Here is a 56496-nt window from a genome sequence, read left to right on the forward strand (position 1 = left end):
AGAAAATATGATGAAGTCGCAAGAAAAATTAGACTTGGCAAGAATATAGACTAAAGTCGCAAGAAAAAAGAAAAATTCGCAAGAAAGCATGAGAAAGTGGCAAGAAAAAGTAAGAACGGATAAGCAGTATCCACTTTCATATGTATACTCCTATCAAATTGAATCATACTAACGGAGATGATAAACGATTAGGAGTGAAGAGCATGGAATTCCGTAATTCAACTGAAGCTGCCCTACATGACTATAAGCTAGGTCTTGGTACTTTTACTCAAAAAATGCCGGATCTTGCTCACCACTACAATGCTTTTACAGAAGCTTGCTTCAAAGAGGGAGAACTAGATCAAAAACAAAAACAGCTAATTGCATTAGGCATTAGTTTATATTCACAGGATGAATATTGTATTATTTATCATACAAAAGGTTGCTTAGACCAAGGGGCAACAGAGCAAGAAATTTTAGAGTCGGTAGGTGTCGCAGCGGCATTTGGTGGAGGCGCTGCCATGAGCCAGGCTGTGACCTTAGTTCAAGAATGTATGACTGAATTAAATGAACTAAAACAATAAAGACTCCAATTTTGGAGTCTTTTCTACTTTAGAAGGAAGCGAGATGGTTTCATACATGTTGGATTTTGAGAGATATCAACGAGTTCTTTAAGGTTATCCACGAAACAGCAATTTTATCTAACAATTAATAACTTTTATCTACCAAATAAAAAATATTATCAACGAAACCTACACCTTTATCAACGTAATGTCTATTTCACCATAATCCCCAATCCAACGAAAACCCCATATATACCTGAAACAAGTAAATAAAGGAAGACATTATAAAGATGTGTCAGATAATCTAACGATACTCCCTCATACGAACGCTCACTGCTAAATACGAAACCACAGCACTTTTGAATGGACAACCCATCTCTTGTTAAGATAATAAAAAACAGAAGGGAATGGTTAACTATTCAACAGCTAGAACTTAATTATACGACCGAAATGGAAAAGGCGATGTATCTGTCCCACAGAATCGGCTATGAGGAGTATAGCTGCACACTAGCAAAACGACTAGAAATTGAGAAAAAAAGACAGCAAAACTATATTGCAAGCAGACAAATGATTTCTGAAATAGAGCGTAGAAGCTTTCATCATAACTAAATAGAGAGATGAAATACTTTAACACAGTAAAGGAGTGGGGGCCTGGCCCCCACTCCTTTACTGTGTTAAAGCAACATGCAGCCAACAAGCCAATTAACCTACCCAACCACTACATTCATGTTTATTTATCCATCTTGTATGACCGATCCTCAACAAGTAAAGAATAAGGCTGTACAGAAACTAGCTTAAAATATTCCATAAAAATGAAAATGTTGAGGTTGTCCACTTATCATGGGTGAATCTTTTTGTTACAATTAACAATGTCTCATTTTAAGCTTGGAACGTACATAAAAAGGTTTAAATTCCCATGCTTCTTTACATTTGATATTATTTTTTAAATAGTATAAGATTAGAATGAGAATAAAGTGAGAATGACCGTTAATTCATTCAAAACGACATAATATTGTTCAAAATAATGGAGGTATTGCACTATGGGTTCTACTTTAACAATTAAGGATCTACACGTATCTATTGATGGAAAAGAAATTTTAAAAGGTGTGAATCTTGAGATTAAAGGTGGAGAAATTCATGCCGTAATGGGTCCAAACGGTACTGGTAAGTCTACACTTTCTTCAGCTATCATGGGTCACCCGAAGTATGAAATTACACAAGGTAGCATCACACTTGATGGAGAAGATGTATTAGAAATGGAAGTAGATGAGCGTGCTCGTGCAGGTCTATTCCTTGCTATGCAATATCCAAGTGAAATTAGTGGAGTAACAAACGCTGACTTCTTACGTTCTGCTATTAATGCACGTCGTGAAGAAGGCGATGAAATATCTTTAATGAAGTTTATCCGTACTATGGATAAGAGCATGGAATTACTTGAAATGGATCCAAACATGGCACAGCGTTACTTAAACGAAGGATTCTCGGGTGGAGAAAAGAAGCGTAACGAAATTCTGCAATTAACGATGCTTGATCCAAAGATTGCGATTCTTGATGAGATTGACTCTGGTCTTGATATTGATGCACTTAAAATTGTATCAAACGGTATTAACAATATGCGTGGTGAAGACTTTGGTTGCTTAATCATCACTCACTATCAACGTCTTTTAAACTATATCACTCCGGATGTTGTTCACGTTATGATGCAAGGTCGTGTAGTGAAGACAGGTGGACCTGAGCTAGCTCACCGTCTAGAGGCAGAAGGATATGACTGGGTTAAGAAAGAGTTAGGTATCGAAGACGAAACAGTAGAAGCGTAAGCGTTAGGAGGATTCGAAATGACACTAGAGACGAAACTACCATTCGATCAGGAATATATCCGTAACTACTCCAAAGAATTAGGAGAACCGGAATGGCTGTTAGACCTTCGCTTACAAGCTCTTGCTAAAGTCGAAGATCTACCTTTACCAAAGCCTGATAAAACAAAAATTGATAACTGGAATTTCACTCAATTCCAAAACCATGTGATGAAAAGCGAAGCAGTAGGTACAATTGATGAGTTACCTGAAAATGTGAAAACATTAATTGATACAGAGCAAGCCAATCACAACCTGTTAGTTCAAAGAGACCAAGGTGTTGCTTTTAAGACACTGTCTGATGAACTAATTAAACAAGGTGTAATTTTTACTGATATTCATACAGCAGCTCGTGAACATTCAGAGCTTCTTCAGAAATATTTTATGAATGACGCTGTAAAGGTGAATGACCATAAGCTAACGGCTTTACATGCAGCCTTAGTTAACGGTGGAGCATTTGTTTATGTACCTAAAAATGTTGAAGTAGAAGTTCCGCTTCAAGCTATTTACGTACAAGACAACAAAGCAGCTAACCTTTTCAACCATGTTCTTGTAGTCGCAGATGATAACAGCTCTGTTACTTATGTAGAGAACTATGTTTCTTCAAATACTTCAAGTGATGCTTTAGTAAACATTGTTGCCGAAGTAATCGTTGGAACAAATGCTAAAGTAACATTTGGTGCAGTAGACAACTTAGCGGCTGGTATTACAACATATGTAAATCGTAAAGGTATTGTTGGTCGTGACGGTCGTTTAGAGTGGGCACTAGGTTTAATGAATGATGGAAATACAATTTCTGAAAACGTTACTCATCTAATTGGTGATGGATCTTCTGCAGACACGAAGACTGTAACAGTTGGTCGTGGTGAACAAAAGCAAAACTTTACGACAAGTGTCATCCATTTCGGAAAGCATTCTGACGGACAAATTCTAAAGCACGGTGTTGTAAAAGAGTCTGCATCTTCAATCTTTAATGGTATCGGTAAGATTGAGCATGGCGCTACGAAGTCAAATGCAGAACAATCTTCTCGTGTGTTAATGCTAAGTGAAAAAGCAAGAGGAGATGCAAACCCAATTCTACTAATCGATGAAGATGATGTAACAGCAGGACACGCGGCATCTGTAGGAAGAGTAGATCCACTTCAACTTTACTACCTAATGAGCCGTGGTATTCCGAAGACAGAAGCTGAGCGTCTTGTCATCCATGGATTCCTTGCTCCAGTTGTAAATGAACTTCCAATTGAAGGAGTTAAAAAGCAACTAGTTGAGGTAATCGAAAGGAAAGTACGATAATGGATATCAAAGATATTCGTAGTCAATTCCCTATTTTGGATCAACAAGTAAACGGTAGACCACTTGTATATCTAGATAGTGCGGCTACTTCTCAAAAGCCGATCAAGGTTATTGAAACACTTGAGAAATATTATAAAGAATATAACTCTAATGTTCATAGAGGTGTTCATACACTAGGGACACGTGCAACAGATGGCTATGAAGGTGCAAGAGAAAAGATAAGAAAATTCATTAATGCATCTTCAATGGAAGAAATTATCTTTACACGTGGGACGACTACAGCTCTAAATACCGTAGCAGCAAGCTACGCCCGCGAAAATGTAAAAAGCGGTGATGAGATTGTCATCAGTTATATGGAGCATCACAGTAATATCATTCCTTGGCAGCAGGTGGCAAAGAAGACCGGAGCTACATTAAAGTATCTCCCTCTTCAAGAGGATGGCAGCATATCATTAGACGATGCTAGAAATACAATCACATCCAATACGAAAATTGTTTCCATCATGCATGTTTCTAATGTTTTAGGTGTCATCAATCCTATTAAAGAATTGGCCCAAATTGCCCATCAAAATGGAGCAATCATGGTCGTGGATGGTGCGCAAAGTACACCACATATGAAAATTGATGTACAGGACTTAGACTGCGATTTCTTCGCATTCTCTGGTCATAAAATGTGTGGTCCAACCGGAATCGGAGTTCTTTATGGGAAAAAGAAGCTACTTAATAACATGGAACCAGTCGAATTTGGTGGAGAGATGATTGACTTTGTTGAGCTTCAGGACTCTACGTGGAAAGAGCTTCCATGGAAGTTTGAAGCTGGTACACCAATCATCGCTGGGGCAATTGGACTTGGTGCAGCGATTGATTTCCTAGAGGAGATTGGGTTAGACAATATCAATGCTCATGACCGTAAACTTGCTCAATATGCTTCTGAACGTATGTCAGAAATTGAGGGTCTTAAGATTTATGGTCCTAAGGAAAGAACAGGTCTTGTTACTTTTACAATGGATGATGTACATCCTCATGACGTAGCAACTGTTTTAGATGCAGATGGTATTGCTGTCCGAGCAGGGCATCATTGTGCACAACCATTAATGAAGTGGTTAAAAGTCTCTGCAACCGCTAGAGCAAGCTTTTATCTATACAATTCTGAGGAAGATATCGATGAGCTTGTAAAAGGGTTAATTAAGACAAAGGAGTATTTCAGTAATGTCTTTTAATAATTTAGATACTCTTTATCGACAAGTAATTATGGATCATTATAAGAATCCTAGAAATAAAGGTTCTCTAGAAGACGGGAATGTTACCATTGATATGAACAATCCTACTTGTGGAGACCGAATCCAAATCCAGATGAAAATCGTGGATGGTAAGGTCGAAGAGGTTAAGTTTGATGGAGAAGGCTGTTCTATTTCCCTTTCGTCTGCATCCATGATGACTCAGGCAATTAAAGGGCAACCTATTGAGACAGCTTTACAACTTTCCAAAACATTTTCGGACATCATGCAAAGTAAAGAATATGATGATAGTATAGACTTAGGCGATATAGAGGCCCTACAAGGTGTCTCTAAGTTCCCAGCCCGGATTAAATGTGCAACACTTGCATGGAAAGCCATGGAAAAAGGGATTCAGAGCCAAGAAAATGAATAGAGGTATAGGCTCAAAGAGCCTGTACCAATGAATGGAGGGAACGATTAATGGCTAAAAAAGCACCTGAAATCGGTGATTACAAATATGGCTTTGCGGATAAGGATGTTTCGATTTTCCGTTCAAAGCGTGGACTAACAAAAGAAATCGTTGAAGAAATTTCCCGCATGAAGAATGAACCACAATGGATGCTTGACTTCCGTTTAAAGTCTTTAGAGCAATTTTATAAAATGCCTATGCCACAATGGGGCGGAGATATGGCAAGCTTAAACTTTGATGAGATTACGTACTACGTAAAGCCATCTGAAAAGTCTGAGCGTTCATGGGATGAGGTTCCAGAGGAAATCAAGGCTACATTTGATAAGCTTGGTATTCCAGAAGCTGAGCAAAAATATCTTGCAGGGGTTTCTGCTCAATATGAGTCAGAGGTTGTATACCACAACATGCAAGAGGATTTAGAGAAGTTAGGTATCGTATTTAAGGACACGGATACAGCATTAAAGGAAAACGAAGATCTTTTCAGAGAACACTTCGGTAAAGTTATACCACCTGCAGATAACAAATTCTCTGCATTAAACTCAGCGGTTTGGTCTGGTGGATCATTTATCTACGTACCAAAAGGAATCAAAGTAGAGACGCCTTTACAAGCATACTTCCGTATTAACTCTGAAAACATGGGTCAATTCGAACGTACGCTAATCATTGTAGACGAGGGAGCACATGTACACTATGTAGAAGGTTGTACAGCACCAGTTTACACAACAAACTCTCTACACAGTGCGGTTGTAGAAATCATCATTAAAAAAGATGCATATTGCCGTTATACAACAATCCAAAACTGGGCAAACAATGTTTACAACCTAGTTACAAAGCGTGCAGTTTGTGAAGCAAACGCAACAATGGAATGGATTGATGGAAATATCGGTTCTAAGCTAACGATGAAGTACCCAGCTGTTATCCTTAAGGGTGAAGGCGCTCGTGGTATGACACTATCGATTGCATTAGCAGGAAAAGGGCAGCACCAAGATGCTGGAGCTAAAATGCTTCACTTAGCACCTAATACTTCTTCTACAATCGTGTCTAAATCTATCTCTAAGCAAGGCGGAAAAGTAACATACCGTGGTATCGTTCACTTCGGCCGTAATGCAGATGGAGCACGTTCAAATATTGAATGTGACACACTAATTATGGATAATGAGTCTACGTCAGACACCATTCCATACAATGAAATCTTTAACGACAACATTTCACTTGAGCACGAAGCAAAGGTTTCAAAGGTATCTGAAGAGCAATTGTTCTATCTGATGAGCCGTGGAATCTCTGAGCAAGAAGCTACTGAAATGATCGTAATGGGATTCATTGAGCCATTCACAAGAGAACTTCCAATGGAGTATGCGGTTGAAATGAACCGTTTAATCAAGTTCGAAATGGAAGGGTCTATCGGGTAGTTGTTTAGAAACAGCTCGCTTTCAAAATGAAGCGGGCTGTTTTTTTATATTGAAGGAACTGCTAGATATTATGCCTGTGCATAAATTTTGAAATTTGTGCAGAAAGTCTATAATTCGTGCATTAAGTTACAATAATGTGCAATAAGCCAAAAAAACGTGCATATATACCCAAAAACGTGCAAAAACCTAATCTTAGCCCCCAACCCCAATCTCAATTCTTTGAACTCTTTCCTCTTTACGATATGATATCAGTAATAAATCATCGCAACCAAACAAAAGGAGTTAACAAATCAATGATTTACATTGGTGTAACAGGGTGGGGGGATCAGGATTCGCTTTATGAATCATCAATTTCACCACGGGACAAGCTGCAAGCCTATGCTGGTCATTTTCCAATAGTGGAAGTTGACGCTTCTTTTTATGCGATTCAGCCTAAGCGGAATATTGAGCGTTGGTTGAAAGATACACCATCAACATTTCAGTTCATTGTAAAGGCGTATCAAGGGATGACAGGGCATCAGCGTGGGGATCTTCCTTTTAACTCGACAGACGAAATGTTTGATGTCTTTATTGAGACAGCCGAACTTTATCGACAACAAGGTAAATTAGCCATGATCCTGTTCCAATTTCCACCCTGGTTTGAATGCAATAAAGAAAATGTCCAATATTTGAGATATTGTAAAAAGAAGATGGCAGATTTTCCATGTGCTTTGGAGTTTAGGCACCAATCCTGGTTTAAAGATGCGATGCGGGCGAAAACAATAGCCTTTATGAAGGAAGAAGGGTGGATTCATAGTATTTGTGATGAACCACAATCTGGAACAGGCTCTATACCTATTGTGCTAGAAGCAACTACCTCAAATAAGACACTCTTACGCTTTCATGGCAGAAATGTGCATGGATGGACAAAACCAAATGAGGGTAATTGGCGTGAGGTCAGATACTTATATCGTTATAATGAAGAAGAATTAGCAGAATGGGTTGTTCGTATTCACAAGCTCCAAAAAGAAAGCAAAGATCTCTATGTACTATTTAACAATAATTCTGGTGGGGATGCTGCTGATAATGCCAAACAATTGATTCAGATGTTAGGTATTGATTACGAAGGATTAGCCCCTCGTCAGTTAAACTTATTTTAGGACGGATAATAGATGGAATGGTTCATATTATTTATAGTAGGTGTAGTCGGAGGAGTTATTGGTAGCTTAATGGGGCTTGGAGGAGGCGTCATTGTTGTTCCAGCACTTTTGTATTTAAGTGCATATGGACTTATTGGTGACATCTCGCCTCAACTTGCAGTAGGTACTTCTTTATTAGCAGTCATTGCTACTGGTCTTTCTTCGACACTTGCTTATTATAAAAAAGGAAATGTAGATATAAAGAGTGGGCTTTTATTCTTTATTGGAAGCGGTCCTGGTGGGGTTTTTGGTTCTTGGTTAAATGGCTTCTTAGATGCAGAAACGTTTACACTATACTTTGGTATCTTTATTATTCTAGTATCGTTACTTTTGTTTCTTCAGAACCGGTTAACACCGGTTGATTTACCGAAAGACAATCGTGTTATGATGACCTATGTAGATGCAAAAGGAATTGAACATCAATACGGTTATCACTTGCCTATCGCGGTTATCATTTCTTTTGTGGTCGGATGTACATCTGGTTTGTTTGGAATAGGTGGAGGCGCGTTAATGGTACCAGCCATGCTTCTGCTATTTCGATTTCCACCCCATATCGCGGTGGCAACTTCCATGTTTATGATTCTACTTTCATCCACGACTAGTTCTTTAACCCATTTATATTTGGGTAATATTGAGTGGATCCTAGCTTTATTATTGGTACCAGGAGCTTGGTTTGGAGCAAAGATGGGGGCTGCTATAAATACACGTCTGAAGCCGGTGACGGTTGTACTGTTGTTACGAATATTTTTACTTATTTTTGGTTTAAGGCTGATCATTGACGGTCTGCTTTAACGATTTTGGGGTGTCATGATGGAACAGATTCATATTTATCATATCAATGACTTGCACAGTCATTTTGAAAACTGGCCTAAAATTGCAGGCTTTGTTCGTGAGAAAAGAAAGCAGCATGATCAGAACCAACAGGACATGCTTCTCTTGGACGTAGGGGATCATATGGACCGCTTTCACCCAATAACGGAAGCTACATTAGGAAAAGCCAATGTACGACTGATGAATGAGCTTGGTTATGACTATGCAACGATTGGAAATAATGAAGGAATTACACTTTCTAACGAACAATTAAATGAGTTATATGAGGATGCTACCTTTTCTGTTTTAGTTGCAAATCTATTTAAACAGGATGGCTCCTATCCAGATTGGGTAAAGCCTTACTCTATATATGAAACGAAAACGGGATTTAAACTAGCGATAATCGGAGTGTCTGTCCCTTTTCAGAAATTTTATCAACTACTAGGATGGGACATAAAGAATCCTCAAGACATTTTACCTTCTCTTGTAAATCGGGTTAAGCAAGAGGGGGCTGATTTTGTTATGATATTGTCTCATTTAGGAATAAATGAAGATGAGCGAATGGCAAGAGAGTTAGATGGGGTGGACCTTATTTTAGGAGGCCATACTCACCATCTATTTGACGAAGGATTAGAGCATAATGGAACAATGCTCGGTGCTGCTGGTAAGTTTGGAATGAATGTTGGGTATGTAAAGCTGACAGTTGATCCCAAGACAAAAGTCGTTCAAAGTATTGAGCCTTCTGTGATTTCTATGGAAGGACAGCTAGATTGTTTAGAGACGAAAGCTCGAATAGAGAGAGAGACTGAATTAGCTTGTATTAAGCTGGGCCAAAAGATTACTCAAATTGACTCACCGCTAGAGGTGGAGTGGTATAAACCATCAATCTTACCAGACTTATTAGCGGATGCTATAAGAGAATGGTGTGAGGCAGAGATTGGCATGATTAATGCGGGTGTCCTGTTAGAGTCACTTCCAGAGGGGGATGTGACGTTCGGAGACTTACACCGAATTTGCCCTCATCCTATTAATCCTTGTAAAGTTGTATTAACAGGAGCTGAACTTAAGGAGGTTATTCTACAGGCAGCAACGCCTAGAATGGAACATCTTAAGATGAAGGGCTTTGGATTTAGAGGGAAGGTATTAGGCAGAATGGTTTATTCTGGTGTTATCGTTGAAACCACCATTCTTGATGATCAACTTCCTCATGTCCACTCAATCCTTATCAATAATCAACCTATTGATCCAGATCGTAATTATATTGTAGCTACGCTGGATATGTTTACTTTTGGAAATTTATATCCCGAGATCTCACATGCAAAGGAGAAGGAATACTATCTTCCAGAAATGCTTAGGGATATTCTTCAATGGAAATTACTAAAAAACGCCTGAGTTTATGAACGGTTTCCCTTTTCTCGTCATACTTTATAAAGGAGGAAAGGGGTGTGAAGATATGGTGACAATGACACCAATTATAATAGATGGACATCAATTTACTGCGATCACGGTGAAGCTACCTAAAACAAACTTTATGGCTGTTACAAATGAAAAAGGCTATATTATGTGTGGAGCTTTAGATGTCGGCTTATTAAATGAAAAGCTAAAAGATCGAGGTATTATTGCTGGAAGGGCAGTAGGCGTGCGAACAATTGATCAGCTTTTAGAAGCTCCTCTTGAATCAGTCACGTTCGAAGCAGAGAATTTGGGTATTACAGTTGGAACAATTGGTAAAGATGCCTTGTTAAAAATGCTATAATTGAAAAGCCAACATACAGCCTGCCAAATTACTGGCAGGTTTTACTATTTTTATAGGTCTTTATAATTAGTTCTCATAATTATGTTGCTACACCCCCTATTATTTGGTATATACTTATACTAAAATTTCATTGTAAAAATAAGGGGAGAACTATGCGTTTAGTAGCGACAAAATATCTACAACCAGGCATGACATTGCATAAAGCAGTCACGAATGATAAAGACCAAGTGTTATTAAACGAAGGTGTTCCTCTAACGAATAGAATGATTTTACGACTCCAGGAATTAGGGATTACTTTTGTATATATAGCGGATAGCCGGACAAGCGATATAAAGTCGAAGAACACGGTATCTGATCAAACCCAAAAACAGGCTATTAGAACGATAGAAAGTAACTTTAAGGAAATCAAAGATGGAAAAAATATAAATTATGCTAGTATCCTTCAGCAATCTACTAAAGGTTTTAGGAGTGTGGTCCAGTCCATCCTCTCAGAATTAAAGGGAAGTAAAGAACTACTATCCCTCTTGTCTGAGGTAATGATCTATGACCATTATATCTTCTCCCATTCCTTTAACGTCACTTTGTATTCTCTGTCAATCGGGATGGAATTGAAGTTAAAGGAGAAACAGCTTGAAGTACTAGGCCTTGGTGCTATGCTTCATGATGTTGGGAAAATGATGATTTCTACAGATATCTTGATGAAGCCCGGAAGGTTAACCGAAGAAGAGTTTACTGAGATGAAAAAACATACAGTGTATGGGTATAAACTTATTAAGGATCTCCCAAATGTGTCACTTCTTTCGGCTCATTGTGCCTTACAACATCATGAACGCTTAGATGGTTCAGGTTATCCTAGAGCGATAAAAGGCCCTGACATTCATTTGTTTGGAAAAATCCTTGCGGTAGCGGACGTGTTTGATGCGGTTACGTCAAATCGCTCTTACCGACCGGCTATGCTTCCCCATGAAGGGCTTGAAATGCTATACTCCGGTTCCGGGAAACATTTTGATGCGGATATTATCAAGGCCTTTAGAAAATCAATTGTGATATATCCAGAAGGACTATCTGTCACATTCCATGACGGTAGATCAGGAGTTGTGATTAGACAGAATCCAGGATTCTGCGATCGACCTGTCATTAGGATCCTTGAAAAAAATGATCAACCAATAGAGAACCCTTATGAAGTAGACTTATCAAAGGAACTAGATATGATGATCGTTAAATGCAGTACAACAGTTGGAGAAGACATGCAAAAACAAAAAGAGACAACGGTTTAAAGTTGTCTCTTTTTTCCTCCTTTTTGTAAGTACTACAGTTGTACATAATAAAACTTTTAAAAAGGATAAGGCTTATCTTGTACACCTCCTGCATAAAATGGCTTGTAAGGGGGGATCAGCTTGGCAAAATTCCGTGGAACAAGCCCACCGCGAAAGGGAAAAGGACCACTACCGTTTCGCTATGTGTTTTTGCTTACCTTTGTCATGTTTATGTTTTCTACTGCATTTGGTCTTTTTATTGTCAATCAAGGAATTGAACCAGCACTAAAGGAATATGCGAAGGTTGAAACAAGAGAAATTGCTACGTTGGCAATTAATAAAGCTGTTAATCAGAAAGTCGTTGAAGGTATTGATGTAGAAAAGTTGTGGATTACGAAGGAAAATAGCAATGGTGATATAACCATGGTTAGTGAAAATACAGCAATGGTGAACAGAATTGTTTCTGAGACAACAAATTTAGTTCAGCAAAATCTAGAGCTAGCAGAGCAAGGAAAATTAAAGGAACTAGGCATACTGTCAGATATAGAAATACAGGAAAATGAAGAAGCTTTGGCAAATGGAATTATTCGTGAAATCCCAGTTGGTTTAGCTACTAACATAGCCATTTTAGGTAACCTTGGGCCGAAAATTCCTGTTAAATTTACTACAGTTGGCTCAACAAGTACTAATATTATACAGAAAGAAGAAGAAGTTGGTATTAACAATGTATTTGTTAAGGTTTTTCTTGAAGTCACCGTTAATGTTCAGGTCATAGTACCGTTTGCCACGGATATGCACGAAGTAACAACTACTGTACCAATAGGAAGAGTTATGCTGCCAGGAGATGTTCCAGACTTTTTTAATGGTTCTGGTGGAGAAGGGTTAAATCCCTCTATTGAGATAGGTAATAACTAAGTAGATAAGGCAGACTCAAAATAGAGTCTGCCTTTATTTTTCTTCCTCTATACTCGCATTTACACCATCTTCTACAATAATGTGTAGCTCATTCCAGAAGTATCGGTCTTCCGAAATGGAGTCGCACACTTCGGGAGAGTCTCGATGAATGTCTTCTTCTTTCTTCATTCGGTTACCTCCTAATAGTCACCAAAATTTAGAATACAGTGCCTCTATCATTTAGTTTTTCCAATATAGTATCTAAAATATTTAATAGAATTTTATTAATTTGTACTAGCATATTGTCCGAGTTTTATGCTATAAATTAATAATCAGAAAAATTTAAAAATACCGATTTCCGTAAAATATAATGCGGAATTTTGGTGAAAACAGGAGGTTTTGTAGATGGATAATCGTCCTCAATGGGGAACGAGAGCGGGTTTTATTTTAGCAGCTGTCGGTTCTGCAATTGGTTTAGGGAACATTTGGAGATTTCCAGCAACTGCATATGAAAATGGTGGAGGCGCATTTTTTATTCCGTATTTGTTTGCACTCTTAACAGCCGGTATACCATTACTTATTTTAGAATTTACGATGGGACATAAGTACAAAGGTTCTGCACCATTAAGTTATGCAAGAATGAACAAGAAAACGGAATGGCTTGGTTGGTGGCAAGTGGCGATCTCATTCGTTATCTCCACGTATTATGCTGTTATCATTGCTTGGGCACTTTCTTATACCGTATTTTCATTTAACTTAAAGTGGGGAGAAGATACGCAAACCTTCTTATTAGCAGACTACCTTCAGGTTGGAGCTGCTGGTGAATTTGGTGGCATTGTGCCAAGTGTGTTCTTACCACTGTTAGTAGTTTGGGCTGTTACTTTAGGTGTTTTATTTAAAGGAGTTAAGAAGGGGATTGAGGTTGCTAACCGTATCTTCATCCCAACATTATGTGTTCTTTTCTTAATCATTGTCATCAGAGCATTAACGCTTGAAGGAGCAGCTGACGGATTAAATGCTTTCTTTACACCTAACTGGGATCGTATCGCTGACGGGTCCGTGTGGGTAGCGGCATATGGTCAAATCTTCTTCAGTTTATCAATTGCCTTTGCTATTATGATTACTTATTCGAGTTACTTACCGAAAAAGTCGGATATTACGAACAATGCATTTATTACTGGTTTTGGTAACTCAGCATTTGAATTACTTGCTGGTATTGGGGTATTTAGTGCATTAGGTTTCATGGCTATGCAACAAGGCCTTCCAGTTGATGAAGTTGTAAAAGGCGGAGTCATTTTAGCGTTTGTGGTATTCCCACAAATCATTAACGAATTCCCAGCCTTTAATCAATTCTTCGGATTCTTATTCTTTGGATCATTAGTGTTAGCAGGTTTAACATCGTTAATTTCTATTGTGGAAACTTTTGTAGCGGGTGTACAGGATAAGTTTAAGGTTTCTCGTACAAAGGCAGTAGCATTTGGTGGAGGACTATCTGCTTTAATCTCCATCATGTTTGCAACACGAGGAGGATTAAACTTCCTTGACGTAGCTGATTACTTCATCAATCAATTTGGAGTTGCTTTATCAGGACTAATTGAAGTAGTAGTCATTGTATGGGTAGCGAGAGAGTTAAAGAATCTACAATCTCACGCAAACAGCGTATCTGATATTGCTTTAGGTTCTTGGTGGAAAATCTGTTTAGGTTTCATTACTCCACTTGTTCTAGGATATATGATGATTGATAATATCATTAAGAACTTAACACCAGAAACATACTATGGTGATGGAGGTTACAGCTTATCATTCCTCGTTTCATCAGGATGGGTTGTTGCGGTCGGAGCACTTGTTGTTGGATTCCTATTTACTTTGAAAAAGTGGGAGCCGGGAGCTTTAAAAGTTCCAAGCGAAAAGGAGGTCTCTAAATAATGAGTGGTAGTGCAATTTTGATGATGGTAGTAGGTATCGTTATTATTTGGGGTGGCTTAGCAGCTAGCATTACACATGCGGTGAAAAAAGCGAAAGAAAATGGTTAATAATGTGTAAAAGACAGGCGAAACGCCTGTCTTTTTGTTCTTTTAGGTATTAAAAATTAGCTACTCTATCCCGCAAAAAGCACGTATGCGTCGATATCCCAATATATGCGTCTATCGCTTTCAGACGGAACAGTCTATCTCCGAGATCGCTCCTGTCGTTCCCAAGCTCGTAAATGTGGGTAGGGATCAAACGACCATTCTGTATAGCCGTTATCCTTGTACATACCATAGTGCAAGTGAGGAGGGAATTTACCAGCTGTACCCGGTGGGCCGTAACCAGAACTTCCGACAGAGCCGATAATGGTTCCAGGTTCAACAATTTGACCTACCTGAAGTTCCTTTGCAAATCCGTTAAGATGTGCATAATAATGATACGTGTTATTTAAATCACGTATTCCTACACGCCAGCCTCCAAACTTATTCCAACCCTTTATTTCAACAATTCCATAGCTGGTAGCTCGAACAGGCACGCCATAATTTGCAAAAATGTCTGTTCCCTCATGGGTTCTTCGACCACCCCAACCTCTTCGGTCACCCCAAGTATTCTTATAGCTATGATTACTTCTTAAAGGAACCGGAAAGGCATGTCTATCTAAATCGAGCGTGGCAAACTTTTTAAATATTTGCATATGACCTAGTATGATTGCAACTGTCTTATCACGTTGATAATAATCCCATAGTGCAATCTTTATGTTCTCATGATTGGTTCCGTATGTCTCAATAAAATGAGCCATTGTATAGATCACATCTTCGTCATCAAGACGGTCTGCCTTACCATCACCATTTCCATCAAGTCCAAAGCCACCGAATGAGTGAACGGTAAAAGGATTCGTATCCTCTTTATTCGGGTTAATAGGTCCGCTCCAGACTTCTGGGGAGAAATAAATCCCTATTGCTCCTTCAGGCTTCGGTAAATCTTTTCTAGAATAACGAAGGTTACGTTCATATTGATCAATCGCTGCCAGGTAGTACCATGGTATATGTGTACTGGCTTCTGTCTTTTTATATAGATCCATTCGTTTTTCATAAAGCTTTTGTTGATCTGTCTGTTCTGCTTTCGCCATTGATGGTAACATAATGGAAAAGATAAGTAGCATGATTAAAGACCTTTTCACTAGAAATACTCCTTTCTTTAATGCTCTAGAAATAACTAGAATATTGAACATTTTTTTTGAAGGCTTGTTAAATGTTTTTATACTAGAGCCTTTACGTTACGAAAAACTAAGACGTTACCTCTCTTAGGCTAATTGGCTAAGCTTTTCTTTCATGTGATAAAAAAGGATGTTTACTTCATTACTGGTCAAGTTTTTCTTACCTTAGTTTGTTGAACATTGCTAAAAAACATAAATGCGAATTAATGGTAAATTAGGTCGTCAATTGTTACAGTAGAGTAGAAGTGTATTGGATTAAATAGGCTTGTTATGGTAAAGTGAGTAAAGGTATTAATTAGCACTTAAAATGATTTACATACAGGAGTGATTATTATGGCCAAGAATGAGGAATACGTTCGAAAGCCTGACTGGTTAAAGATCAAACTGAATACTAATGAGAACTATACAGGCCTAAAAAAAATGATGAGGGAAAAGAATCTTCACACTGTTTGTGAAGAGGCAAGATGTCCTAATATTCATGAGTGTTGGGCAGTTCGTAAAACCGCTACTTTTATGATCCTAGGCGATGTTTGTACACGGGCCTGCCGTTTTTGTGCAGTAAAAACTGGTTTGCCAAATGAACTTGACTGGAAAGAGCCGGAACGTGTTGCGGATAGTGTTCAGCTAATGGGACTTAAGCATGCTGTTATTACGGCCGTGGCAAGAGATGATCTAAAAGATGGTGGAGCAGCTGTCTTTGCAGAAACAGTAAGAGCCGTAAGAAGAAAAAATCCATTTACAAGTATTGAGGTACTTCCTTCTGATATGAATGGTGTCTATGAGAATTTAAAGATGCTCATGGATGCAAAGCCTGATATATTAAACCATAATATTGAAACAGTTAGACGCTTATCTGACAGAGTCAGAGCAAGAGCTAAGTATGATCGTTCATTAGAATTCTTGCGTCGTGCTAAAGAAATGCAACCAGAAATTCCAACGAAATCAAGTATCATGGTAGGACTTGGAGAAACAAAAGAAGATATTATCGAAACGATGGATGATCTTCGTGCGAACAATGTTGATATCATGACAATTGGGCAATACTTGCAGCCTTCAAAGAAGCATCTGAAGGTACAAAAATACTACCATCCAGATGAGTTTTTAGAGTTGAAAGAAATTGCGTTAAGTAAAGGATTCAGTCATTGTGAATCAGGTCCTTTAGTAAGATCATCTTATCATGCAGATGAACAAGTAAATGCGGCAAAGCAACAAGCGTAAAATACAAAAGGTCCAACTCGTTTTAGAGTTGGACCTTATTTTTACATTTGATTGTGTAGGTAATTCGTATCGTTGTCTTGATCGGCGTTACTGTCATCGGTATTGTAATTTCTAATTCGGTTTGTGTCATTGTTTCTAATGCCGTTATGAGGATTATTCACGTTTGTACCGTTATTATAATCTTCATCACCCATACCGTCATTCATTTCATTAATGGCTTCACCATTCGCATTTTCCCCGTCGTTTAACTTACGGCCTTGAGGAGCTTTAAGCATTTCTTGAATGGTTACGTCCATAATACGGTCAATGTCTCGACTGTTAGAGTCAAGGTTTCCGTACTTTTCAATTTCGTCTATCATCTTAGGTTGGTCTGATACATAAACGTGAAAATATCTAGGAACAACAGATATAGCCGTTTTCTTTACTTGGTCTGCTGTTTCAAATCGATTCTCAGAATCGGTCTCATAAGCAATTAAAACTTCCTCATCAGTAACAAGAGTGGCCACATCATTAACATCTGGTAGTAATACTGCCATTTTTGTAATAATATCGGCAACTTGCCCTCTGTTAAACACAGGCATCTCATTTAACTGATTATTATCTTCGGCAACAGGACTTTTTTGATGACGAACATATCCAAATTTAGTCCCCACATCGTCGTCCATTCCGCTTAGATCCTTACTTTCATACACTTCTTTTTTTGCAGACATATGCACAGCTTTTCCAGATTCACTATAAAATTCTTTATCATCAGAAAATGCTTCATACTGACAAGCTGTAAGTAAAGATAAAGAAGCAACACCTGTTAATAGAAGTCGTTTATTCAATTTAGACACCCCCTTATGAACTAGCTTGACCTAAATACGTGTTTTTCATCTTAGAAATTGTTGGTGAACAGGTTGTAAACTATACAGTTTATTTTCAAGTTATGGTAATATTAAGGAAATAAGAGGTGAGATGATGGTTGAAATTAATAATATTGGCTATGAACTCATTGAAGAGTTTCGTGATGGCTTTAATGAGGAAGCGTTTCGTACTAGATATAGTGAGATTCTGAGTCGTTATGATTTTATTGTAGGTGACTGGGGTTACAATCAATTAAGGCTAAGAGGCTTCTTTGATGATCAAAATCAAAAGGCTACCTACGATACCAAAATCAGTACGTTGAAGGAATACCTTTATGAATACTGTAATTTTGGATGTGCATATTTTGTACTGAAGAAAGTAAAAAAATAGAAATCGGACAAGCCGATTTCTATTTTTTATGACTATTTCCTGGGTTGGTATAAGGTGGTTCCTCATTCACCTCAGGGTCAGCATGTACAGGATGGGAACCAGGATCTTGTCTTGGTATATCCTGATGGAGGTTTTTAAATTCATAATTAAAGGCACTATACGGTCTTTGTCTGTCTCCCCAAGGAGTTTGCTGTTTAGGGCCAACTGGTTCATCAGCTCCGATAGGACAGCCATAGGGACCTTCTGGTACATGGTTAGGAACCGTGTACATTCGCATAGTCTCAACATTTGAGAAATCTTTGTACATATCTTGGTCTTTATTATTTTTCATTGATATCACCTCTTTTGGGTTTTATCAATAAATAGGTTTCCCCTAAAACGAATTAAGATACGATTTCTTCTAGAAAAGAGCGTAGTTCTTCTGCATCCTCTTCATTTAAGTTGTATGCTTCTTCTATATACCCAGGTTCATCAAGATCATCTTGCCCGATAATAGCAAATCTTGAGCTTTGGATATCTAATACTAAATGTTTTCCATAATAACGGTCTGATGTAATAATAGCTAAATCAAAACGATGATTTTCCCCCATAAAACTGACGAATCTTGTCTTCGTTTGCACGGTATCATCATATAAGAACATCCGTTCATTCATCGTGTATTCCTCCTCACATTATATATTTCCTATCTTATCATTTATTCATAACAATTTGTATGGGAAAGAGAGTTGCTCTTTTCTAATCCAACCTCAGTTTGCTACTAAAACTGGTTGTACACCCAGAATAATTATATAGTCGCTCTGAAAAACAAAAGACGAAAATTGTAAAAATATGATAAGATTAACAATGTACATCATACATCGACGAACACAGACTAAGCTATCTCAGGTTCCAGATGGCTCTGGTTAATAATAACTAGGAAGGGGCAGCAATATGCCGTTTAAGCCTTGGGAATCATACAAAACCAGTATGAATAAATGGGGTAAACTTGCTTTACCACAAAAACATCTACGCTTTTATCCACCGACTTTTATTTTGAGAGACCCAATAGTTGAAGGTGTGGAATTATGCTTTAAACAAGGACATCAAGCAGCCATGATTGTCTTCAATCATGCTAATTTGGATGAGCTTTTACATAACCATGAAATTCAAAATATAAAATTATACAATAAAATGGTAAAAGATCTTTTTATCAAAGCTACGAAGGATGTTTTTCCAGATCAATTAATTATTTCAATGCACAATCACTTAGTAAATGGACATGCCATCATTGTGAAAGTAGAGCATGAAAATTGTGTTTCAGAAATTGAAAAGCTAATGAATGAAATAATGAGTATCGTTTTAACCCAACTTTCCCAACACTATAGAGAAGTATCTTTTCAGTTTGAGAGTGGCTATATTTTTATTGAAAGAGGGCAGACCACGATAAAAGAGGCCATACTAAAAGCATATCAGCAGGCAAATACGATGGCGGAAAAGAAAACGACTTCTACATTTAATGAGCTTAGGTTTGAGATGAATCGTATCATTCAACATAAGGACATTCGCTTAATGGCTCAACCAATTGTAGATGTTTCAACGAACCAAACGACTGCCTATGAGTTTTTAACGAGAGGACCATCAGGAACTCATCTAGAAAATCCATTACAGCTCTTTGCAGTAGCCAGGCAAATGAATCTACTCTTTGATTTAGAAACCATTGTTCTCGAAAGAGCGTTTGAGCAAATTCAGAAACAAAAGAACGATGAATTAGTTTTTATTAACTTTACTCCCATTACACTTGCTAATCCTGCTTTTATAAAGGTAGTGAGGAGAATGTTAATTAGATTTAGAGACGTAAATCCTTACCGAATTATCTTTGAAATTACGGAAAGAGATTCGATTGATGGTTATAAGCATTTTGGAGAGCATATTAAAGCATTAAGAAAAATGGGCTTTCAGATTGCTGTCGATGATACTGGTGCGGGTTACTCGAGTTTACATACAATTAGCGAGGTACTGCCTGATATCATAAAGATTGATCGTTCCGTTATTCAAGATATCGATACGAATAAAGTTAAGGAATCTATGCTGAAGGGCCTTCTTTTAATTGCAAAAGAGACTGGTTCCATCGTAGTGGCAGAAGGAATTGAGAAGGAAGAAGAAGCATCAGTCCTTTCTAAAAATAATGTTGATTTAGCGCAAGGTTATTTTTATGCCAAACCACAATTACTCCCAGGAATGGTATCTTCCTTGTAAAATGTGTATACTCAAAAGGGTTAGGAGGTATGAAATATGTATTTTATTGATCGTACAAAGATGGAGACAACTTTAACGTACTTAGAAACCATAACGGCTACCTATAAAAGTAATCAAGAGTGGACGACAGATTTACATAAACTATCCCTCGAAAGAATGGTTCACTTAATCATTGAATCAATTCTTGATGTGGGGAACGCCATGATTGATGGCTTTATTATGAGGGATCCGGGAAGCTATGAAGATATTATTGACATTCTAGAAGATGAAAAGGTTGTTCACGCCGAACAGGCTAAATCGTTAAAGAGGGTCATTGGGTTTCGAAAAGCAATTGTACAGGAATATGTATCGGTCGATCATACTGCGCTTATCGAAGTGTTAAATAAGGAACTTGAAGCAATTCAAGCTTTCCCAACTGCAATTAGAACGTATTTAGAAAATGAGCTAGGCCCCGTTAGTGCGTTTAAAAGCTAATCGCTTCTGCTATAGAGGCGATTTTTCGTATGACAAGATATCGAACAAAGGGTGGTAAAAAATGAAGAAGTATGAAGGATATTTAATTGATTTAGATGGTACTATGTATCGAGGAAAAGAAAGAATTTTAGAAGCATGCCACTTTGTGCAAGCTTTACATAAAAAAGGTATTCCTTATTTATTTGTTACGAATAATTCATCAAGAACACCAGCACAGGTAGCAGAAAAGTTACGTCAGTTTGATATCCCAACTAATGACGATCAGGTGTTTACGACTAGTCAAGCAACAGCAAACTATATTTATGATCAGAAGTCTGATGCATCTGTCTATATTGTGGGTGAAGAAGGAATTCAGCATGCTATTACAGAAAAGGGACTAACCATTAAGGAACAGAATCCTGATTTTGTTGTTATGGGAATTGACCGTTCCATTAATTATGAAAAACTGGCGCTTGCCTGCATCGCCGTCCGGAACGGAGCTACATTTATCTCAACGAATGGAGATATTGCCATTCCAACGGAGCGGGGATTATTACCTGGTAATGGCTCCTTAACTTCAGTAGTTGCAGTTTCAACAGAAACGCAACCTCTTTTCATTGGGAAGCCAGAAAAAATTATTATGGAACAAGCCTTAAAAGCAATTGGTACTTCGCCTGAGAAAACATTAATGATTGGAGATAATTACCAAACTGATATTTTAGCAGGCATAAATGCTGGACTTGATACTTTACTCGTTCATACAGGTGTTACGACAAAAGAACATTTAAAGAGTATTGATATACATCCGACATACGTAATCCACTCATTAGAAGAATGGATGGATAAGATTTAAAAAGCTTGAGGAGTAGTTTCCTCAAGCTTTCTTTTATTCCTTATGTGCTTCCTCTTCCTTTGCAGCTGCACCATGTGCAAGTCGGCTAGAAGCCGCCGCAGCAATAGCACCCACAATATCGTCAAGAAAAGTATTGCATTTACCAGTTGATTTATCATTTAGTTGTTGTAGGATACCTGGCTTTTGCTTATCAATGTAACCAAAATTAGTAAACCCAATCGACCCATAAATATTAACAATAGATAACGCAATAATTTCATCGATGCCATAGAGGCCTTCATCAATTTCAATCGTATGTTGTAACGGTTCCTCAAGCTGTTTTTTTTCTGCTAGGCGATCAAGCTGAATCCCTGTTAAAATGGCATTCTGAACCTCACGCTTAGATAAAACTTTCTCTACATTGTGTATGCAAAGTTCTTTTGTTAAATCAGGATGATATTTAACCTGTAAGAAATAAACAAGATCTGCGATATCTTCAACCGTTACGCCTCGGTCTTTTAGCCATTGTCTTGCTGTTTCTTCCAGCTTTGAAAGTTTTGGATTTTCCATATACTCACCTTTTCCAATAAGTTTTAGTTCCTTTTCATAATTTCCGTTGATTATTAATTTATTCTAAAAAACCTCAGTTTTATTACAAGTTTTCTTTATTTCCTTCATATAAATGACGGTAAAGGGGGCATCAATATGTATCAACAATTGCAAAGTCTCTATCAACTAAACGGGCAAAGGGCTGGAACCTATCGTTCCTACGATATAGTGAAAACGCAAGAAGCAAGCTATCTTTTAGTTCCGATTTCTCATCTTGACGGTCAAGAAATTGAGGAAATGGCACAGCTAGCAGAGTATTTCATTCATAAAGGAGATCAGCAAGTAGCAGGTATCCTTAAGAATAAACGAGGTGAAGTAGTAAGTAAAGCAGAAGATACCTTGTTCGTATTACTGAAATGTCCTTATGAACTGAGTACAAATAGAAATTCATCACTTGGTGTGGAATTAGCCAAATTCCATCGACGCGGTAAAAGGATACCATTCGCACTAAATAGCCTTGTCAGAATTGGGCAATGGAAGACCTTATGGGAGAAACGGTTAGATCAACTCGAACAGTTTTGGGCCATGAAAGTAAAGAATCAGCCAAGTGATGAGTTCGATCGATTATTTGCAGAATCCTTCCCTTATTACGTAGGGTTAACAGAAAACGCAATTCAATACTTAGTTGACACAGAACTTGATGAGCAACCAACATCACTTGATGCAGGTACGGTGTGTCATCATCGTTTTTTCAATAATTGTTGGGACTTTACACAATTCATGAAACTTCCAACAGACTGGGTATATGACCACCCGAGCCGAGATCTAGTAGAATGGGCAAGATCCTGTTATTGGAATAAACAACGCTCAATGGATAAATTTCATCAGATGATGAATGAATATGAATCCATTAATCCCTTGTCTGCATTCTCATGGAGGTTGTTTTATGCTCGTTTGCTTTTCCCTGTCCATTATTTTGAATGTATAGAAGGGTACTATAAGACTGGCGATGAGGAAGTGAAGGCTGAGCGTCTACATGAACTGCAAGTCATGCTGAAGGAATCAGATGCCTATGAAAAGTATAGTCATGATATCCATTTTTATATCGGTTATCGCTCTAAGAGAAACAATGTACCAAAGTTACACTGGATTAGTTAATTTTTTAGTATGAGACAAATACAAAGGCTCTTTTCTAACAATTATTCCTTCGGTTTAATAGTATGAGAAGGGGAAATTTATTTGAAAATTAGTTTTAAAAGCAACAAAGTTTTAGAAAAGAGCCAATACAAAAGGCGATCTTCTATTTGAAGATCGCCCTGAATATATAACAAAATTAGAATACTTGCTCTACTTCAACAACACCAGGTACTTCTTCAAGAAGTGCACGTTCAATCCCAGCTTTAAGTGTAATCGTTGAGCTTGGGCAGCTTCCGCATGCACCTAATAGACGTAACTTTACAATTCCCTCTTCTACATCTACTAACTCAACATCCCCACCATCACGAAGTAAGAATGGACGAAGTTTATCTAGTACTTCCATTACTTGCTCTTTCATTTCCATTTATATCGACTCCTTTCCTTACTTCTATTATAATGACTTTGATATAAAAAATCTATTCTGTAGTATTGGAAACTAATTTGTAGGTAATTTCCATTAAAATTTTCACCCAAATAGAAGGGGAGTGTAGAAATTGTCATTACAACCTGTTGAAATATGTGTTTATGGTGCAGAGGTATTATGTCCGAGTTGCGTAAATCTACCGTCTTCAAAGGAAACATATGATTGGCTTGATGCAGCGATTAGTCGTAAATTTCCTAATCAACCTTTTACTATTACATATATTGATATTTATAATCCTGTGGAGGATGAAGAAAAAAAGGAGTTTGCAACACGCGTCATTGAGGAAGATATGTTCTATCCAGTGGTTGTGATAAATGATGAAATAGTGGGAGAAGGAAACCCACGTTTAAAAACAATATATAGTGAACTTGAAAAATACGGGTATCAATCAGAGTAAAGATTCTTTATGAGAGGCTGTTTTGGTATAAATTGTTGCTTCCGTAGTACAAAATCTCTGCTTTAAATCTAAAGAGTTGCTCTTTTCTAACCTCAAATAACAGTTTAATCGTATTAAATATCGCGAAATTGCTGAATGATAAGATTGAAAAGTAACAAATTTTTAGAAAAGAGCCTTATGAGAGAGGAATTGCACAGTAGTTCGAGAAAATTGCACAGTACGGGAAGCTAATTGCACAGAACTTGAGTGGAATCGCACAGAACTCGAGGATAATTGCACAGAACGCTATTTCCAGTTAAGTTGAGCCCAAGCTTCACAGTAGTCAAGCTCCAAAGCTCCTAGCCCCGCACATTGGCGGGGCTTAGAACTTAACCACATTATAGTTCCGCAGCGTACTTGTTTAGTTCCTTACTCATTTTTTCAATCTCATCAATGAAAGTAGAGATTTCTTGTGTAGATAGGGCTTGTTGTCGTCCTACTGCTACGACCTTTTCAACGGATTCAGCCATCTCTTTCATTGACGTTTGAAGATTAGTTAAAATCGTGCGAACTTTTTCAGTGGAAATGACGGTTTCATTTGAAAGCTTTCGGATTTCCTTTGCGACTACATCAAATCCTCGTCCCATATCCCCAGCACGGGCTGCTTCAATGGATGCATTCAAACCAAGTAGATTCGTTTGATCTGCAATTTTCTTTATCACTCTAATGACTTCGTCTGTTTTAGTCATTTCTTCTGTGGCATGCTTAGACTTCTCAGCAAGAGTATGGCTAATCTCCGTTAGCCCATTAGCCCCTTTTTCAACATTTGATACACTTCCATTGGCCTGTTCTAAGGAGTGTACAATTTGATCAGAGATACGACGGAGCTTACGCTCATTTTGCTCTTGAAGTTGAATGGCAATTGCTCCAATGACCTTGCCTTCATGAATAATAGGATTAGCTAGACCTGTAAAAGAAAAGCCAAAAAACTCTGGAGGAATTTCGTCCTTAATCACTTTTCTAAATTTAATACAATCAGCCAAAGGTTCACTTGGGTTAATCTTCGAACCAGCTCTAACCCCGAGATCAATTTTCCTACTTGGGTAGTAGGCAATCCACTTCTCTGTATCTGTTACGCCAATTGCGATATCCTGCAACATGCTTGATACTACTGAGAGAACTGTTATATAGGAGTTCAGTATAGATTCTGCAGATTTTGTTTCAACGACCGTATTCATGGTGCACTCCTCATTTCTTCTTTATTTCAAGCGTTATTATACCATTCCAGTTCGACTTTGGTCATGGATTCTTATCCATTTTTGTGTATAGAAAAAGCTGCCAAATTAATAGCAGCTTTTCTTTTTCTTATTCATCATCCATTATGATAACGGTACATCCATAAAATACCGGATTTAAGTAGTCTAGGTACTCTTCCCATTAGAGGGCGGTCAGCAAGTAGACCAAAGCCTTGCTTCTTTCCAAGTGATCCAAGTACGCCTTTTAATTTAATAGGTGGGAATTCTGAAGGTGGTTCTTCTTGGTTCCAACGTGCAAGAAGTACCTCAACAATTTGTTCAGCTTGACCCTCAGCAAGTTGCGCACTCGGTGCGTGAGGTAAGCTAGCACAATCACCTACAACATACACATGCTCATCATTCGGAAGATTATGTTGCTTTGTTAAAACCACTCGACCTTGAGCATCTTTTTCAACATCTAGATCACGGACAACTTTAATAGGTTGAATACCAGCCGTCCAAACGATTGCATCACAATGTACAGGCTCGTCATGGTTATAAACCGTATTTTCTTCAAGCTTTGTAATATTAGCTTTATTGATGACTTCTACTCCATGTGAGTGGAACCAGTTCTCTACATAATTACTTAAACGTTCAGGGAACATAGAAAGAATATGCTCACCGCGATCAAACAACTTTACTCTTAAATCTGGTCGGCTTTCACTTAATTCACTCGCTAATTCAACGCCACTTAATCCACCGCCGATAATCCCAACGACTGCATTGGCACCTAAATTATTTAGTGCCTGATAGGCATTTCTAGATCGATCGATTGTCTGAATGCTATAAGAAAATTCTTGTGCTCCTGGTACATTATGATATTTATCTTCACAGCCAAGACCAATGACTAGATCATCATAAGTGACCATTTCTTGTTCATGAAGATGGATTTGTTTATTCTCGACATCAATTTTAACGACTTCACCGTATTTAAGGGAGAGTCTTGGGTGTTCGGGGAATGTTACACGAATATGTTGATCGGAAATCGTTCCTGCGGCTAAGGCATAATATTCGGTCTTTAAGCAGTGATAAGGGTTGCGGTCAATTAACGTAATTTGTACATCTTCTGGCAGTTGGTTGGGTAATAGGCGGAGTAATACTCTCATATTCCCGTATCCGCCTCCAAGTAAGACTAGATGTTTCATATTAATTCTCCTTTTATGGAAAGTTCATCTTTAGTTAGAATCAACAATGTATAAGAAAAAGCTATAATAAGAAAATATATACGCGATAAATACCATAGAAAAGTATAACGAAAATAAGCATTAATCACAATATATTTATTACAATATATTTCTTAGGAGCTCTTATTGAACTTTTTGGCTCCAAGGACCATTTCTACTAAGTTTAACCTATGAGCAGAGGTTTTAAAATAATTGACGAAACGGTAAAAAAAAGGTAGCCTTGAGACGTAGAGGTGAATATGGTTGAAGCCAATTATTGAATTTTGTATTAGTAACTTAGCCAGTGGAGCGCAAAAGGCCAGAGAGATTTTAGAGAAGGATCCAAACTTTGATATTGTGGAATACGGTTGCTTGTCTTACTGCGGTAAGTGTGATAACTCCCTATATGCTCTAGTAGAAGGGGAAGTTGTAACTGGTGAAACACCTGAACAGCTGGTAGAAAACATATATCAATTCATGGATGAAAATATGATATTTTAAAACGATAGATGCAGAAAAAGAGGGCGCTTGAATGCAGCCCTCTTATTTTATGCCTTGCTTTTGACGTTCTCTAATTTCTTGCCATGCTTCTTTCGCCATCTCAACCATTCTTTTTTCAAGTGTGCTAGTTTGTTGCTGGATGACTTTTGATAAGTAAACGGCAGCCTGCTTTTCCTCTCCCAACCTTCGATATAAGTCTCCAATTAAATAGAGAAGCTTTATTTCAGACATATCTGTAGATTGAAAGTCTTCATTAATATAGGACTGAGTATAGGCATTTACGGCTAGGTTCATAAAACGCATTTCCTGTTCATGGTCTTTCTCTTTTCGAAGAATCCAGGCCAATCTCATGTACACTCCTGCTAAGACAATTGCTTTTTCTTTTTTTAGTGTAGCACTGTAGCTGGCAAGCTTATATGCCTCAATCGCTTCTTTCACCGTTCTTTTATTTCCATAGTCCTTATAAGTCCAGTTAGCACTTATGGAGGTCTTAATCGTATGTAATGTTTGAGGTGGGAATTTGGATGAGAACTCATCCGATGTTGAGAATCCACACTCAGGACAGACGCTCACATAATATAATAATGGACTGTTCTCTTCATCCGCATAATAGGAACAGAAATCTGAATCTGAGCGAAGTGCTCGTACAAAACGAGAGCGTACTTTTTTTGTTGTATACGTGTTGGTGCATGCAGCACATGTAACCGTCTTGTCAAACAAAATATCCATGCTACTCATTTTGAATCCCTCATTTCTAGAACAATATACCTATATTAAATGTACTAAAAATTTCATATTTACTCAATCCTTTTTCCTATATTAGTTGATTGTTGTCTTACAAATAAAATGTATTTATACTTAACTATACATATTGAAAGTAGAGTAGGTGTATATTTATGGAAAAAATTCCTTTTACCAAAATGCATGCGTTAGGTAATAACTATATATATGTAAATCTTTTTAAGACGACTATTAAAGAAGAAAGTTTAGCTGATTTAGCAGTTAAGGTGTCCTCCGTTTATACAGGTATAGGTTCAGATGGTTTAATCCTAATCTGTCCTTCTAATAATGCCCCAGTCAAGATGCGTATCTTTAATAATGATGGATCTGAAGGTAAAAATTGTGGAAACGGCTTACGTTGTGTCGCAAAATATGCATATGAAAATGGAATAGTTGGAGCACAACAATTCAAAATTGAAACTTTGTCGGGATTAGTAGAGGCTACCGTACAGGAGAAAGAAGGAATAGTTGAATCTGTCACCATTAATATGGGAAAACCAAGGCTATCCCGTGAAGAGATTCCTATGGTTGGCTCCGCAGCCAAGCAAATTATTAATGAACCATTCCAAGTGAGCGATCATACCTACCATATTACTGCTGTATCAATGGGGAACCCTCATGCCATTATGTATGTAGACGATATTAACCAAGCACCAGTTTTAACGCTTGGTCCTATTATTGAAAAAGATGAACGCTTTCCTGAGAGTGTAAACGTTGAGTTTGTTGAAGTAGTAAATGAAAAAGAGATTCATTTTAGAGTGTGGGAAAGAGGTTCAGGTGTAACGCAAGCCTGTGGAACAGGAGCTTGTGCTGCGGTAGTTGCATCGGTGTTAAATGGAAAAACGGAAAGAGGAACAGAAACGACTGTCCATTTAGCAGGTGGAGATCTACAAATTACATGGACAGAGAGCGGAGAAGTCTTTATGACAGGACCTGCTGAGGTAATCTGTGAGGGTGTATATTTTTACGAGTAAGCTACTTATTTGAGACAAAATTAGATTGTCTGTATACTATATAGTAACTAGTTAGAAGAGGGAGGTTCTTTTAATGATCACCATTACTGAAGCAGCTGGCTTTCAAATTAAAGATATGATGAAAGAAGAAGGAAAAGAAATGTTCTTGCGTGTCGGTGTCAAAGGGGGAGGATGCAGCGGTCTCTCTTACGGAATTGGCTTTGAAGAAGAAAAGCAAGATGATGATACAGAACTTGAGCAACATGGCATTAAAGTCTTAATTGATAAAGAAAGTGCTCCCATCCTAAATGGAGTAATAATTGATTTCAAGCAATCCATGATGGGTGGCGGATTTACCATCGATAACCCTAATGCAATTGCAGGATGTGGCTGTGGATCATCGTTTAGAACGGCAACGAATGCTGGATCGCCAGAAGATTGCTAATACAATTGAGAACGACCTTAAAACAGGGTCGTTTTTTCTATCCTCTTTTAGTTTGTTATTGTCATTGAAGAACTAACAAAAGCCCTAGGGTTTGGGAACGATTTACCTATAAACAAAAACAGTATTTTTTCATGAAGATGAAGGTCAGTCACAAAATCGAGAGTACTCTGAACTTGATAAGAAAGTAATTGAACTACTCTATCCAGATGATATTTTAATTGGTTGGATAAAACAGAAGTATTAGATGAACGGATAGTTAACTGACTATACGGGGAAATAAAGTCCTCAAGTAATGCTGTCTCTAATTACCAAACTACCTCCTTAAATTTTGAGCAGAATAAAAATAGTCGATAATAGGAGGAGGGAGACCATGGCTAAAAAGGACAATAGTACACAACCACCTGATACAGGAAAGCTAACGAACTTCCACTATGCATCAAAAGAGGATCAACGTACAGAGCGTATTGAACAAGAAGCTAAAAAGCGTTAAGTATAGGCTCTTTTCTAAAACCGTGCTGCTTTTCAATCTTATAATTCAGTAATTTCGCCATATTTAATACGATTAAACTGACTTTAAAGGTTAGAAAAGAGCAACTCTCTAGATGTAAAGCAGAGACTTTATACTAACAAGTAAAAATCCGGCTTTTGGGATTTTTACGAAAGCAACAATCTATACGAAAACAACCTAAGTATAATAGGAAGAAGAGGTTGGGACATAAGTATTCCAGTTAATTAAAAACCCAAACTATTTAGTGGATTTTTCACATTATAGTTAGGGTCTTTTTTTTGTTAATGCAAACTATATTTAATAAATTAGTGAAATGAAGCGGAAGACACTCGACTCCTCGAAAATGCATCCGCATTTCCTTCGTGCGTGGGCCCATTCAGAGAAGAAAATTCAAAGTCCTGCGGGAAAAAGAGAAAGGGTCGAGACCCCGCAGGCGAAGCCGATGTCTAGCTTCAGTGCCCAACTCCGAAGAGTCAAATAACCCTACATTAAGCAAAGGGAAAGACCACCCTTTTCTTAATGCAGGAACATTTGCTTGTCGGAGTTAACCAGGGCACTTCCGCTTTTCAATGAGGAGGCTCGACTTTCTCCCCGCGGAAAGCGAGGGTCTGCAGCGCAATGGAACGCATTTGTTTTTCAAGGTAAGCAGATTAATAAGTAACAAAAGTATCCAAAAACAAATATATATGAACAATTAAATATTCGTGTTTGAGGCAGTCACAATTAGTTATGTCCCAACCTCTTTAAATTTGTAGAAAGGGTATATTTCTTCTTCAAATATACGAAAACAACCTTATAAATAATAATTTTCTGCATAATCTAAAAAAGTAGGTATGTAAAATCACCATCTTTACTGAATGTGAGCGGTATTAAGGGTTGAAAATTAAGTAGAAAAAGAATAATATGAGGGTAGATATTATAACAATATTTTATGACATTTTTCGCACAATTTTCTTATTTTTTGCAATACTTCGTGAAAAGTATCACAAAGAAACAAAACTATAACTTACTAAATGGATGTGATCAGTTTGAAAAAGCCAAAGGTAGTAATATTAGGCGCAGGCTATGGAGGAATAATGACAGCTGTTAACCTACAAAAAAAATTAGGGGTTAACGAAGCTGAGGTTACGTTAGTTAACAATAATGACTATCATTACCAAACAACATGGTTACATGAGAATGCGGCAGGTACTCTTCACCACGACCGTTCCCGTATTCAAATTGTAGATATTATTGACCGCAATAAAATCAACTTCGTTCAAGATACAGTTGTTACAATTGCACCTGAAGAACAAAAAGTTACTCTTAAAAATGGAGAACTTACATATGACTACTTAGTAGTTGGGCTTGGGTATGAGTCAGAGACATTCGGCATTAAAGGTCTTAAAGAGCATGCCTTTTCAATTGCAAATATTAACGCTGCTCGCCAAATTAAAGAGCATATTGAATATCAATTTGCTAAGTACTCAAACAGTAAAGAAAAGAAGGATGAGCTTCTAACGATTGTTGTTGGTGGAGCAGGATTTACAGGAATTGAGCTTGTTGGTGAGTTAGCAAACCGAATTCCAGAGCTTTGCCAAGAATTTGATGTTGACCGTGAAAAAGTAAGAGTACTTTGTGTAGAAGCAGCGCCAATGATTTTACCAGGATTCGATGAAGAACTTGTTGCTTATGCAAGAAACTACCTTGAAAGAAAAGGGATTGAATTCCATATTGGAACGGCAATCAAGGAATGTACACCAGAAGGTATTATCGTAGCAAAAGATGATCAAGTAGAAGAGATTAAAGCGGCTACTGTTATCTGGGCAGCGGGTGTACGTGGAAATGCAATCGTTGAAGAATCAGGATTCGAAGCGATGCGTGGACGTGTAAAGGTTGATCCTTATTTACGTGCTCCTGGTCATGACAACGTGTTTATCGTGGGCGACTCATCTTTAATTATTAACGAAGAAATTAACAGACCATACCCTCCTACAGCGCAAATTGCGATGCAGCAAGGGGTAACATGTGCACATAACTTAACAGTTTTAATTCGTGATCAAGGAAATCTTGAAGAATTCACGCCAGACCTAAAGGGAACAGTATGTTCACTAGGTCATGACGACGCGATCGGAACTGTATTTGGCAAAAAGTTAGTAGGTTGGAAAGCTGCCGCAATGAAGAAGGTTATTGATAACCGTGCTCTATTCTTAATTGGTGGACCAATGCTAGTGCTTAAAAAAGGTAAGTTTAACTTCATTTGATCAAAGAGTAAAAGGCGAGGATGTTGAATCCTTGTCTTTTTTTGTGGAAAAAATTCCAGCTATCTAGGAAAAAGGTGAAATGTTGATAAAGTAGATGATTTCGTTGATATAATACAATTATCGTCGATAAATTTAACATTTTCGTTGATAACAACATAGGGGTGTTAGATAAATTCCGTGAAACGCTGATAATTAAGAACTTGCTGCAAATTCAATTACTTTTATGGTGAAGATCTTACATAACTATATAAAAAAAAAGCATTTATTTCGATTGAGGTGAGAGGTATGACAAGTAAAAAGCGGGGAAATGTTTGGCTGGCGGTGGCTGGGTTAGTTGTGAATGAGACGGGAGATTGGCTCGTTGTTAAGAAGAAATATGGTGGACTAAAAGGGAAATGGTCAATTCCGGCTGGTTTCGTGCAGGAAAACGAGACAATTGATGAGGCTGTCATTAGAGAAGTAAAAGAAGAAACAGGTATCATGTGTAAAGTACAAGGGGTTCTAGGGATACGATCAGGTGTCATAAAGAATGAAATTAGTGATAATATGATTATTTTCTCTTTAAAGATGGTGGGGGAGCAAGAAATTATTACACAGGAAGAAGAGCTGTATGAGGCAGTTTTTAAGAGTCCAGAGCAGTTAAAGGTGGATGATCAAACATCTGTTCTCTTGCGATATTATATGGAGATGCAAGAGAACCAACTGACATCCATGAATGAGACCATTAATCCAGGAGATCAGTTCGGCTATACTTCCTATAAGCTATTTTACTAAGTCATAGATAGAAAATAAAAAGCTGTGAAATTAAATGAAAAACAACATAAAAAGAAGATTAAAGTAGATGTAATCGCTTTCTTCTACTAAATTTCAGAAAAATCAAATTTTATAACCTCTCGTAGTAATGGTATATTATCAGAAAATTACAATTACTATTTCGGGGGCGAGATGTATGGAGAACACAACTTATGAAAAACAAAAACAAGAATGTCCATATTGTTCTGGTAAGGGCTATTTTCAGCTAGTTTTAGGTGGATCTGAAACATGCTCTTGTTGTTCAGGTACAGGAAAAAATCAGCAGTAAATCCGACAATACCGTGAACATTGCGTGATCTGGTTGACCAACTTTTCACAATTCAGTACACTTATCAATATTAGTCTGTCTATTGGTGTGCTGGAGGTGAAGGACAATGAATATGAGTATACCTATATTACTGGTATCAGTATTACTATTTTTTGTTTTGTTTTTTGGTATTGGTTTCTTACTAAATATGCTTTTAAGACAAACTTGGATTATGGCAATTATTTACCCCATTATATTTGTTCTCATTGTTGATAATGTCCGTTTCATAGAATACATCACGAATCCTAAAAGTTCATTTACATTGTTAGGAAATAAAATGATTTCACTATCTGCTTTTGATATTATTATATTACTATTTGGTTTCTTTGGTGCCATCTGTTCGGGATTTGTTATTAAAACATTACGATCAAAAGGGTATCAAATGTTTTAAAAATTGATTAAAAGCTCCACGTTGTGTATACAACGTGGAGCTTTTTTGCATCTTAATAGAGATGTCATTTGATTTATTTACCACATTTTTCTAATAACTGAAAATTCCCTTATATTTACGATTCTATGAATAATAACAGGAACTATTGGAAATGAATAGATTCGTGAGAGGAGAGGAATATATAAATATGAATAAGTACACAACTTTAATTAAAAGGACTTTAATGACACTCTTATTTTTATTAGCGCTTTTTGCGACGTATACTTCAATATCCGGTGTGCAGGCCGCAGAGGTAACAGAAGAATGGGATATATACGATCATCCGTTTTATTCGGCCTTCTACGGGGCTCATCACGGGAATGTGAAGGATACGAAAGAGCGAGAAACAAATTTAGGATTTAAAACATTAAAAAAGGCTGAAGCAGTCACTACATCTATTTCGTCTAGTCATGCTGTATCGAATTCACTCACCTTAGAAGATGCGATTGATTGGTCACAGTATCCATCAACCGTTGTAACAGCAACTGGTTATACTGCAGGAGTAGAATCTACAGGTAAGTCTCCCAATCATCCTCAATATGGGATTACCTATTCAGGTGTGAAGGTCAAACGTGATTTATATTCGACGGTTGCAGCAGACCTAAACGTATTTCCGATTGGGACCATTCTATTTATTCCAGGTTACGGCTATGGTGTCGTAGCGGACAAGGGTGGAGCAATTAAAGGAAATAAGGTCGATTTATACTATGAAACAGTTGATGATGTTTATAAGCATTGGGGTAAAAAGAAGGTTGAAGTTTATATTGTGAGAAAAGGTAACGGAAAACTCACGGAGCAGGATTTATCTCTGTTAAATGAAGATGAAACGATGCAAGTGTTCCGTCAACAATACTTAAAAGATACGAAGAGTTAGAAAAAGCGCTCATGAAGAGCGCTTTTTTTCTAAATGGCTAAGAAGAGGGTCAACCCCATCATCAGCAGGAAACACCGAAGGGTGAAGGAGTGATGCTAGCTTCTTAAGACCGAGTAATAATCTTGGTGATGGACGACAATACAGAGGCTCATCTAATATATGAATTTGGTTATTGATCATGGCCTGCATCTTCTCGGCACCAGGGCGTTTTCTCACTAATGCTGGATTCATCTTTTTCTGTTCGACGCCAACCCATACGAGACAGATGTGATCTGGATCTAATGAGACAATTTCTTCCCAATTAGTTTGGTGACTAGCCACCTTAACGTGAGAAAAGACATTTTGTGCACCTGCTAAGGAACTGATTTCCGTTAACCAGTTGACTCCTCCAGGACTAAATATTGGTTTGGGCCACCACTCCCAGTAGAGTGAGGAAATTGTATTTACACGGTCTGTATACGCCTGGTAGTTAGAAATAAAGTGCCGGTAGTGCTTAACAATCTTTTCAGCTATTTCTGCAGTACCGGTCCTTTTCCCAACAAGAAGTAAATCCTCTGCAATATCGTCTAAGGATTGTGGATTTAGCACGATATGAGGTATGTTTCTTTTTTTCAACTCTTCAATATTCTTTTCCATCCCTGGAACACTTAGAGAAGCTAGCACTAAATCAGGCTTTAGCTCTTCTACTTTATCTATATTAATGGATAAATCAGGACCTAATCTCGGCAATGTTTGAATATGTGAAGGCCAATCAGAATAATCATCAATACCGACGAGCGATTGTTCTAGTCCTAAATAAGCAAGCAGTTCCGTATTACTAGGACATATCGAAATTAGTCTCATTTCATCCCCCTAGGCGATTAAGTAATAAAGTAAAAAAGTAAGAAGTATACCCGTTAGACCTCCAAAGAAGACCTCTATTGGTTGATGACCAAGTAACTCTTTCAGCTCTTTTCTCTTCTCTTGCTCTTCTTTTTCCTGCCAGTGAGTTACTTCATCCACGAACTTCTGAAAATCAGTTACTAATTTATTTAATACAGTCGCCTGTTCACCAGCGTGACGTCTTACCCCTGTTGCATCGAACATCACGATAATGGCAAAGACAGTGGATACCGCAAATATAGGGGAATCCATTCCTTGTTCAATCCCAATGGCTGTTGTTAAAGCAGTCACAGCAGCTGAATGAGAGCTGGGCATTCCACCAGTACTAGTAAGTAACGACCAATCAAGTTTTCTAGAGGCGATATATTGAATTGGGACTTTTACAAACTGCGCAAAACCAATTGCAGCTAGAGCGGCCCATAGAGGGAAATTCGATAATAAACTCATTTTTAAGATCATCCTTCCATCGTGTAAGTCATTTCTATGATAGTTTTTGTATAAATTGATAAGATAGTAGTACCATTAAATAATGGGGGAATGATAGATGGATTACCCAATGGAATACTATGATTTTTTTATAAAATTTAATGAGGGTGATTATTATACTTGTCACGATTTACTAGAAGATATCTGGATGACAGACAAGGATAATTTATTTCTTAAAGGGCTTCTTCAAATGACGGTTGCTATTTATCACTATGAATATGGCAATGTAAAAGGTGCTAGATTGATGATGCAAGCAGGACATCGCTACATCCAAAAATATCGTCCATTGTTTTGGGGAGTGGATTTAGAAAAAGTAAATACCTTTATTGAACAATGTTTAATTATTATACCACAAAATATAGATCGGCTCCCGTTTGAAATGGTGAATACATTACCACCATTACCTTCTCTTTATCTATATCTAGAAGATAATTAGATACTCGAAATATTTTTGTTGTTTCTTTATAATAGAATTAGAACGTTATTGGAGGTGCTTTGGAAATGTTTACAGTAAAAAATGATTTTCGTCTTTCTGATTCACGTGACACATTAGTGGTCGGGATGTTTGAAAAGACAACAGCTTTTGAAGGATTATTAGGTGAAGTAAATGCCGCATTAGGGGAAGTTTTAGCAGACCTGATCAAAGAAGGGGATGTATCTGCTAAAAAGGGAACTATCTCGAACGTACATACATTAGGAAAATTAGACACAAAAAGAATAGTATTTGTAGGGCTTGGTAAAGAAGGCGATTATAGCTTTGAGACTGCAAGAAGTGTATTTGGAAAACTGTGTAAAGCAGCCAATAAGGCAAAGTATACAACAATAGATATTGTGTTAGATAGTTTTGTCACAGAAAAGGTTGATTCACTAGATGTGGCTCATGCCTTAGGCGAAGCAGCGCCGCTTGCTACCTATAAATTCGCTGACTATAAGCAAAAATCAAATGAGCCTGAAAAGCTTCTTTCTACTGTTAATGTGTTTGCTTCAACCGAAGCAGAGGAAGTAGAAGCCGGGTTAACAGTTGGATTTGCGTATGGAACGGGTACTAATAGTGCTAGAACATTAGTGAACACTCCAAGTAATATGTTAACGGCTACAGACATGGCTAATTACGCTGTAGAGCTAGCAGGAAGACTCGAGCTCGAATACGAAGTGCTTGAAAAAGAAGAGATGGAGAAGTTAGGGATGGGTGCTTTACTAGCAGTAAATAAAGGCTCAGTAGAACCACCTAAAATGATTGTTCTGAAGTACCAAGGAAAAGATGAATGGACAGATGTCATCGGCCTTGTAGGAAAAGGAATTACGTATGATTCTGGTGGTTACTCAATCAAGCCAAAGGATGGCTTAGTGGGCATGAAGTCTGATATGGGCGGAGCTGCTGCTGTACTCGGCGCGATGGAGATTATCGGAACCTTAAAGCCAGAGCAAAACGTGGTTGCCGTTATTCCTGCCACCGATAACATGATTAGTGGTGAGGCGTTTAAGCCAGATGATGTCATCACTTCTATGAGCGGAAAGACAATTGAAATCTTAAATACAGATGCAGAGGGCCGTTTAGCATTAGCAGATGCGGTCACATACGCCAAGCATCATGGGGCTAATTATTTAGTGGATGTTGCCACTTTAACGGGTGGAGTCATTATAGCACTAGGTAATAAGATTACCGGAGCTATGACAAATGACGAAGCTTTATTTGAAAAAGTGTTAGAAGCATCTAACGAAGTAGGCGAAATGATTTGGAGGCTTCCAATTACTGATTATGTAAAAGAAAGAGTAAGAAAAAGTGATGTGGCAGATATGAATAACTCACCTGGTCGTGATGGGCATGCGATTTTTGCTGGTGCCTTTATCGGTGAATTTGTAGATCAAACACCGTGGGTTCATCTAGATATCGCTGGAACGGCAACGACTTCTTCTGCATACGACCTAGGACCAGCAGGTGCTACAGGGGTTATGGCGAGAACATTAGCAGTACTGGTGGAGCGATTTGGGGAAGAAGCATAAATAGGACAGGGACTGGATATGATTCCAGTCCTTTTTTAATGAGAGAATTTATTCATTCGCCAATATAAGAGAGAAGTTAGTTGATATACATAACTAATCGCCAACATAATAGGGAAAACGCCAATAAAACATAAATGTTGTCCGATATATCATGAAAAGCGCCATTAATGTTACTATCTCGTATACATAACGTCCATATGTTAACCAGAATAATAAATAAGTTGACAGAAACTTATGTTTTCATCTACCATATTTTTATAAAAGCTTCCAAAGGAGTGGTAGAAATGAACAAGAGTAGAAAGTTAAGAACAGTTGATTTGACGTATGTTAGTATATTCGTTGCTTTAATGGCAATTGGAGCTAACATTACATCCTGGTTACCGTTTATGCAAATTGGTGGAGTACCAATTACTCTACAAACCTTTTTCTGCGTGCTAGCGGGTGCTGTACTTGGAAGTAGATTAGGTGCTTTAGCGATGACGGTTTATGCACTACTTGGGCTAGCGGGTGCTCCGGTATTTGCAAAATTCGGTGGTGGATTAGCCACAATTGTAAGCCCGACATTTGGCTTTATTCTATCTTTTATACTAGCAGCTTATGTAACTGGTAAAATTATTGAGACAAAAACAACAGTTCCATTTTTCTTTGTAGCTGGAGTAGCAGGAATGGTCGTTAACTATTTTGTTGGAACAAATCTTATGTATGTAGCATACAAGTTTTATGCGGCAGCACCAGAAGGATTTACATATTCAATGGCTTGGTTATGGATGATGCTTCCACTACCAAAAGATATCATCCTTTCTCTATGTGCAGCAGGATTAGCACTTCGTTTACGTCGAGTTCTTTTTAAAGAGAAGACGGGCTTAAGCAATCATACTAAACTTGCTGGATAAGAGAGGGGTATGGCGATGAAGTGGAGAGAGTTAGCGAAAGCTGTATTAAGTGGGTCAGAACTATCAGATCAAGAAGCAATGAGCATCTTAACTTGTCCAGATGATGAGCTGTTAGCATTGTTGGATGGTGCCTACCAAATAAGAAAGCACTACTACGGGAATAAAGTAAAGCTTAATATGATCATTAATTCAAAATCTGGTGCATGTCCAGAAAACTGTGGCTATTGCTCACAATCCTCTATTTCGAATGCACCTGTCAACACATATAAAATGGTTGATAAGGATACCTTATTAGCGGGAGCTGAAGAGGCACATCGCTTACATGTAGGAACTTATTGTATTGTCGCAAGTGGTCGAGGACCTACTACTCGTGATGTAGAAACCGTTATATCAGCCGTTAAAGAAATTAAAGAAAAATATCCATTGAAAATATGTGCCTGTCTAGGGATTGTAAAACCTGAACAGGCTGTAAGATTAAAAGAAGCTGGCGTTGATCGATATAACCATAATGTGAATACATCAGAAAATCACCACGACTTCATTACAACTTCACATACATATCAAGATCGTGTGAATACAGTGAACACCATCAAAGAAGCAGGTATTTCACCATGCTCTGGAGTTATTGTAGGTATGAGGGAATCCTATGAGGACGTCATCCAAATGGCGAGAAGTCTCAAAGCACTAGATGCTGATTCCATCCCAGTCAACTTCTTACACGCAATCCCTGGTACACCGCTTGAAGGCACTAATGAATTAAATCCAAGATATTGCCTGAAAGTATTGTCTTTATTCCGTTACATCAATCCTTCAAAAGAAATTAGAATATCAGGTGGACGTGAAGTAAACTTAAGAAGCCTTCAGCCATTAGGACTATATCCAGCAAATTCAATCTTTTTAGGAGATTACCTAACAACGGCAGGTCAAGCAGGTAACGAAGACTTCAACATGTTAGAGGATTTAGGATTTGAAATTGATTATGTTTGTTCTGATGAGTCTGTAAAAGTATAATGACTAAAAAGAGGTACCGATTTGGTACCTCTTTTCTACTACTTATGATGTAAAAAATTGGAGGTGCATTCATGTATTTCGGTAAACCAAAAACGCAGCAGGATTCAACTCGTATCCCACCAAACCAGAATGTAACCACGACCTTTCCGGTTCTTCATCACGGTAATGTTCCTTACTACAAAAAAGATTTATCTGATTGGAGTCTTAAAGTCTTTGGTCTTGTGGACAAACCTGCTACATATACGTTTAATGAGTTATTAGAAATTGATTCTTTAACTGCTACTAGCGATATTCATTGTGTAACAGGTTGGTCTAAATTGGATAACGAGTGGCAAGGGATTTCGGTAAAGACAATTTTGGACCAAGTTGGTGTCAGACCAGAAGCTAAATATGTGTTACTGCATGCGGAGGAAGGTTGGACGACCAATATTCCCTTAGAAGATTTTGCAAAAGATACAAGCCTACTCGCCCACTCTCATAATGGAGAACCTTTAACTCCTGAGCATGGTTATCCGTTACGAGTGGTGATTCCTCACCTATATTTCTGGAAGAGTGCTAAATGGGTAAGAGCAATTGAATTAGTAAAGGAAGACCAGCCAGGATTTTGGGAGAAGAATGGTTATCATATGTACGGAGATCCGTGGAAGGAACAAAGGTTTACTTGGGATTAAGAAACTAGAGAGAATAGCAGGGAGTGGAAAAGGTGTATATTCCCAAACACTTTGAAATGTAAGATGAGCAGGAAATCTATACGTTTATGCGTGAAAACAGTTTTGCAACATTGATTCTCAACATCAAGGAGAAAAGTCGCTAGTCATTTGCCGCTCCTATTTGATGCTGAAAAGAAGATTGTAACTTAAGCAAAGCATAACAGAAAAGGAGGACTGACAACCAGTCCACCTTTTCAATGGCTTTTTTCTAAAACATTGTTGCTTTTTAATACTTATGGAACAACGCCTTAAAGCCTTTAAAAATAATGACGAATGCAAATACTAGTACGACAACAATTCCAATGAATACAATAATTGATGAAAATGCAGCGAGTGGGGTTCCGGCTAAAGGTAAAACAATTAAAGCGAAGCCAGCTAAAATAGTTGCTAAGAATAATAGGATCATATTCATGGCCATACCTCCTTTCCCTTTCAATATATGTAATGGAAGGGAAGAGAGAGTGAGCTGGACAAGCCTCTTTACATAGTAAAAAGGAACGATTTTTATCAGAAACTGAGAACGCTAGCCCGAAATCGTAAGTATAATAAAATAATCAAAATTTCCTTATATTGTACACACACATACATGTTAAAATAACTTATCATAGAAGTACTATTACACAAGCGGTGATGAAAATGAGAGTACTACTTGTAATAAAACCTAAACACGTTAAAACACTAATCATCAATTCTGTCTTATTGCTCTTATTTATTATCATTGTCATAACTGGTGCGTCCGTCTATGTCGGGTATAAGATTATGAGCCCTATTAAACTAGCCATCATGAACCTACCTACGGCTTATGAAATGGAATATGAGGACGTAACCTTTTCTAATGTACATGATGGAGTTGAGCTAAAAGGATGGTGGATTCCGAGCTCAAGGAAGGATTTTACGACACAAAAAGCTGTGATCTTTTCACATAGTTACGGGGATAATCGAGAACGAATGCCTATTGAAACATTAAAACTTGCAAAACGACTTTCAACAGAAGGTTTCCATGTATTTATGTATGATTTCCGAAATAGCGGAGAATCTGGTGGGAAGTTAACAACGATTGGATTAAAGGAAAAATCTGATTTGCTATCAGCCATTCACTATGTAAAAGAAGAAAAGGACATCCATGAAATTGGGTTGCTTGGTTGGTCCATGGGGGCATCAACTTCCATTATTGTAGGTAGTGAATCAGACGATATTCGAGCGGTTATTGCTGACAGCCCCTTTGCAGATCTAGAAACGTATTCAAGACAGAGCTTTTCTTATTGGACTGGTTTGCCAAGTCTAGTTGGAGACTATATGGTTAACATTGCAGAAAATGTCTTCATTGATCTGAATTTATCAGGAGTAAAACCTTATGTGGCTGCTAGGTTATATGAAGATAAAGGGTTGATGCTCATTCACAGTACGAAGGATGGAGCCATCTCCTACAAGCAAAGTGAGATGATTTATGATAATTCTCCTAATGCTGAAATCTGGATCACGAAAAAGGGTGGACATATTCGGAACTACAAGCATCAAAAAGAAAAATATGAAGAGAGAATTATTGAGTTCTTAAACAAATATCTTCAGTCGGATAAAATTGTTTTTAACGGTATATAAGAAGGTCTAACAATAGGCCTTCTTTTTCTACTTTAAAGAGATAAGAAACGATTCATTTATATTATTAGGAGATTTTTCTTTAGAAGGGTTATAATCTTATAAGTCATTACATAAAAAACATTAAGGGGAGTGCTACAATGGAAAAACTAACACTCAAACAGATAGAAGACAACTTAACAAAGCTAGAAAAGTGGAATGTAGTAGATGAAATTTGGTTAGAAAAGAAATATCGTTTTAAAGAATACCTAAACGGAATTGACTTTGTAAATAGGGTCGCAAATCTTTCAGAAGAAATGAATCATCATCCATTTATATCTATTGATTATAAGTTAATCACACTAAAAATGTCTTCATGGCAAGCAAGAGGTTTAACAGAACTTGATTTTAAACTAGCCCATGATTTTGATCGCGTTTACGCTGCAAGTAGAAAAGATATTGACAAATAGATAATAGTATAATATATTTTTTTACATCAATACTTTAACGCTTAAAAGCATAGTTGTAATAAAGTAATATTTTAAGATAATAATAGCCTAGTAATATAGTAGCATTCTTGGATACAGCACATAGAGACTGGAGCGTTGGTGAAAATCCAGGTACCAAGAAAGGTGAAATACCATTACAGATTGTAACAAGGCATTAGTCATGGAGAGGATAGAACAATCTATCAAGTAGGGTGGTACCGCGGAGAGTCTCTTCGTCCCTGTTTATAGGGAGGAGTGGCTCTTTTTTTACTAGGCTCTTTTCTAAAACTTTGTTGCTCTTCAAACTAATTTTCGAATAAGTACTGTACTACCGAGTAAAAATCCGGATTTAGGGATTTTTACGCAAGCAACAATCTATACGAAAAGAGCCTTTTACTATTTATAGGGGGGAATTAGGATGGAAACAAAGGTTCAAGATAGAAAAGTCCCAAAGCATTTACAAAAATTTGTGGTAGATCAACAATATGAAAAATACACGCCGATTGATCATGCTGTATGGCGCTATGTCATGAGACAAAATCATCACTTCTTAAAAGATACAGCTCATGAAGCTTATGTGGATGGTCTAAAAGCTTCTGGAATAAAAATAGAGAGTATTCCTAATGTAGATGAAATGAATGAATCATTATCTCCGTTCAACTGGGGAGCAGTAAACATAGATGGTTTTATCCCAGGCGTCATTTTCTTTGACTTCCAAGCTTATGGCTTTTTACCAATTGCGTCTGACATAAGAAAGCTTGAAAATATTCAATATACTCCAGCACCAGATATTATTCACGAAGCAGCGGGTCATGCTCCCATTTTGCTAGATGAAAAATTTTCTGAGTATGTAAAACTTTTTGGTTCTATTGGTTCGAAAGCGCTTGCAACGAAAGAAGAACATGAATTATTTGAGGCGATCCGTACGTATTCAAATCTACTAGAAAGTGGAACGGGTACGGCAGAGGAAATTGAGAAGTCAAAAGAAAACTTTGAACAAAAACAAAAAGAAATTAAAGGATTATCGGAAGCAGAGAAAATCTCAAGATTATATTGGTGGACAGTAGAGTACGGGCTAGTTGGCACAGTAGATGAGCCGAAGATTTATGGTGCTGGATTATTGTCATCTGTTTCTGAAGGAAGAAATAGTTTAACAGCGGCGGTCAAAAAGATTCCATTTGATCTTCATGAAGTCATTCATACTGGGTTCGACATTACTAAACCACAGCCTCAGTTATTTGTGTGTAGAGATTTTGAGGAACTCATTGACGCTGTAAACGAATTAGCAAGTACGATGGCCTATTCAGTAGGTGGCACGGAGAGTTTGGAAAAAGCTCTAAAGTCCAATCATACAGCGACAATTGTGTACAGCTCAGGTCTTCAAGTTACGGGAACGCTAGCTAATCTTGTAAAGGATCAAAATGGCGAAGTAACTTATATAGGGTTTGCAGGACCTACAGCGCTTGCTTTCGAAGACGTGCAATTACGAGGTCATGGTAAAGACACTCATACTGAAGGATATAGTTCACCTGTTGGGAAAATTAAAGGTAAACATACGCCACTTGAAGATTGGTCAGATAAAGAGCTAGCAGAACATGGTGTAGTGTTGAACTCGGTGACCACGCTTGAATTTGAAGGTGGTATAACGATTACGGGAGAAGTATCAAATATTGTTCAAGAAAAGGGCAAGATCCTTTTAATTAGCTTTAAAAAAGTGCGAGTGATTGGACAAAACCTTGAACAACAATTTGAGGAATATGATATGGCGGTTGGTGCATCCATAGTATCGGTATACGCAGGAGCAGCAGATTCTGAGGAATTTTATGCTGATTTAGAAGAGGTAGAGCAGAAGCCACTAGTTCAGGAAGAATTAACTCACTTAGAAAAGCTCTATGGAACGGTAAGAGATATTCGTGAAAATGAATTAGATGTGAATAAAGCCGAACAGAGACTCGAAGAAGTGATAGCAGATCTTTCTCTGCATTTCCCTAATGATTGGCTTCTTAGAGTAGAGGTTCTAGAACTATTAACTCAACATAACATTCTTGCTAGTCTCCGACCTCTGATAGGAAAAGAACTAGAGATTTTACAATCATCTGATGAGGAGATTAACGTGCTTGTTGAGCGTGGATTAAAAATTATCCATCATTAGATTAGGAGTTTCCATGAAGATTGTTGAGTTGTAGTACAAAGTCTCTGCTTTACATCTAGAAAGTTGCGCTTTGAGTGAGATTTTAAAACATCTCCTTCATTTTGGCTTCGGTACGATAGGCTTAAATTGGATTGTTAGAGATCTATTTGCAGGTAATAAAGGTTCAGAAAAACTCCTCTTGAAATACGGCTTCAAGAGGATGGACAATTAAGACAAACTTATTTTGATGGTGTAACTTTTCATGATACCGTAGTTTACTCGCTGCTAAAATATGAATATCAGTATTAAACGATAAAAAAGGATGTATAGAAAAAAGCAAGCTTGGAGTGGCTTGCTTTTTTCATATCTTGAATTCCTAACGACGGTGTTCAACGAGGTCAATGGCACCAAGCACAACATGCGCAAGGCCAAAACCAAAGATGGTATTGGACACCATTGGACTTACTTTATGTGTTTGTTTTAAGGCATAACCTGTTGCAGTCACAGCCGTCCCTAACACAGTTGGTATGAATCCTTCACGAATATCCATTCGAAAGACCTCCTTGGTTGTTGGAATTCTTTATTATGATGTCCATCTACAAATGGGTTATAGTTGGGAATATTTTAATTTCGTAAGGAAGGATAATACCGGTAAGTGTAGAAATCAACAAGTACATGAAAATAAAGGGGTTGTCGGTATGCTTGAGCGTAAAACACTGCTTGATTCTTTAGGAATTACCATTACTTTGCTAGAAGAAGGACATGTAATAGCAACAATGCCAGTAGATGAAAGAACACATCAACCATTTGGAGTCCTTCACGGAGGAGCCTCTGTAGCGTTAGCAGAAACAGTAGCGAGTGTTGGTTCCTATCATCTAGTTGATCATGCAACAGAAGGATGCGTTGGATTAGAGATTAATGCAAACCACATTAAATCTAAAAGTGAGGGAGTCGTAACCGCACATGGCACAATCCTCCATCGAGGACGATCTACCATGGTGTGGGACATTAAAATAGTCGATGAAGAAGAGAAGCTCATATGTGTTTCTCGATGTACAGTAGCTGTTATAAAGCTAAAAAAGTAAGGTTCTTCTCTAATAATTTGCTTTTCAAGTAAATTGTTAGCAAAGAGCCAAAAATGAAAAGAAAAACCTGTTATTTCAGCTAATGTTTAGCCGAAGTAACAGGTTTTTATGCTGAAAAAGACTGTTGTTCAGCTGTCGTTTCTCGTCTTAACATCAACCAGAGAACGAGGGCAGCTACAAGAAACAATGATCCACTCATGATAAACACACTGGCAATACCGAAAACTCCCGATAGTATACCTCCGAGTGAAGGACCAATGACATTTCCTAAAAAACGAAAACTAACGTTATAGCCCAGCACCTCACCTTGTACAGAAGATGGAGCCAGTTCCCGTACATAAGCAGTCATGCAAGGAATCATTCCACCAAGAGCAATTCCAAAGAAAAAGCGAAGGATGATTAGTTGCCATAGTTGAGTAACAAAGGACTGAGGGATGAAGAATATAGCTGCCATTAACAGTAATAGTAAGAGTACTTTTTCATATCCAATTCGATCCCCAAGCTGCCCCCATTTTCTTGTTGCCACTAAGTTTCCAAGTCCTGTAATGGAGAAAGCTAATCCAGCTAATAAGGCAATGTTTGCGCCATTACTTAGATCATTGACGTATAGTGCTAGTACGGGCTGAATGCTAAAGTTAGCTACTTGAATGATTAACGACACAATCATAGTCATGAATAAAAGGGGTGACTGTAACACTTGAAAAAATACTTCTTTTCGGGAGTATACTTTCTTCGTGCTAGCTTCGTCTTTTTTTATCTCTTTTACGCCAAACGTTACTAAAACAGCTGCGGCGAAGATAAAGAAGGATGTTAGTATAAAAGTGTACTGAAAGCCGACCAAGTCCACGATTAGTCCTCCTAATAAAGGACCAAGTAAAGAACCTGAAACCGTACCCGTTTGAAGGGTTGCAAGCGTTTTTCCTGCTGATTCTTTAGAAGCCTGTGAAGAGATGAACGCAATAGATGTAGGGATAAAGCCTGTCACGATCCCCATAATGAGTCGCAGTAAGAAGAGTTGCTCTACCGAATTGACAAATCCCATAAAGAACACACTGACTGAAATTCCAAATCCTGTAATCATTAGAATTCTTTTATAGCCATGTTTGTCGCTGACTCTACCCCATATTGGAGAAAAGAAGAGGGCACTTAAAAAGGTAATACTAAAAACAAATCCAGACCATTTTTGCACATAATCATCGGTAAACGTACCGAATGTCTCAATATAGAGTGATAAAAAAGGGAGAACCATGGTGGCACTTGCAGCTACAAAAAAGTTTGCAATCCACATGATGACAAGGTTCTTTTTAACAAGTTGGATGATATTCACCTTCTGTCTAAATATTTCGTCTCCCTAAATATTATAGAAAAATCTCACTTTTTTCAAGGGATAATACATAAGAAAAACCTCCAATGAGGAGGTTTTCATTAAAAAGCTAAGATTTGATATTTCAAATTTCATCATTAGAAGTATTCTTTTTCAAGCTGGTTGAGCTTTTCTATAGAGAGTAATGCCCACTCACTGCCATCCTCTACTAAATCTGATCGAAGTCGGTCTAGTGCTTCTCTAAGTGAATCTTTATAAGAAGGAATCTCTCCTTCAAACTTTTTAACCATAGCCTTAGGAATATTTGTTTGCTCACGCTCTGCTAGTGCACGTCTTTCATGAAATAAAGGTACATTTACTTGTTTATGGCTATGTAAATCGCCTTGTGTCGGATGCTTTACGACAGCCATCACTTTTACGAGGTAATGCTCGGGTCTAATATTAGTAATCTCTCCAATATAAACACCTGTTTTATAAGGGGCTCTTACAATATCGCCCATTTGTAATTCTTCTGTCATGATTTTCTCCTCACTTCTACAAAGAGTCTATACTGTTAATACTACCATATTGGACAAGGTTAGATTAAAATGATGATATGAGTAAATGGAGGGTGATGACAGAATGAAAAAATTTACGGTTTTATTTTTGAGTTTAATCCTTTTAGCTGCTTGCGGAACCGCGGAGGAACAGCAAGGAACTTCAGAAGAACAGCAAACATCTGAGCAAGGAAGTACGTTTGCTGCTGAATGTACGAATGTACAAGATAAGGCTTTACGTCAACTTGAGTCAGATAATGGATGTCCGACAGTTGAAATGGTTACCTCTATGGGTACAATTACAATAGAGTTATACCCTGATATTGCCCCAAAGGCTGTAGAAAACTTTATGACGCATAGCAAAAACGGTTATTATGATGGTCTTACGTTCCACCGAGTTATGAATGAGTTTATGATTCAAGGTGGGGACCCGTTAGGAACAGGTACAGGCGGGGAAAGTATTTATGGTGAGTCGTTTGAAGATGAATTCTCAGATAAAGTGATGCATCTCAGAGGAGCTTTATCCATGGCAAACTCAGGCCCCAATTCAAATGGTAGCCAATTCTTCATTGTACAAAAGACAGGTATTGAAGCAGAACTTTTAGCACAAATGAAGGATGCGAAATTCCCAGAAGATCTATCAAAGGCTTATGAAGAAAATGGCGGAACACCATGGTTGGATAACCGTCACACAGTATTTGGACAGGTAATAGAAGGCTTAGATGTGGTAGATGCTATTGCTGCCGTTGAAGTAGATGCTCAGTCCAGTAAACCTTTAGAAACCGTTACAATTGAATCAATAAATGTGAAAGAATAACATTCATTAACACCATAGGAGTGTTGAACATGAACTTAGTTGCAGGACTATTTTTATATTTTCCTCAGGATAAAACAGAGTACATTCCAGCAGCGTTTTCTTTTCTTATTTTTATGATTATGGCCGTTTTTGTTTTTAGATTAATCATTAAAGTGTCACGAAAAGAGTTAAACAAACAAAAAGAAGCAGAAGAACGTATGAAGAAATGGAATGAAGAAAATCAGAGAGAGAAATAAAAGTTATGACACACGATTTCTAGATGAGATCGTGTGTTTTTTTGTTTTTGATTGGAAAGCTCTTACCGACTAAAGTGGATATTAATGGTAAGATACATATATCAAAAAATAGTTATCCGTTATTTAAAACTATTAAAGGGGGATAAAAACCTTGATTCGTTATCCAGTACTGAGAGAGGATATAACAATTGGCGTTACTGCTCCATCTTCTGGGGTACCAAATGAATTACATGAATTATTAAATACGACACTAACAAGCTTGGAAAAGAAGGGTTTTCACATTGTATGTGGCGAAACCCCTTGGACTCAGGTTCAGGCAAAGTCCGCCCCTGCTAAAAAGCGCGCTGAAGAGTTGATGCAGATGATGCAAAATGAGAAGATTGACCTCATTATACCTCCATGGGGTGGAGAACTTCTGATTGAAATCCTTGAACATCTCGACTTTGACCAGATACAGAATAAGTGGATATTAGGTTACTCGGATACAAGTTTATTATTGTTAGCTATTACTTTGAAGACAGGTTTAGCAACTGCCCATGGAACCAACTTGGTTGATTTAAGAGGAGAATATTCAGATGATACGACCGGCATGTGGCAGACTGTATTGAAAACAAGGATAAATGAATCGGTTATTCAGCAATCGTCAGAGAAATATCAAAAGAAATGGAAGCATGACCAACCTACTCCTCACATATTTCATTTAACAGAACAAACTTATTGGAAGTCCATAGATACCAAAAAAGTAAAAATAGAAGGAAGATTGCTTGGTGGATGCATTGATGTAATTAGACACTTAGTAGGTACACCATTTGGGGATGTTCAGAGGTTTAGAGAGAGCTATATTAAGGGTGATCCTATCATCTGGTTCCTTGAAAATTGTGAGCTTTCTATTACTGACTTACGTAGGTCCCTGGTACAAATGAAATTAGCTGGTTGGTTTAAAGGTTGTGAAGCTATTATGTTCGGTAGAAGCCCAGCTAATAAACCTGTTCAAGATTATACCGTGGAAGATGTATATAAAGAGCTTTCTGAAGAACTTCAAATCCCTATTCTTTATGATATTGATTGCGGTCATGTTCCTCCACAGGTCACATTGATCAATGGGGCATATGCTAAAATTGAAGTAGAAGATGGACATGGGACGGTTCTACAAACCTTTATATAAGCATGTGAATAAAGAGCTTTAGCTAAAGCTAAGAGGTAAAGCAGACTTAGAGACATACTCTAAGTCTTTTTGTTGCGTGTTTAGGATCAAATCTAAATTGCGAAAGTAAGCAGGGTTTTCAGCTTAATTCCCTCTAATATCGTTTAAACGCTTTCTGAAATGGACAAGATACGAAAAAAAGGACTTTTGGGGGTAACTAGGATGAAGAAATGGATTTTACTTATTGGGTCTGCCATGCTTTTAAGTGGATGTGCGGAAACAAGGCCATCTAAGATTGATATTGAATTGAAGAACGCAGACGGAGACAGTCATGGTTACGCAACTTTAACAGAGAAGGCGGATGGCTTACAAGTTACAGTTGCATTAACCGGCCTAGAGCCTGGTCCCCATGCCATACATTTTCATGAAAAAGGGGTTTGTGAGGGACCAAATTTTGAATCAGCTGGAGGACATTATAACCCAGACGACAAGGATCATGGTCTACTTAATCCTGACGGAGCTCATGCAGGGGACTTGCCGAACATAGTGGCAGAGCCAGATGGTACTGTAAAGGCTGAGTTTATGGCAAATGGAGTGACATTAAAGGAAGGTAGAACAACGTTATTTATTAAAGAGGGAACGTCTTTAATTGTTCATGAAAAGGCAGATGACGGAATGAGTCAACCAGCGGGCGATGCTGGAAAACGAATAGCCTGTGGAGTAATAAACCTAGAAGAGCAAAAGAAAAATAAAGACAAGCCAGGTAAAGCAGAAGAGATGAAAGAAGAAGAGGAAAGTAAGTAAGAGCGTCGAATAAAAAGAGAAGGCTGTTTTCATTAATAACTCTAGAAAAGAGCCTAGAATACATACTATGGGGAGGGCTCAACCATGAAAGTGATTAAAGAAAACAGAGACTATGGCCTTTTTTTATTAGACGATGGGGTAACTATCTTTCACCCAGCTTGACCTACATCCGTTTGGAACATCGGGGATGTTCGTGATATTAATACAAGAAGAAGATTAACGGATGATGAAGTCAGAACCTATCTAGAAATCATCGCACCAGAGTTACCATGGCAGCAAGCAAAAGAAGAGCTATGGAAAGACTGTAGCTTGTTAGGAAGTCCAGGTACAAAAGAAAAAGAAAAGAATATTCAAAAGGCAATATTAGAAGACGGGAAAGAAATTAGTTGAAATCAGGGCCTAGGGTCCTGGTTTTTTTCTATACTTACAAGCTGTGCAAGAAAGAGGTTGATTTTATTGAATTGTGGTATGATAAGAAAAAAACTGTAAGGTGAGTATGATGGACAATATAAATGTAAGGCTCTATGAGGCTCTCTTAGAATGGGATCCCTTTCAAATTGGTACAGGTAATTATGACCCTGAATTTGCAGATATCATTCAGGCTGTGCACGAATACGATGAAGTATATAAACTAGTTGAGCGAATTCAAGAGATATTTGAATTCTCTTTTGATCAGGTACCACCTAAAAAAGAATCTGTAAAAATGGCAACCATTCTTATTAATATGAAGAATGATGAGTCATGTACACTAAACTAAACTAAAGAACACTGAAAATTTCAGTGTTCTTTAGTTTGTATCTAGTATTCTGAATTGCCTCATTTAATAAGAGAGTGATTCGGTAGAGCTATCTACTAAAAACCTTTTGATATAAGAGTAAATCTGATCTGGTCGTTCCTCAGGGATTAAATGGCCCGTTCTGTCTAGAACGATTAATTTTGATCTTCGTAGATCCTTGTTCAATCTTTTGCCTACCTGTAACGGTACTACCCGGTCTTCACTTCCCCATATTAATAAACATTCCGTATTGATCTGCTGCAATTGCTCTGGACTTAAATCCGCTTCTCGATGTCGTATAAGTCTTGCTAGACCTGGGAAAATCCGTGAATTAGTAAACGGTTGTTCATATCCGTTCATCATCTCTTCGTCAATCATTGAGGAATCATACACTACGTTTAATAGGTTCTCCTTAACACCTTTTTTTGCGAGCCAGCGCTTTAAATATGAAGGAAAGAATGGCATGTACGTGAACATGCGGATCGTCCATTTTGAGCGATCTAAGTATGAAGAGCTACATAGTAAAACACCTTTCTCTACAAGTTCAGGTCGTTGCTTCATAATGTGTAAACACAGCTGTCCTCCCATAGAATGACCAGCGAGGATACATTTTCGTATTTGTAAATGCTCTAATAGTTTCACTACAATCGTTGCAATATTTTCATACGTGTACACAAATTTTTTGGATTTTCCACTTTTACCGAAGGGAGGAAAATCAATAGCGATTACATTAAAGTTTTGGGTTAACAATGGGATAAGCCTTCTAAAACTAAAGGTCGAAGAGAGAAAACCGTGTATAAGAACAATGGTCGGAGAATCTGGTGTTGCGTTGGTCGTGTATTTCTCATAATACATCTGGAGTCCGTCAACCGTGATGGTGAAATGTTGAGGGTCGTTTGCGGTCATGTTCTTCACCCTATCTGTTTTTATAGGTATTTTTCTCAAATACTGGATATTTAAAAATAAAAAAGGACAAGTTTACTTAAAAACTTGTCCAATAAAAGGGGGGAATACTAGAAAACCTTATCAACAATATAGCCAAGATTCCTAAAATTTAAACGTAGTTCACATTTTTTTGCAACAATTGCTTGGCATCTTTCGTTATATTTATGAAAGGGCAGAGATCAAAGGTAAATCGTCCAAACGCCATAGTATTGAACTATTGAATAAAGCCTTACTAAATAAATATTTTCAGAGAAATGGGGGGAAATCCGATGAATGAAGAAGAGTTAATACTAAAAGCAAAGCAAGGAAACAACATGGCTTTTCAACAATTAATTGAGTTGTATTATCCTATTGTTGAACGCTTTGCCTACCAGTTAGGTAATCGTAGAGATGAAATAGATGACATTACTCAGGAAGTGTTTATACGGGTCTATCGATTTTTAGACCAGTTTTCAAAAGCAAAGTTTACAACCTGGTTGTACAAAATCACGCTAAATGTTACGAGGGATATGGCTCGAAAGAAAACGCAAAATGAACGTAAACTTTTTAAAATTCAACTTCAGCCTGTGGATGATTATCCCGAGGTGGAGGCATCACTTTTACAGAATGAAGAAGACCGACTGCTTCATATTAGCATTCAACGGTTAAATGAAAAGTATCGAGTACCGATTATCTTATTTTATTTCCATGATAAAAAATATGAGGAAATTGCCGAGATTCTCTCTATTAGTCTATCTTCCGTGAAAACAAGACTACTGAGAGGAAAAACCATGTTAAAGAAACTAATGGAAGAGGAAGAAAGAAAGGGTGGTGAAAGATAATGGATCCATTAGAAAAGCGATTACGTCAACTTAAAGATTCTTATGAAGAGATTCCTACAATCAATAAGGCAAGTCAAATTATGGATCGCATCCAAAAGACAGAATTGCAAAAGAAGCGTAAAGGCTGGAAGACCCAGCTACCATATGTAGCGAGCTTTATGGGTGTATTACTAATAGGTGGAATCCTCGTCGTGCAATTACTCGCTAGTCCTGAATCTAGTCCTAGTCCAGGTGACTCACCTAACACAGAAGAGGAATCCTCTAATGTAGAACCTAATGAAAAAGTGACAGCAGAAGAGATTGCAAAGAAGCATGAAGAGCTTGAAGCCTATTATAACGAGCAGAAACTAGCATTTGAAAAGATAGAATTTATATCTATTTCTAATGCAGAAGAAATAGAGCATATCCTTAAAGCGAAAACACTTGTCGAACAATCGGCTTCTCTTGACCCCAAGAATTTTGAAGATAGTACCGATCTCGAGAAGACCTTTAGTGATTTAAAAAGTATAGTTCAAGATAGCTTTGAACTTCCGAAGCAAGACTTCCAACAAATCAATGAAAATACAGATTTTCTGATAATCATGGAGAAACAGGAGAATTTCTTGAGTTACTTAGATGAGCAACTACGAAACTATAGTGTAGAGTTCTCACAGAAGTTGAGTCAGGATTTCTTTGAAGGATTGGATATGTTAAATCAATTAAATGTTAAGGACCCTGAAATACGAGCCTTCGCCGAAGAAGTCATTCAAAACGGATATATTTTTATTAATTCTGGTGGTGAAGGTCAATACGGTACAAGAATTAACTATCAATACTATCTGAATGAATTTGGAACAATGTTAGATCCAGTTGTTAAAGAATTTGCAGAGTTAATGATTAAAAGAACAGCCATGGATGGAGCAATTATTCCAACTTGGGAGGAACTAGGGAATAGACTTATCCAACTCGAGGAACTAAAGAATAGTTATGAAGGTTCTAGTAGCGTAATCAATGATGCATATCAATTTGACCTAAATCTTTATCTAAACGGTGCAGATAGTTCTCGGGCCTTTATTAATGGTAAACTAGACCCTGAACTACAAAAGAGCTATGAATACATCTTGGCTAATCATAAAGATACAGAAACCTATACTATTGTAAAAGAATATTATGATCTCTTGGAAAAGGGTAATTTTAAAGAAGAAGCAGTCGCTGACTATAATAAGTAATCTCATGCTTTTTTGATAAACATCCCCTCCTATGGTATAATTTTATATTGCGTATATAAGACAGATTAAAATATAACAATAGGAGTGTTTCGGATGTCTGAGAAAATTGAAGTGGGAAGCGTATTAAGTGGGAAGGTAACAGGCATTCAGCCCTATGGTGCGTTTGTTGCTCTAGATGAAAATACACAAGGACTTGTGCATATTTCAGAAATTAAGCATGGTTTTGTAAAGGATGTTAGCGAACATTTAACAGTAGGGGACGAAGTAAAGGTAAAGGTTCTTTCAATCGATGAAGAAGCGGGGAAAATTAGTCTTTCCATTCGCGCAACAGAGAAGGCTCCAGAAAAAGCACCGTTACAAAAGATTATTAAACGTAATAGTGAGAAGCTGAACACAGAGGCTCATGGATTTAATACGCTTAAAGATAAGTTAGAAGAATGGATTGAGAAATCCGACGATCGTGAAAACTTATTAAAGAAATAAATTAAAACAGGTAAGAAGCGAATGGCTTCTTACCTGTTTTATTTATTCTTCCAGAATTTATCTAGTTGGTCTAGCTTCTGGACTTGTTTCAACTTCTTTCCATGGTTTGAATAGAAGGCCAAGATTGATTAATCCAGAGATTCCTACAAGACCATATACGATTCTTGATAGGGCAGCATCTTGTCCACCGAAGATGGCAGCAACTAGGTCAAATTGGAAAAATCCAATTAATCCCCAGTTTATTGCACCGATTATTGTAAGAGCTAAAGCAAGGCGTTGAATTGTACTCATCATGTTACCTCCTTAGTGTATGGTTAAAATAACTTCAAGATTATGATGAGTATTATTGAATATTTTTATACATACTTAAGAGAGTCACTTTCCTTTACAAGGTTATGTACTGTCATACATAATAAAAGTATGAAAGAAATGGGGAGGTAGTTTAACGATGGAACAATTTACTTTTCACAATCCAACTAAGCTGATTTTTGGTAAAGATACATTATCTCAGCTTAAAAAAGAAATTCCTACATATGGAAAAAAGGTACTTCTTGTTTATGGTGGAGGAAGTATTAAAAGAAACGGACTTTATGACCGTGTTCTTGCCGCTTTAGAAGAAGTCGGTGCTGAAGTACATGAGCTTTCAGGAGTAGAACCAAACCCACGTCTAACAACTGCAAAAAAAGGAATTGAAATTTGTAAAAATGAAGGTATAGATGTGTTGCTTGCAGTGGGTGGAGGCAGTGTTATCGATTGCACGAAACTTATCGCTGCTGGCGCAAAATATGACGGAGATGCATGGGATCTCGTAACAAGAAAAGCTGTTGCCAATGAAGCATTACCATTTGGAACAGTATTAACTCTTGCTGCAACAGGTTCAGAAATGAACGCTGGATCTGTTATTACAAATTGGGAAACAAATGAGAAATATGGTTGGGGTAGCGCTGAAACGTTCCCAAGATTCTCGATCCTTGATCCAGTACATACATTCACAGTTCCACAAGATCAAACGGTGTATGGAATCGTAGATATGATGTCTCACGTTTTTGAGCATTACTTCCATAACGCGACAAACACTCCATTACAAGATCGTCTGTGCGAATCAATTTTAACTACGGTCATGGAAGCTGGACCTAAATTAGTAAATGATTTAGAAAATTATGAGCTACGTGAAACGATTCTTTACTGTGGAACAATGGCACTAAACGGTATGGTTTCAATGGGATATCGTGGAGACTGGGCTTCGCATGGTATTGAGCACGCCGTATCAGCCGTATATGACATTCCTCATGCAGGCGGATTAGCGATTCTTTTCCCTAACTGGATGAAACATACATTAGATAAGGATGTCAGCCGAAATGCGCAACTAGCCGTTCGAGTATTTGGTGTAAATCCTGAAGGGAAAACAGACCGCGAAGTAGCTTTAGAAGGGATCGATAAGCTAA

At 37.7% G+C, this 56496-nt stretch carries 66 protein-coding genes (1 of these 66 only partly in view); 48 read left to right on the forward strand and 18 right to left on the reverse strand.

Translation table 11 applies throughout. The annotated features are described in order from the left end of the window. The first annotated feature begins 203 nt into the window (after positions 1 to 203). The 13 genes from LT143_RS18470 to yunB all read left to right on the forward strand — a co-directional run bounded on the left by LT143_RS18470 (position 204) and on the right by yunB (position 12698). A complete protein-coding gene (locus LT143_RS18470) occupies positions 204 to 563 on the forward strand; it encodes a carboxymuconolactone decarboxylase family protein (protein WP_246945648.1) in 360 nt (119 codons plus the stop codon). Positions 564 to 905: 342 nt separating this feature from the next. Continuing rightward, positions 906 to 1151, forward strand: a complete 246-nt coding sequence (locus LT143_RS18475) for a YuzK family famiily protein (RefSeq protein WP_246945650.1) — start codon at positions 906 to 908, stop codon at positions 1149 to 1151. Between the two features lie 431 nt (positions 1152 to 1582). Continuing rightward, positions 1583 to 2359 carry a Fe-S cluster assembly ATPase SufC gene (sufC, locus tag LT143_RS18480; RefSeq protein WP_246945652.1) on the forward strand — a complete coding sequence of 259 codons (777 nt, stop codon included), beginning with the start codon at positions 1583 to 1585 and terminating at the stop codon, positions 2357 to 2359. 18 nt (positions 2360 to 2377) lie between these two features. Then, positions 2378 to 3688, forward strand: coding sequence for a Fe-S cluster assembly protein SufD (sufD, locus tag LT143_RS18485; RefSeq protein ID WP_246945654.1), 1311 nt, complete (start codon positions 2378 to 2380; stop codon positions 3686 to 3688). Next, on the forward strand, positions 3688 to 4908 hold the full coding sequence (locus LT143_RS18490; protein WP_246945657.1) for a cysteine desulfurase: 1221 nt from the start codon (positions 3688 to 3690) through the stop codon (positions 4906 to 4908). Before sufD ends, LT143_RS18490 begins: the two co-directional genes overlap by 1 nt. After that, positions 4898 to 5338: a Fe-S cluster assembly sulfur transfer protein SufU gene (gene sufU, locus LT143_RS18495; RefSeq protein WP_246945660.1), complete on the forward strand. Its 441-nt coding sequence runs from the start codon at positions 4898 to 4900 to the stop codon at positions 5336 to 5338. Before LT143_RS18490 ends, sufU begins: the two co-directional genes overlap by 11 nt. A 47-nt stretch (positions 5339 to 5385) precedes the next feature. After that, positions 5386 to 6783 carry a Fe-S cluster assembly protein SufB gene (sufB, locus tag LT143_RS18500; RefSeq protein ID WP_246945663.1) on the forward strand — a complete coding sequence of 466 codons (1398 nt, stop codon included), beginning with the start codon at positions 5386 to 5388 and terminating at the stop codon, positions 6781 to 6783. A gap of 293 nt (positions 6784 to 7076) precedes the next feature. Further along, positions 7077 to 7922, forward strand: a complete 846-nt coding sequence (locus LT143_RS18505) for a DUF72 domain-containing protein (RefSeq protein WP_246945811.1) — start codon at positions 7077 to 7079, stop codon at positions 7920 to 7922. A gap of 12 nt (positions 7923 to 7934) precedes the next feature. After that, positions 7935 to 8753: a sulfite exporter TauE/SafE family protein gene (locus LT143_RS18510; RefSeq protein ID WP_246945665.1), complete on the forward strand. Its 819-nt coding sequence runs from the start codon at positions 7935 to 7937 to the stop codon at positions 8751 to 8753. 15 nt (positions 8754 to 8768) lie between these two features. After that, positions 8769 to 10163, forward strand: coding sequence for a bifunctional metallophosphatase/5'-nucleotidase (locus LT143_RS18515; RefSeq protein WP_246945668.1), 1395 nt, complete (start codon positions 8769 to 8771; stop codon positions 10161 to 10163). Positions 10164 to 10224: 61 nt separating this feature from the next. Then, positions 10225 to 10527: a YunC family protein gene (locus LT143_RS18520; protein WP_246945671.1), complete on the forward strand. Its 303-nt coding sequence runs from the start codon at positions 10225 to 10227 to the stop codon at positions 10525 to 10527. Positions 10528 to 10679: 152 nt separating this feature from the next. Beyond that, positions 10680 to 11804, forward strand: a complete 1125-nt coding sequence (locus LT143_RS18525) for an HD-GYP domain-containing protein (RefSeq protein WP_246945674.1) — start codon at positions 10680 to 10682, stop codon at positions 11802 to 11804. A 120-nt stretch (positions 11805 to 11924) separates the two neighbouring features. Continuing rightward, positions 11925 to 12698 carry a sporulation protein YunB gene (gene yunB, locus LT143_RS18530; RefSeq protein WP_246945677.1) on the forward strand — a complete coding sequence of 258 codons (774 nt, stop codon included), beginning with the start codon at positions 11925 to 11927 and terminating at the stop codon, positions 12696 to 12698. Between the two features lie 33 nt (positions 12699 to 12731). Here the strand turns inward: yunB and LT143_RS20525 are convergent, their stop codons facing one another. Beyond that, entirely contained in the window at positions 12732 to 12866 is a 135-nt protein-coding gene (locus LT143_RS20525; RefSeq protein ID WP_272495865.1) for a hypothetical protein, read from the reverse strand. Between the two features lie 216 nt (positions 12867 to 13082). Between LT143_RS20525 and LT143_RS18535 the strand changes: the two genes are divergently transcribed. After that, entirely contained in the window at positions 13083 to 14603 is a 1521-nt protein-coding gene (locus LT143_RS18535) for a sodium-dependent transporter (RefSeq protein ID WP_246945680.1), read from the forward strand. Then, a complete protein-coding gene (locus LT143_RS18540; RefSeq protein WP_246945683.1) occupies positions 14603 to 14710 on the forward strand; it encodes a methionine/alanine import family NSS transporter small subunit in 108 nt (35 codons plus the stop codon). The genes LT143_RS18535 and LT143_RS18540 overlap by 1 nt, the downstream gene beginning before the upstream one ends. A gap of 134 nt (positions 14711 to 14844) precedes the next feature. Here LT143_RS18540 and LT143_RS18545 read toward each other — a convergent pair whose 3' ends face one another. Next, complete coding sequence (locus tag LT143_RS18545) at positions 14845 to 15786, reverse strand: M23 family metallopeptidase (protein WP_272495867.1); 942 nt, start codon at positions 15784 to 15786, stop codon at positions 14845 to 14847. A 408-nt stretch (positions 15787 to 16194) separates the two neighbouring features. Between LT143_RS18545 and lipA the strand changes: the two genes are divergently transcribed. Continuing rightward, the gene (gene lipA, locus LT143_RS18550) at positions 16195 to 17079 is read left to right on the forward strand and encodes a lipoyl synthase (RefSeq protein WP_246945685.1); all 885 of its coding nucleotides are present in this window, start codon (positions 16195 to 16197) and stop codon (positions 17077 to 17079) included. Positions 17080 to 17120: 41 nt separating this feature from the next. Here lipA and LT143_RS18555 read toward each other — a convergent pair whose 3' ends face one another. Beyond that, positions 17121 to 17906, reverse strand: coding sequence for a YhcN/YlaJ family sporulation lipoprotein (locus tag LT143_RS18555; RefSeq protein ID WP_246945688.1), 786 nt, complete (start codon positions 17904 to 17906; stop codon positions 17121 to 17123). 133 nt (positions 17907 to 18039) lie between these two features. Here LT143_RS18555 and LT143_RS18560 point away from each other — a divergent pair, with 133 nt between their 5' ends. Next, positions 18040 to 18315, forward strand: coding sequence for a YutD family protein (locus tag LT143_RS18560; RefSeq protein ID WP_246945691.1), 276 nt, complete (start codon positions 18040 to 18042; stop codon positions 18313 to 18315). A gap of 19 nt (positions 18316 to 18334) precedes the next feature. On the opposite strand, the gene LT143_RS18565 is transcribed toward LT143_RS18560, so the two are convergent. Continuing rightward, complete coding sequence (locus tag LT143_RS18565) at positions 18335 to 18646, reverse strand: cytosolic protein (RefSeq protein WP_246945693.1); 312 nt, start codon at positions 18644 to 18646, stop codon at positions 18335 to 18337. 52 nt (positions 18647 to 18698) lie between these two features. Further along, complete coding sequence (locus LT143_RS18570) at positions 18699 to 18968, reverse strand: DUF3055 domain-containing protein (RefSeq protein ID WP_246945695.1); 270 nt, start codon at positions 18966 to 18968, stop codon at positions 18699 to 18701. Between the two features lie 277 nt (positions 18969 to 19245). On the opposite strand from LT143_RS18570, the gene LT143_RS18575 reads away from it, so the two are divergent. The 3 genes from LT143_RS18575 to LT143_RS18585 all read left to right on the forward strand — a co-directional run bounded on the left by LT143_RS18575 (position 19246) and on the right by LT143_RS18585 (position 21856). Further along, positions 19246 to 20550 carry an EAL domain-containing protein gene (locus LT143_RS18575; protein WP_246945696.1) on the forward strand — a complete coding sequence of 435 codons (1305 nt, stop codon included), beginning with the start codon at positions 19246 to 19248 and terminating at the stop codon, positions 20548 to 20550. Positions 20551 to 20586: 36 nt separating this feature from the next. Continuing rightward, positions 20587 to 21024 (forward strand): type VII toxin-antitoxin system HepT family RNase toxin, encoded by a 438-nt coding sequence (gene hepT / locus LT143_RS18580; RefSeq protein WP_246945698.1) that lies wholly within the window; start codon positions 20587 to 20589, stop codon positions 21022 to 21024. 61 nt (positions 21025 to 21085) lie between these two features. Then, positions 21086 to 21856 (forward strand): TIGR01457 family HAD-type hydrolase, encoded by a 771-nt coding sequence (locus LT143_RS18585; RefSeq protein ID WP_246945700.1) that lies wholly within the window; start codon positions 21086 to 21088, stop codon positions 21854 to 21856. Between the two features lie 33 nt (positions 21857 to 21889). On the opposite strand, the gene LT143_RS18590 is transcribed toward LT143_RS18585, so the two are convergent. Further along, positions 21890 to 22405: a phosphatidylglycerophosphatase A family protein gene (locus LT143_RS18590; RefSeq protein ID WP_246945702.1), complete on the reverse strand. Its 516-nt coding sequence runs from the start codon at positions 22403 to 22405 to the stop codon at positions 21890 to 21892. A 135-nt stretch (positions 22406 to 22540) separates the two neighbouring features. On the opposite strand from LT143_RS18590, the gene yutH reads away from it, so the two are divergent. Further along, positions 22541 to 23542 (forward strand): spore coat putative kinase YutH, encoded by a 1002-nt coding sequence (yutH, locus tag LT143_RS18595; protein WP_246945704.1) that lies wholly within the window; start codon positions 22541 to 22543, stop codon positions 23540 to 23542. A gap of 175 nt (positions 23543 to 23717) precedes the next feature. Here the strand turns inward: yutH and LT143_RS18600 are convergent, their stop codons facing one another. Beyond that, the gene (locus LT143_RS18600; protein WP_246945706.1) at positions 23718 to 23945 is read right to left on the reverse strand and encodes a NifU family protein; all 228 of its coding nucleotides are present in this window, start codon (positions 23943 to 23945) and stop codon (positions 23718 to 23720) included. Positions 23946 to 24075: 130 nt separating this feature from the next. On the opposite strand from LT143_RS18600, the gene LT143_RS18605 reads away from it, so the two are divergent. Then, the gene (locus LT143_RS18605) at positions 24076 to 24402 is read left to right on the forward strand and encodes a YuzD family protein (protein ID WP_246945707.1); all 327 of its coding nucleotides are present in this window, start codon (positions 24076 to 24078) and stop codon (positions 24400 to 24402) included. A gap of 377 nt (positions 24403 to 24779) precedes the next feature. Here the strand turns inward: LT143_RS18605 and LT143_RS18610 are convergent, their stop codons facing one another. Both LT143_RS18610 and LT143_RS18615 read right to left on the reverse strand, forming a co-directional pair. Beyond that, positions 24780 to 25619, reverse strand: coding sequence for a methyl-accepting chemotaxis protein (locus LT143_RS18610; RefSeq protein ID WP_272495866.1), 840 nt, complete (start codon positions 25617 to 25619; stop codon positions 24780 to 24782). Positions 25620 to 25753: 134 nt separating this feature from the next. Beyond that, positions 25754 to 26821, reverse strand: coding sequence for an NAD(P)/FAD-dependent oxidoreductase (locus tag LT143_RS18615; RefSeq protein WP_246945709.1), 1068 nt, complete (start codon positions 26819 to 26821; stop codon positions 25754 to 25756). A gap of 282 nt (positions 26822 to 27103) precedes the next feature. Between LT143_RS18615 and LT143_RS18620 the strand changes: the two genes are divergently transcribed. After that, positions 27104 to 27340, forward strand: a complete 237-nt coding sequence (locus LT143_RS18620; RefSeq protein ID WP_246945711.1) for a YuzB family protein — start codon at positions 27104 to 27106, stop codon at positions 27338 to 27340. Between the two features lie 42 nt (positions 27341 to 27382). On the opposite strand, the gene LT143_RS18625 is transcribed toward LT143_RS18620, so the two are convergent. Then, positions 27383 to 28078, reverse strand: coding sequence for a DUF2225 domain-containing protein (locus tag LT143_RS18625; RefSeq protein WP_246945713.1), 696 nt, complete (start codon positions 28076 to 28078; stop codon positions 27383 to 27385). A 158-nt stretch (positions 28079 to 28236) separates the two neighbouring features. On the opposite strand from LT143_RS18625, the gene dapF reads away from it, so the two are divergent. From dapF to LT143_RS18660, 7 genes are all read left to right on the forward strand, one after another. After that, the gene (gene dapF / locus LT143_RS18630; protein ID WP_246945715.1) at positions 28237 to 29094 is read left to right on the forward strand and encodes a diaminopimelate epimerase; all 858 of its coding nucleotides are present in this window, start codon (positions 28237 to 28239) and stop codon (positions 29092 to 29094) included. A 73-nt stretch (positions 29095 to 29167) separates the two neighbouring features. Beyond that, on the forward strand, positions 29168 to 29518 hold the full coding sequence (locus tag LT143_RS18635; RefSeq protein WP_246945719.1) for a HesB/IscA family protein: 351 nt from the start codon (positions 29168 to 29170) through the stop codon (positions 29516 to 29518). Between the two features lie 1521 nt (positions 29519 to 31039). Beyond that, the gene (locus tag LT143_RS18640; protein ID WP_246945722.1) at positions 31040 to 32269 is read left to right on the forward strand and encodes an NAD(P)/FAD-dependent oxidoreductase; all 1230 of its coding nucleotides are present in this window, start codon (positions 31040 to 31042) and stop codon (positions 32267 to 32269) included. A 285-nt stretch (positions 32270 to 32554) separates the two neighbouring features. After that, positions 32555 to 33043: an NUDIX domain-containing protein gene (locus LT143_RS18645; RefSeq protein WP_246945724.1), complete on the forward strand. Its 489-nt coding sequence runs from the start codon at positions 32555 to 32557 to the stop codon at positions 33041 to 33043. 175 nt (positions 33044 to 33218) lie between these two features. After that, positions 33219 to 33350: a YuiA family protein gene (locus LT143_RS18650; protein ID WP_246945726.1), complete on the forward strand. Its 132-nt coding sequence runs from the start codon at positions 33219 to 33221 to the stop codon at positions 33348 to 33350. A gap of 106 nt (positions 33351 to 33456) precedes the next feature. Next, positions 33457 to 33780 (forward strand): YuiB family protein, encoded by a 324-nt coding sequence (locus LT143_RS18655; protein ID WP_246945727.1) that lies wholly within the window; start codon positions 33457 to 33459, stop codon positions 33778 to 33780. A 187-nt stretch (positions 33781 to 33967) separates the two neighbouring features. Next, positions 33968 to 34693, forward strand: coding sequence for a 3D domain-containing protein (locus tag LT143_RS18660; protein WP_246945729.1), 726 nt, complete (start codon positions 33968 to 33970; stop codon positions 34691 to 34693). Between the two features lie 9 nt (positions 34694 to 34702). Here LT143_RS18660 and LT143_RS18665 read toward each other — a convergent pair whose 3' ends face one another. Both LT143_RS18665 and LT143_RS18670 read right to left on the reverse strand, forming a co-directional pair. After that, entirely contained in the window at positions 34703 to 35536 is an 834-nt protein-coding gene (locus tag LT143_RS18665; RefSeq protein WP_246945731.1) for a cobalamin-binding protein, read from the reverse strand. 9 nt (positions 35537 to 35545) lie between these two features. Then, a complete protein-coding gene (locus LT143_RS18670; protein ID WP_246945734.1) occupies positions 35546 to 36022 on the reverse strand; it encodes a divergent PAP2 family protein in 477 nt (158 codons plus the stop codon). 97 nt (positions 36023 to 36119) lie between these two features. Here LT143_RS18670 and LT143_RS18675 point away from each other — a divergent pair, with 97 nt between their 5' ends. From LT143_RS18675 to LT143_RS18695, 5 genes are all read left to right on the forward strand, one after another. After that, positions 36120 to 36497, forward strand: coding sequence for a DUF309 domain-containing protein (locus LT143_RS18675; protein ID WP_246945737.1), 378 nt, complete (start codon positions 36120 to 36122; stop codon positions 36495 to 36497). Between the two features lie 65 nt (positions 36498 to 36562). Beyond that, positions 36563 to 38065 carry a leucyl aminopeptidase gene (locus tag LT143_RS18680; RefSeq protein WP_246945740.1) on the forward strand — a complete coding sequence of 501 codons (1503 nt, stop codon included), beginning with the start codon at positions 36563 to 36565 and terminating at the stop codon, positions 38063 to 38065. 284 nt (positions 38066 to 38349) lie between these two features. Next, positions 38350 to 38958: a biotin transporter BioY gene (locus LT143_RS18685; RefSeq protein WP_246945743.1), complete on the forward strand. Its 609-nt coding sequence runs from the start codon at positions 38350 to 38352 to the stop codon at positions 38956 to 38958. A gap of 15 nt (positions 38959 to 38973) precedes the next feature. Continuing rightward, positions 38974 to 39969 (forward strand): biotin synthase BioB, encoded by a 996-nt coding sequence (gene bioB, locus LT143_RS18690; protein ID WP_246945746.1) that lies wholly within the window; start codon positions 38974 to 38976, stop codon positions 39967 to 39969. Positions 39970 to 40040: 71 nt separating this feature from the next. Then, a complete protein-coding gene (locus LT143_RS18695) occupies positions 40041 to 40640 on the forward strand; it encodes a sulfite oxidase-like oxidoreductase (RefSeq protein ID WP_246945750.1) in 600 nt (199 codons plus the stop codon). Positions 40641 to 40905: 265 nt separating this feature from the next. On the opposite strand, the gene LT143_RS18700 is transcribed toward LT143_RS18695, so the two are convergent. Next, positions 40906 to 41091 carry a hypothetical protein gene (locus tag LT143_RS18700; RefSeq protein WP_246945754.1) on the reverse strand — a complete coding sequence of 62 codons (186 nt, stop codon included), beginning with the start codon at positions 41089 to 41091 and terminating at the stop codon, positions 40906 to 40908. 224 nt (positions 41092 to 41315) lie between these two features. Here LT143_RS18700 and LT143_RS18705 point away from each other — a divergent pair, with 224 nt between their 5' ends. The 3 genes from LT143_RS18705 to LT143_RS18715 all read left to right on the forward strand — a co-directional run bounded on the left by LT143_RS18705 (position 41316) and on the right by LT143_RS18715 (position 44894). Further along, on the forward strand, positions 41316 to 42278 hold the full coding sequence (locus tag LT143_RS18705; RefSeq protein ID WP_246945757.1) for an alpha/beta hydrolase: 963 nt from the start codon (positions 41316 to 41318) through the stop codon (positions 42276 to 42278). 137 nt (positions 42279 to 42415) lie between these two features. Next, positions 42416 to 42724, forward strand: a complete 309-nt coding sequence (locus LT143_RS18710) for a 4a-hydroxytetrahydrobiopterin dehydratase (RefSeq protein ID WP_246945760.1) — start codon at positions 42416 to 42418, stop codon at positions 42722 to 42724. A gap of 436 nt (positions 42725 to 43160) precedes the next feature. After that, on the forward strand, positions 43161 to 44894 hold the full coding sequence (locus LT143_RS18715; protein WP_246945763.1) for an aromatic amino acid hydroxylase: 1734 nt from the start codon (positions 43161 to 43163) through the stop codon (positions 44892 to 44894). A gap of 355 nt (positions 44895 to 45249) precedes the next feature. On the opposite strand, the gene LT143_RS18720 is transcribed toward LT143_RS18715, so the two are convergent. After that, positions 45250 to 45423: an asparagine synthase gene (locus tag LT143_RS18720; RefSeq protein WP_246945766.1), complete on the reverse strand. Its 174-nt coding sequence runs from the start codon at positions 45421 to 45423 to the stop codon at positions 45250 to 45252. 148 nt (positions 45424 to 45571) lie between these two features. Between LT143_RS18720 and LT143_RS18725 the strand changes: the two genes are divergently transcribed. Beyond that, positions 45572 to 45958: a hotdog fold thioesterase gene (locus tag LT143_RS18725; protein WP_246945767.1), complete on the forward strand. Its 387-nt coding sequence runs from the start codon at positions 45572 to 45574 to the stop codon at positions 45956 to 45958. A 106-nt stretch (positions 45959 to 46064) separates the two neighbouring features. On the opposite strand, the gene LT143_RS18730 is transcribed toward LT143_RS18725, so the two are convergent. After that, positions 46065 to 47276, reverse strand: coding sequence for an MFS transporter (locus tag LT143_RS18730; RefSeq protein WP_418909857.1), 1212 nt, complete (start codon positions 47274 to 47276; stop codon positions 46065 to 46067). Positions 47277 to 47419: 143 nt separating this feature from the next. Beyond that, positions 47420 to 47800: a kinase-associated lipoprotein KapB gene (gene kapB, locus LT143_RS18735; protein WP_246945769.1), complete on the reverse strand. Its 381-nt coding sequence runs from the start codon at positions 47798 to 47800 to the stop codon at positions 47420 to 47422. A gap of 103 nt (positions 47801 to 47903) precedes the next feature. Here kapB and LT143_RS18740 point away from each other — a divergent pair, with 103 nt between their 5' ends. The 5 genes from LT143_RS18740 (at position 47904) to LT143_RS18760 (ending at position 51576) form a co-directional block, all read left to right on the forward strand. Then, positions 47904 to 48635, forward strand: coding sequence for a peptidylprolyl isomerase (locus tag LT143_RS18740; RefSeq protein WP_246945771.1), 732 nt, complete (start codon positions 47904 to 47906; stop codon positions 48633 to 48635). A 29-nt stretch (positions 48636 to 48664) separates the two neighbouring features. After that, the gene (locus tag LT143_RS18745; RefSeq protein WP_246945774.1) at positions 48665 to 48871 is read left to right on the forward strand and encodes a hypothetical protein; all 207 of its coding nucleotides are present in this window, start codon (positions 48665 to 48667) and stop codon (positions 48869 to 48871) included. Positions 48872 to 49022: 151 nt separating this feature from the next. After that, positions 49023 to 50036 (forward strand): S66 family peptidase, encoded by a 1014-nt coding sequence (locus LT143_RS18750; protein ID WP_246945776.1) that lies wholly within the window; start codon positions 49023 to 49025, stop codon positions 50034 to 50036. Positions 50037 to 50237: 201 nt separating this feature from the next. Further along, positions 50238 to 50819, forward strand: coding sequence for a superoxide dismutase family protein (locus tag LT143_RS18755; RefSeq protein WP_246945778.1), 582 nt, complete (start codon positions 50238 to 50240; stop codon positions 50817 to 50819). Positions 50820 to 51318: 499 nt separating this feature from the next. Continuing rightward, positions 51319 to 51576 (forward strand): DUF1871 family protein, encoded by a 258-nt coding sequence (locus LT143_RS18760; protein ID WP_246945780.1) that lies wholly within the window; start codon positions 51319 to 51321, stop codon positions 51574 to 51576. Positions 51577 to 51639: 63 nt separating this feature from the next. Here the strand turns inward: LT143_RS18760 and LT143_RS18765 are convergent, their stop codons facing one another. Next, the gene (locus LT143_RS18765; protein WP_246945782.1) at positions 51640 to 52500 is read right to left on the reverse strand and encodes an alpha/beta fold hydrolase; all 861 of its coding nucleotides are present in this window, start codon (positions 52498 to 52500) and stop codon (positions 51640 to 51642) included. Positions 52501 to 52808: 308 nt separating this feature from the next. On the opposite strand from LT143_RS18765, the gene LT143_RS18770 reads away from it, so the two are divergent. The 3 genes from LT143_RS18770 (at position 52809) to yugI (ending at position 55051) form a co-directional block, all read left to right on the forward strand. Next, positions 52809 to 53360, forward strand: a complete 552-nt coding sequence (locus tag LT143_RS18770; protein WP_246945784.1) for an RNA polymerase sigma factor — start codon at positions 52809 to 52811, stop codon at positions 53358 to 53360. Then, positions 53360 to 54568 carry a hypothetical protein gene (locus LT143_RS18775; protein ID WP_246945786.1) on the forward strand — a complete coding sequence of 403 codons (1209 nt, stop codon included), beginning with the start codon at positions 53360 to 53362 and terminating at the stop codon, positions 54566 to 54568. Before LT143_RS18770 ends, LT143_RS18775 begins: the two co-directional genes overlap by 1 nt. A 93-nt stretch (positions 54569 to 54661) precedes the next feature. Beyond that, positions 54662 to 55051: a S1 domain-containing post-transcriptional regulator GSP13 gene (yugI, locus tag LT143_RS18780; RefSeq protein WP_246945788.1), complete on the forward strand. Its 390-nt coding sequence runs from the start codon at positions 54662 to 54664 to the stop codon at positions 55049 to 55051. A gap of 57 nt (positions 55052 to 55108) precedes the next feature. On the opposite strand, the gene LT143_RS18785 is transcribed toward yugI, so the two are convergent. After that, on the reverse strand, positions 55109 to 55342 hold the full coding sequence (locus LT143_RS18785) for a DUF378 domain-containing protein (protein ID WP_163179530.1): 234 nt from the start codon (positions 55340 to 55342) through the stop codon (positions 55109 to 55111). A 157-nt stretch (positions 55343 to 55499) separates the two neighbouring features. Between LT143_RS18785 and LT143_RS18790 the strand changes: the two genes are divergently transcribed. Continuing rightward, positions 55500 to 56496 carry the 5' portion of an iron-containing alcohol dehydrogenase gene (locus LT143_RS18790; RefSeq protein ID WP_246945790.1) on the forward strand. The gene runs 167 nt beyond the window's last position, so 997 of the gene's 1164 nt are visible here — the first part of the coding sequence; the start codon lies at positions 55500 to 55502; its stop codon lies off the right edge, out of view.

Source organism: Bacillus pinisoli, assembly GCF_023036475.1.
Lineage (GTDB): Bacteria > Bacillota > Bacilli > Bacillales > SA4 > Bacillus_BS > Bacillus_BS pinisoli.

Excerpts from the sequence above, each read along its gene's own strand:
- LT143_RS18470 (WP_246945648.1), top strand. The coding sequence starts at position 204 with ATGGAATTCCGTAATTCAACTGAAGCTGCCCTACATGACTATAAGCTA.
- LT143_RS18475 (WP_246945650.1), top strand. The coding sequence starts at position 906 with ATGGACAACCCATCTCTTGTTAAGATAATAAAAAACAGAAGGGAATGG.
- sufC (WP_246945652.1), top strand. The coding sequence starts at position 1,583 with ATGGGTTCTACTTTAACAATTAAGGATCTACACGTATCTATTGATGGA.
- sufD (WP_246945654.1), top strand. The coding sequence starts at position 2,378 with ATGACACTAGAGACGAAACTACCATTCGATCAGGAATATATCCGTAAC.
- LT143_RS18490 (WP_246945657.1), top strand. The coding sequence starts at position 3,688 with ATGGATATCAAAGATATTCGTAGTCAATTCCCTATTTTGGATCAACAA.
- sufU (WP_246945660.1), top strand. The coding sequence starts at position 4,898 with ATGTCTTTTAATAATTTAGATACTCTTTATCGACAAGTAATTATGGAT.
- sufB (WP_246945663.1), top strand. The coding sequence starts at position 5,386 with ATGGCTAAAAAAGCACCTGAAATCGGTGATTACAAATATGGCTTTGCG.
- LT143_RS18505 (WP_246945811.1), top strand. The coding sequence starts at position 7,077 with ATGATTTACATTGGTGTAACAGGGTGGGGGGATCAGGATTCGCTTTAT.
- LT143_RS18510 (WP_246945665.1), top strand. The coding sequence starts at position 7,935 with ATGGAATGGTTCATATTATTTATAGTAGGTGTAGTCGGAGGAGTTATT.
- LT143_RS18515 (WP_246945668.1), top strand. The coding sequence starts at position 8,769 with ATGATGGAACAGATTCATATTTATCATATCAATGACTTGCACAGTCAT.
- LT143_RS18520 (WP_246945671.1), top strand. The coding sequence starts at position 10,225 with ATGGTGACAATGACACCAATTATAATAGATGGACATCAATTTACTGCG.
- LT143_RS18525 (WP_246945674.1), top strand. The coding sequence starts at position 10,680 with ATGCGTTTAGTAGCGACAAAATATCTACAACCAGGCATGACATTGCAT.
- LT143_RS20525 (WP_272495865.1), bottom strand. The coding sequence starts at position 12,866 with ATGAAGAAAGAAGAAGACATTCATCGAGACTCTCCCGAAGTGTGCGAC.
- LT143_RS18535 (WP_246945680.1), top strand. The coding sequence starts at position 13,083 with ATGGATAATCGTCCTCAATGGGGAACGAGAGCGGGTTTTATTTTAGCA.
- LT143_RS18540 (WP_246945683.1), top strand. The coding sequence starts at position 14,603 with ATGAGTGGTAGTGCAATTTTGATGATGGTAGTAGGTATCGTTATTATT.
- LT143_RS18545 (WP_272495867.1), bottom strand. The coding sequence starts at position 15,786 with ATGTTACCATCAATGGCGAAAGCAGAACAGACAGATCAACAAAAGCTT.
- lipA (WP_246945685.1), top strand. The coding sequence starts at position 16,195 with ATGGCCAAGAATGAGGAATACGTTCGAAAGCCTGACTGGTTAAAGATC.
- LT143_RS18560 (WP_246945691.1), top strand. The coding sequence starts at position 18,040 with ATGGTTGAAATTAATAATATTGGCTATGAACTCATTGAAGAGTTTCGT.
- LT143_RS18565 (WP_246945693.1), bottom strand. The coding sequence starts at position 18,646 with ATGAAAAATAATAAAGACCAAGATATGTACAAAGATTTCTCAAATGTT.
- LT143_RS18570 (WP_246945695.1), bottom strand. The coding sequence starts at position 18,968 with ATGAATGAACGGATGTTCTTATATGATGATACCGTGCAAACGAAGACA.
- LT143_RS18575 (WP_246945696.1), top strand. The coding sequence starts at position 19,246 with ATGCCGTTTAAGCCTTGGGAATCATACAAAACCAGTATGAATAAATGG.
- hepT (WP_246945698.1), top strand. The coding sequence starts at position 20,587 with ATGTATTTTATTGATCGTACAAAGATGGAGACAACTTTAACGTACTTA.
- LT143_RS18585 (WP_246945700.1), top strand. The coding sequence starts at position 21,086 with ATGAAGAAGTATGAAGGATATTTAATTGATTTAGATGGTACTATGTAT.
- LT143_RS18590 (WP_246945702.1), bottom strand. The coding sequence starts at position 22,405 with ATGGAAAATCCAAAACTTTCAAAGCTGGAAGAAACAGCAAGACAATGG.
- yutH (WP_246945704.1), top strand. The coding sequence starts at position 22,541 with ATGTATCAACAATTGCAAAGTCTCTATCAACTAAACGGGCAAAGGGCT.
- LT143_RS18600 (WP_246945706.1), bottom strand. The coding sequence starts at position 23,945 with ATGGAAATGAAAGAGCAAGTAATGGAAGTACTAGATAAACTTCGTCCA.
- LT143_RS18610 (WP_272495866.1), bottom strand. The coding sequence starts at position 25,619 with ATGAATACGGTCGTTGAAACAAAATCTGCAGAATCTATACTGAACTCC.
- LT143_RS18615 (WP_246945709.1), bottom strand. The coding sequence starts at position 26,821 with ATGAAACATCTAGTCTTACTTGGAGGCGGATACGGGAATATGAGAGTA.
- LT143_RS18625 (WP_246945713.1), bottom strand. The coding sequence starts at position 28,078 with ATGAGTAGCATGGATATTTTGTTTGACAAGACGGTTACATGTGCTGCA.
- dapF (WP_246945715.1), top strand. The coding sequence starts at position 28,237 with ATGGAAAAAATTCCTTTTACCAAAATGCATGCGTTAGGTAATAACTAT.
- LT143_RS18635 (WP_246945719.1), top strand. The coding sequence starts at position 29,168 with ATGATCACCATTACTGAAGCAGCTGGCTTTCAAATTAAAGATATGATG.
- LT143_RS18640 (WP_246945722.1), top strand. The coding sequence starts at position 31,040 with ATGGATGTGATCAGTTTGAAAAAGCCAAAGGTAGTAATATTAGGCGCA.
- LT143_RS18645 (WP_246945724.1), top strand. The coding sequence starts at position 32,555 with ATGACAAGTAAAAAGCGGGGAAATGTTTGGCTGGCGGTGGCTGGGTTA.
- LT143_RS18650 (WP_246945726.1), top strand. The coding sequence starts at position 33,219 with ATGGAGAACACAACTTATGAAAAACAAAAACAAGAATGTCCATATTGT.
- LT143_RS18655 (WP_246945727.1), top strand. The coding sequence starts at position 33,457 with ATGAATATGAGTATACCTATATTACTGGTATCAGTATTACTATTTTTT.
- LT143_RS18660 (WP_246945729.1), top strand. The coding sequence starts at position 33,968 with ATGAATAAGTACACAACTTTAATTAAAAGGACTTTAATGACACTCTTA.
- LT143_RS18665 (WP_246945731.1), bottom strand. The coding sequence starts at position 35,536 with ATGAGACTAATTTCGATATGTCCTAGTAATACGGAACTGCTTGCTTAT.
- LT143_RS18670 (WP_246945734.1), bottom strand. The coding sequence starts at position 36,022 with ATGAGTTTATTATCGAATTTCCCTCTATGGGCCGCTCTAGCTGCAATT.
- LT143_RS18675 (WP_246945737.1), top strand. The coding sequence starts at position 36,120 with ATGGATTACCCAATGGAATACTATGATTTTTTTATAAAATTTAATGAG.
- LT143_RS18680 (WP_246945740.1), top strand. The coding sequence starts at position 36,563 with ATGTTTACAGTAAAAAATGATTTTCGTCTTTCTGATTCACGTGACACA.
- LT143_RS18685 (WP_246945743.1), top strand. The coding sequence starts at position 38,350 with ATGAACAAGAGTAGAAAGTTAAGAACAGTTGATTTGACGTATGTTAGT.
- bioB (WP_246945746.1), top strand. The coding sequence starts at position 38,974 with ATGAAGTGGAGAGAGTTAGCGAAAGCTGTATTAAGTGGGTCAGAACTA.
- LT143_RS18695 (WP_246945750.1), top strand. The coding sequence starts at position 40,041 with ATGTATTTCGGTAAACCAAAAACGCAGCAGGATTCAACTCGTATCCCA.
- LT143_RS18700 (WP_246945754.1), bottom strand. The coding sequence starts at position 41,091 with ATGAATATGATCCTATTATTCTTAGCAACTATTTTAGCTGGCTTCGCT.
- LT143_RS18705 (WP_246945757.1), top strand. The coding sequence starts at position 41,316 with ATGAGAGTACTACTTGTAATAAAACCTAAACACGTTAAAACACTAATC.
- LT143_RS18710 (WP_246945760.1), top strand. The coding sequence starts at position 42,416 with ATGGAAAAACTAACACTCAAACAGATAGAAGACAACTTAACAAAGCTA.
- LT143_RS18715 (WP_246945763.1), top strand. The coding sequence starts at position 43,161 with ATGGAAACAAAGGTTCAAGATAGAAAAGTCCCAAAGCATTTACAAAAA.
- LT143_RS18720 (WP_246945766.1), bottom strand. The coding sequence starts at position 45,423 with ATGGATATTCGTGAAGGATTCATACCAACTGTGTTAGGGACGGCTGTG.
- LT143_RS18725 (WP_246945767.1), top strand. The coding sequence starts at position 45,572 with ATGCTTGAGCGTAAAACACTGCTTGATTCTTTAGGAATTACCATTACT.
- kapB (WP_246945769.1), bottom strand. The coding sequence starts at position 47,800 with ATGACAGAAGAATTACAAATGGGCGATATTGTAAGAGCCCCTTATAAA.
- LT143_RS18740 (WP_246945771.1), top strand. The coding sequence starts at position 47,904 with ATGAAAAAATTTACGGTTTTATTTTTGAGTTTAATCCTTTTAGCTGCT.
- LT143_RS18745 (WP_246945774.1), top strand. The coding sequence starts at position 48,665 with ATGAACTTAGTTGCAGGACTATTTTTATATTTTCCTCAGGATAAAACA.
- LT143_RS18755 (WP_246945778.1), top strand. The coding sequence starts at position 50,238 with ATGAAGAAATGGATTTTACTTATTGGGTCTGCCATGCTTTTAAGTGGA.
- LT143_RS18760 (WP_246945780.1), top strand. The coding sequence starts at position 51,319 with ATGGACAATATAAATGTAAGGCTCTATGAGGCTCTCTTAGAATGGGAT.
- LT143_RS18765 (WP_246945782.1), bottom strand. The coding sequence starts at position 52,500 with ATGACCGCAAACGACCCTCAACATTTCACCATCACGGTTGACGGACTC.
- LT143_RS18770 (WP_246945784.1), top strand. The coding sequence starts at position 52,809 with ATGAATGAAGAAGAGTTAATACTAAAAGCAAAGCAAGGAAACAACATG.
- LT143_RS18775 (WP_246945786.1), top strand. The coding sequence starts at position 53,360 with ATGGATCCATTAGAAAAGCGATTACGTCAACTTAAAGATTCTTATGAA.
- yugI (WP_246945788.1), top strand. The coding sequence starts at position 54,662 with ATGTCTGAGAAAATTGAAGTGGGAAGCGTATTAAGTGGGAAGGTAACA.
- LT143_RS18785 (WP_163179530.1), bottom strand. The coding sequence starts at position 55,342 with ATGAGTACAATTCAACGCCTTGCTTTAGCTCTTACAATAATCGGTGCA.